45 protein-coding genes and 2 tRNA genes (2 of these 47 cut by a window edge) are annotated in these 57,671 nt (G+C 60.5%); 29 read left to right on the plus strand and 18 right to left on the minus strand.

Annotated elements, in window-relative coordinates; translation table 11 throughout:
• The 4 genes from ACTQ33_RS03505 to ACTQ33_RS03520 all read left to right on the plus strand — a co-directional run.
• Positions 1-386, plus strand: the end of a protein-coding gene (locus tag ACTQ33_RS03505) for an ATP-binding protein (protein ID WP_441462231.1). 1,357 nt of this gene lie to the left of the window's left edge; only the last 386 of its 1,743 coding nucleotides appear in the window; its start codon lies off the left edge, out of view; the stop codon is at positions 384-386.
• A 14-nt stretch (positions 387-400) separates the two neighbouring features.
• A complete protein-coding gene (locus ACTQ33_RS03510; protein ID WP_441462233.1) occupies positions 401-1,654 on the plus strand; it encodes a hypothetical protein in 1,254 nt (417 codons plus the stop codon).
• Positions 1,655-1,665: 11 nt separating this feature from the next.
• Positions 1,666-2,505 carry a hypothetical protein gene (locus ACTQ33_RS03515; protein WP_441462235.1) on the plus strand — a complete coding sequence of 280 codons (840 nt, stop codon included), beginning with the start codon at positions 1,666-1,668 and terminating at the stop codon, positions 2,503-2,505.
• 251 nt (positions 2,506-2,756) lie between these two features.
• The gene (locus ACTQ33_RS03520) at positions 2,757-4,049 is read left to right on the plus strand and encodes a UDP-N-acetylglucosamine 1-carboxyvinyltransferase (protein ID WP_441462237.1); all 1,293 of its coding nucleotides are present in this window, start codon (positions 2,757-2,759) and stop codon (positions 4,047-4,049) included.
• Positions 4,050-4,098: 49 nt separating this feature from the next.
• On the opposite strand, the gene ACTQ33_RS03525 is transcribed toward ACTQ33_RS03520, so the two are convergent.
• Positions 4,099-4,740, minus strand: a complete 642-nt coding sequence (locus tag ACTQ33_RS03525; protein WP_441462239.1) for a Crp/Fnr family transcriptional regulator — start codon at positions 4,738-4,740, stop codon at positions 4,099-4,101.
• A 115-nt stretch (positions 4,741-4,855) separates the two neighbouring features.
• Between ACTQ33_RS03525 and ACTQ33_RS03530 the strand changes: the two genes are divergently transcribed.
• Positions 4,856-5,731, plus strand: a complete 876-nt coding sequence (locus ACTQ33_RS03530) for a DMT family transporter (protein WP_441462241.1) — start codon at positions 4,856-4,858, stop codon at positions 5,729-5,731.
• Between the two features lie 325 nt (positions 5,732-6,056).
• Here the strand turns inward: ACTQ33_RS03530 and ACTQ33_RS03535 are convergent, their stop codons facing one another.
• Entirely contained in the window at positions 6,057-6,617 is a 561-nt protein-coding gene (locus ACTQ33_RS03535) for a manganese efflux pump MntP (protein ID WP_441462243.1), read from the minus strand.
• A 280-nt stretch (positions 6,618-6,897) separates the two neighbouring features.
• On the opposite strand from ACTQ33_RS03535, the gene ACTQ33_RS03540 reads away from it, so the two are divergent.
• Positions 6,898-8,382 carry a rhamnulokinase gene (locus ACTQ33_RS03540; RefSeq protein ID WP_441462245.1) on the plus strand — a complete coding sequence of 495 codons (1,485 nt, stop codon included), beginning with the start codon at positions 6,898-6,900 and terminating at the stop codon, positions 8,380-8,382.
• A 66-nt stretch (positions 8,383-8,448) separates the two neighbouring features.
• On the opposite strand, the gene ACTQ33_RS03545 is transcribed toward ACTQ33_RS03540, so the two are convergent.
• Positions 8,449-8,817, minus strand: coding sequence for a hypothetical protein (locus ACTQ33_RS03545; protein WP_441462247.1), 369 nt, complete (start codon positions 8,815-8,817; stop codon positions 8,449-8,451).
• A gap of 147 nt (positions 8,818-8,964) precedes the next feature.
• On the opposite strand from ACTQ33_RS03545, the gene cls reads away from it, so the two are divergent.
• The 7 genes from cls (at position 8,965) to spoIIP (ending at position 20,436) form a co-directional block, all read left to right on the plus strand.
• Positions 8,965-10,500 carry a cardiolipin synthase gene (gene cls / locus ACTQ33_RS03550; protein ID WP_441462249.1) on the plus strand — a complete coding sequence of 512 codons (1,536 nt, stop codon included), beginning with the start codon at positions 8,965-8,967 and terminating at the stop codon, positions 10,498-10,500.
• A gap of 163 nt (positions 10,501-10,663) precedes the next feature.
• The gene (locus ACTQ33_RS03555) at positions 10,664-11,848 is read left to right on the plus strand and encodes a UDP-N-acetylglucosamine diphosphorylase (RefSeq protein WP_441462251.1); all 1,185 of its coding nucleotides are present in this window, start codon (positions 10,664-10,666) and stop codon (positions 11,846-11,848) included.
• Between the two features lie 72 nt (positions 11,849-11,920).
• Positions 11,921-12,874 carry a ribose-phosphate pyrophosphokinase gene (locus tag ACTQ33_RS03560; RefSeq protein ID WP_441462253.1) on the plus strand — a complete coding sequence of 318 codons (954 nt, stop codon included), beginning with the start codon at positions 11,921-11,923 and terminating at the stop codon, positions 12,872-12,874.
• An 8-nt stretch (positions 12,875-12,882) separates the two neighbouring features.
• Positions 12,883-13,473 (plus strand): aminoacyl-tRNA hydrolase, encoded by a 591-nt coding sequence (gene pth / locus ACTQ33_RS03565; RefSeq protein WP_441462255.1) that lies wholly within the window; start codon positions 12,883-12,885, stop codon positions 13,471-13,473.
• A 102-nt stretch (positions 13,474-13,575) separates the two neighbouring features.
• Complete coding sequence (gene mfd / locus ACTQ33_RS03570; RefSeq protein ID WP_441462257.1) at positions 13,576-17,118, plus strand: transcription-repair coupling factor; 3,543 nt, start codon at positions 13,576-13,578, stop codon at positions 17,116-17,118.
• Positions 17,119-17,238: 120 nt separating this feature from the next.
• Entirely contained in the window at positions 17,239-19,308 is a 2,070-nt protein-coding gene (locus ACTQ33_RS03575) for a VanW family protein (RefSeq protein ID WP_441462259.1), read from the plus strand.
• A gap of 132 nt (positions 19,309-19,440) precedes the next feature.
• Positions 19,441-20,436 carry a stage II sporulation protein P gene (gene spoIIP / locus ACTQ33_RS03580; protein ID WP_441462261.1) on the plus strand — a complete coding sequence of 332 codons (996 nt, stop codon included), beginning with the start codon at positions 19,441-19,443 and terminating at the stop codon, positions 20,434-20,436.
• On the opposite strand, the gene ACTQ33_RS03585 is transcribed toward spoIIP, so the two are convergent.
• A complete protein-coding gene (locus ACTQ33_RS03585) occupies positions 20,433-21,803 on the minus strand; it encodes an MATE family efflux transporter (protein WP_441462263.1) in 1,371 nt (456 codons plus the stop codon). The genes spoIIP and ACTQ33_RS03585 overlap by 4 nt on opposite strands.
• A gap of 186 nt (positions 21,804-21,989) precedes the next feature.
• On the opposite strand from ACTQ33_RS03585, the gene ACTQ33_RS03590 reads away from it, so the two are divergent.
• Positions 21,990-23,438, plus strand: a complete 1,449-nt coding sequence (locus ACTQ33_RS03590) for an aminoacyl-histidine dipeptidase (RefSeq protein WP_441462265.1) — start codon at positions 21,990-21,992, stop codon at positions 23,436-23,438.
• Here the strand turns inward: ACTQ33_RS03590 and ACTQ33_RS03595 are convergent.
• Together ACTQ33_RS03595 and ACTQ33_RS03600 are read right to left on the minus strand one after the other, a co-directional pair.
• Positions 23,425-23,913 carry a DUF6512 family protein gene (locus tag ACTQ33_RS03595; RefSeq protein WP_441462267.1) on the minus strand — a complete coding sequence of 163 codons (489 nt, stop codon included), beginning with the start codon at positions 23,911-23,913 and terminating at the stop codon, positions 23,425-23,427. The two genes, ACTQ33_RS03590 and ACTQ33_RS03595, sit on opposite strands and share 14 nt — an antisense overlap.
• 57 nt (positions 23,914-23,970) lie before the next feature.
• A complete protein-coding gene (locus ACTQ33_RS03600) occupies positions 23,971-25,686 on the minus strand; it encodes an S-layer homology domain-containing protein (RefSeq protein ID WP_441462269.1) in 1,716 nt (571 codons plus the stop codon).
• A 450-nt stretch (positions 25,687-26,136) separates the two neighbouring features.
• Here ACTQ33_RS03600 and carA point away from each other — a divergent pair, with 450 nt between their 5' ends.
• Together carA and carB are read left to right on the plus strand one after the other, a co-directional pair.
• On the plus strand, positions 26,137-27,234 hold the full coding sequence (gene carA / locus ACTQ33_RS03605; protein ID WP_441462271.1) for a glutamine-hydrolyzing carbamoyl-phosphate synthase small subunit: 1,098 nt from the start codon (positions 26,137-26,139) through the stop codon (positions 27,232-27,234).
• Complete coding sequence (gene carB / locus ACTQ33_RS03610) at positions 27,227-30,409, plus strand: carbamoyl-phosphate synthase large subunit (RefSeq protein WP_441462273.1); 3,183 nt, start codon at positions 27,227-27,229, stop codon at positions 30,407-30,409. Before carA ends, carB begins: the two co-directional genes overlap by 8 nt.
• Positions 30,410-30,450: 41 nt before the next feature.
• Here carB and ACTQ33_RS03615 read toward each other — a convergent pair whose 3' ends face one another.
• Positions 30,451-31,215, minus strand: a complete 765-nt coding sequence (locus ACTQ33_RS03615; RefSeq protein ID WP_441462275.1) for a hypothetical protein — start codon at positions 31,213-31,215, stop codon at positions 30,451-30,453.
• Between the two features lie 570 nt (positions 31,216-31,785).
• Between ACTQ33_RS03615 and ACTQ33_RS03620 the strand changes: the two genes are divergently transcribed.
• Both ACTQ33_RS03620 and ACTQ33_RS03625 read left to right on the plus strand, forming a co-directional pair.
• A complete protein-coding gene (locus ACTQ33_RS03620) occupies positions 31,786-32,910 on the plus strand; it encodes an S-layer homology domain-containing protein (RefSeq protein WP_441462277.1) in 1,125 nt (374 codons plus the stop codon).
• Between the two features lie 111 nt (positions 32,911-33,021).
• Entirely contained in the window at positions 33,022-34,077 is a 1,056-nt protein-coding gene (locus ACTQ33_RS03625; protein ID WP_441462278.1) for a linear amide C-N hydrolase, read from the plus strand.
• An 87-nt stretch (positions 34,078-34,164) separates the two neighbouring features.
• Here the strand turns inward: ACTQ33_RS03625 and ACTQ33_RS03630 are convergent, their stop codons facing one another.
• Together ACTQ33_RS03630 and ACTQ33_RS03635 are read right to left on the minus strand one after the other, a co-directional pair.
• Positions 34,165-34,806 (minus strand): corrinoid protein, encoded by a 642-nt coding sequence (locus ACTQ33_RS03630; RefSeq protein ID WP_441462280.1) that lies wholly within the window; start codon positions 34,804-34,806, stop codon positions 34,165-34,167.
• A 55-nt stretch (positions 34,807-34,861) separates the two neighbouring features.
• On the minus strand, positions 34,862-35,713 hold the full coding sequence (locus ACTQ33_RS03635; RefSeq protein ID WP_441462282.1) for a dihydropteroate synthase: 852 nt from the start codon (positions 35,711-35,713) through the stop codon (positions 34,862-34,864).
• A 212-nt stretch (positions 35,714-35,925) separates the two neighbouring features.
• On the opposite strand from ACTQ33_RS03635, the gene ACTQ33_RS03640 reads away from it, so the two are divergent.
• On the plus strand, positions 35,926-37,485 hold the full coding sequence (locus ACTQ33_RS03640) for a PucR family transcriptional regulator (RefSeq protein ID WP_441462284.1): 1,560 nt from the start codon (positions 35,926-35,928) through the stop codon (positions 37,483-37,485).
• Here ACTQ33_RS03640 and ACTQ33_RS03645 read toward each other — a convergent pair.
• Entirely contained in the window at positions 37,461-37,994 is a 534-nt protein-coding gene (locus ACTQ33_RS03645) for a DUF2284 domain-containing protein (protein ID WP_441462286.1), read from the minus strand. The two genes, ACTQ33_RS03640 and ACTQ33_RS03645, sit on opposite strands and share 25 nt — an antisense overlap.
• 2 nt (positions 37,995-37,996) lie before the next feature.
• Positions 37,997-39,565 (minus strand): ASKHA domain-containing protein, encoded by a 1,569-nt coding sequence (locus tag ACTQ33_RS03650; protein WP_441462288.1) that lies wholly within the window; start codon positions 39,563-39,565, stop codon positions 37,997-37,999.
• A gap of 231 nt (positions 39,566-39,796) precedes the next feature.
• Between ACTQ33_RS03650 and ACTQ33_RS03655 the strand changes: the two genes are divergently transcribed.
• The gene (locus ACTQ33_RS03655; RefSeq protein ID WP_441462290.1) at positions 39,797-40,786 is read left to right on the plus strand and encodes a uroporphyrinogen decarboxylase family protein; all 990 of its coding nucleotides are present in this window, start codon (positions 39,797-39,799) and stop codon (positions 40,784-40,786) included.
• A gap of 39 nt (positions 40,787-40,825) precedes the next feature.
• Here ACTQ33_RS03655 and ACTQ33_RS03660 read toward each other — a convergent pair whose 3' ends face one another.
• Positions 40,826-43,474 (minus strand): calcium-translocating P-type ATPase, PMCA-type, encoded by a 2,649-nt coding sequence (locus ACTQ33_RS03660; protein WP_441462292.1) that lies wholly within the window; start codon positions 43,472-43,474, stop codon positions 40,826-40,828.
• 171 nt (positions 43,475-43,645) lie between these two features.
• Here ACTQ33_RS03660 and ACTQ33_RS03665 point away from each other — a divergent pair, with 171 nt between their 5' ends.
• The 5 genes from ACTQ33_RS03665 (at position 43,646) to proC (ending at position 49,572) form a co-directional block, all read left to right on the plus strand.
• Complete coding sequence (locus ACTQ33_RS03665; protein ID WP_441462294.1) at positions 43,646-45,538, plus strand: WG repeat-containing protein; 1,893 nt, start codon at positions 43,646-43,648, stop codon at positions 45,536-45,538.
• 97 nt (positions 45,539-45,635) lie between these two features.
• Positions 45,636-46,685, plus strand: a complete 1,050-nt coding sequence (gene fliB / locus ACTQ33_RS03670; RefSeq protein ID WP_441462295.1) for a flagellin lysine-N-methylase — start codon at positions 45,636-45,638, stop codon at positions 46,683-46,685.
• A gap of 36 nt (positions 46,686-46,721) precedes the next feature.
• A complete protein-coding gene (gene proB / locus ACTQ33_RS03675; protein WP_441462297.1) occupies positions 46,722-47,498 on the plus strand; it encodes a glutamate 5-kinase in 777 nt (258 codons plus the stop codon).
• The gene (locus ACTQ33_RS03680; RefSeq protein ID WP_441462299.1) at positions 47,495-48,751 is read left to right on the plus strand and encodes a glutamate-5-semialdehyde dehydrogenase; all 1,257 of its coding nucleotides are present in this window, start codon (positions 47,495-47,497) and stop codon (positions 48,749-48,751) included. The genes proB and ACTQ33_RS03680 overlap by 4 nt, the downstream gene beginning before the upstream one ends.
• Positions 48,752-48,765: 14 nt before the next feature.
• Positions 48,766-49,572 (plus strand): pyrroline-5-carboxylate reductase, encoded by an 807-nt coding sequence (proC, locus tag ACTQ33_RS03685; protein ID WP_441462301.1) that lies wholly within the window; start codon positions 48,766-48,768, stop codon positions 49,570-49,572.
• Positions 49,573-49,609: 37 nt separating this feature from the next.
• Here the strand turns inward: proC and ACTQ33_RS03690 are convergent, their stop codons facing one another.
• The 4 genes from ACTQ33_RS03690 to ACTQ33_RS03705 all read right to left on the minus strand — a co-directional run bounded on the left by ACTQ33_RS03690 (position 49,610) and on the right by ACTQ33_RS03705 (position 52,606).
• Positions 49,610-50,071 (minus strand): threonine/serine exporter family protein, encoded by a 462-nt coding sequence (locus ACTQ33_RS03690; RefSeq protein ID WP_441462303.1) that lies wholly within the window; start codon positions 50,069-50,071, stop codon positions 49,610-49,612.
• Positions 50,068-50,838, minus strand: a complete 771-nt coding sequence (locus ACTQ33_RS03695) for a threonine/serine exporter family protein (RefSeq protein WP_441462304.1) — start codon at positions 50,836-50,838, stop codon at positions 50,068-50,070. Before ACTQ33_RS03695 ends, ACTQ33_RS03690 begins: the two co-directional genes overlap by 4 nt.
• 143 nt (positions 50,839-50,981) lie before the next feature.
• The gene (locus tag ACTQ33_RS03700; RefSeq protein ID WP_441462306.1) at positions 50,982-51,983 is read right to left on the minus strand and encodes a dipeptidase; all 1,002 of its coding nucleotides are present in this window, start codon (positions 51,981-51,983) and stop codon (positions 50,982-50,984) included.
• Entirely contained in the window at positions 51,980-52,606 is a 627-nt protein-coding gene (locus ACTQ33_RS03705; RefSeq protein ID WP_441462308.1) for a gamma-glutamyl-gamma-aminobutyrate hydrolase family protein, read from the minus strand. Before ACTQ33_RS03705 ends, ACTQ33_RS03700 begins: the two co-directional genes overlap by 4 nt.
• Positions 52,607-52,724: 118 nt before the next feature.
• Here ACTQ33_RS03705 and ACTQ33_RS03710 point away from each other — a divergent pair.
• A tRNA-Thr gene (locus ACTQ33_RS03710) sits at positions 52,725-52,800 on the plus strand.
• Positions 52,801-52,826: 26 nt separating this feature from the next.
• Positions 52,827-52,911, plus strand: a tRNA-Tyr gene (locus ACTQ33_RS03715).
• 301 nt (positions 52,912-53,212) lie between these two features.
• Here ACTQ33_RS03715 and ACTQ33_RS03720 read toward each other — a convergent pair.
• Positions 53,213-54,628, minus strand: a complete 1,416-nt coding sequence (locus tag ACTQ33_RS03720) for an ATP-binding protein (RefSeq protein WP_441462310.1) — start codon at positions 54,626-54,628, stop codon at positions 53,213-53,215.
• Between the two features lie 271 nt (positions 54,629-54,899).
• On the opposite strand from ACTQ33_RS03720, the gene ACTQ33_RS03725 reads away from it, so the two are divergent.
• A complete protein-coding gene (locus ACTQ33_RS03725; protein WP_441462312.1) occupies positions 54,900-55,922 on the plus strand; it encodes an aldo/keto reductase in 1,023 nt (340 codons plus the stop codon).
• 54 nt (positions 55,923-55,976) lie between these two features.
• Here the strand turns inward: ACTQ33_RS03725 and ACTQ33_RS03730 are convergent, their stop codons facing one another.
• Positions 55,977-57,125, minus strand: a complete 1,149-nt coding sequence (locus ACTQ33_RS03730) for a hypothetical protein (protein ID WP_441462314.1) — start codon at positions 57,123-57,125, stop codon at positions 55,977-55,979.
• Positions 57,126-57,316: 191 nt separating this feature from the next.
• Between ACTQ33_RS03730 and ACTQ33_RS03735 the strand changes: the two genes are divergently transcribed.
• Positions 57,317-57,671, plus strand: the 5' portion of a protein-coding gene (locus ACTQ33_RS03735; protein WP_441462467.1) for an MATE family efflux transporter. It continues 992 nt past the right edge of the window; 355 of the gene's 1,347 nt are visible here — the first part of the coding sequence; the start codon lies at positions 57,317-57,319; the stop codon falls past the right edge of the window.

Raw genomic sequence — 57,671 nt, forward strand, 5'->3', positions numbered from 1 at the left:
CGGTGGACATCCCGGATGACCTGCCGGAGGTCAACGGCGACCGGGATCGTATCCAGCAGGTCCTCATCAATGTGGTCTCCAACGCCATCAAATACACCCCCGACGGCGGCCGTATCGAACTGCTGGCCGGTGTCAGCGGTGAACTGGTCTGGGCCAAGGTACGGGACAACGGCATCGGCATTCCCGAAAAGGACCTGCCCCGGCTGTTTGAACGGTTCTACCGGGTGGACAAGGCCCGGTCCAGAGAGTCCGGCGGCACGGGCCTGGGCCTGTCCATTGCCAGCGAGATCCTGCGCCAGCACAAGGGCGAAATCCACATCGATTCCGTCTACGGCAAGGGTACCACCGTCACCGTCACTCTGCCTGCCGCCGAACCCCAAGCGTGAAAGGAGGACCCATCGTGCGTCCACGCGCCAAGGAAGTGTGCAAGTCCATCCTCATTGTCCTGCTGCTGCTCTCCGTGGTGATGCTGTCTCTGACGGCCATTCAGTACAGTGGCGCCGACAGCCTTTCCGGCATGATGCAGACGCTGTCCGGAAAATTGTCCGCCCCGCCCAGAAAGACCGAGGACCCCACCTTTACCGATGCGGCGCTGCCCATCGTGATTACCGCGGTGGGTCCGGCGGGCCGCATCAGCTACCTGGGCAGCCAGGAGGCGTTGGACAACGCCTTTGCCGCCCTGGGCGGCCAGCTGGCCGCCGCTCTGGACACGGCGGGGACGGCGGAAGCGCTGAACCGTATGACCTTTCTCCGCCGTGCCGCCCAGGCGGAGCTGTACTTCTACTACCCCGGGGCCGTCCCGCTGAATGTGCTGTCCCAGTGGCTGGACGCCACCGGCGATGAACACACCGGCAGCGGACAACTGTTCTGCCTGCGCCGCAGCGGTGACGCCGTGGAGCTGCTGGTGGAGGCCGACGGCGTCTATCAGGCCATGGAAACCGAGGTGGACAGTACGACATTTGGCGAGGTTCTGGAGACCTTGGGTACCGACGGCTCGTTCTTGGCCGTTGAGGGCGGCGGACCCTACGGCCATCTGGACCCCATGACTGTCATTCAGCCGTCCTATACGGCGGTACCTGCCGTCCGGGCTTCCAACCCGGTGAACGAGTCGTTTCTCAGGACCGCCGCTACGACGTTGGGGTTCAATCCCTACGGCGACAGCGTGTACCAGGATGACAGCAGCACCACCTATACCGATAGCAACGCCGCGCTGCGCATCAGCGCCGACGGCGTTTTGAAGCTGGAAAACACAGGGCTGTCCCAGCGGTTCGCCGCCGCTGGAGACGGCGATGCCCAGCGTATCGAACTGGTCCGCTCCCTGGTGGACACCATCGCCGCCGGGCAGTTGGGGGACAGCTGTCTCTGGTTTACGGGGCTGGAGACCGACGGCCAGACGGCCACAGTGGAATTCTCCTGCTATGTGGAGGGACTGGAGGTCCTGCGGGCCGACGGCCCCGCCGTGGAAGCCCGCTTCCAGGGCAACATCCTGACGGAACTGACGCTGCGCCTGCGGACCTATACCGTCACCGGAGAGTCCACGGCCCTGCTGCCGCCCCGACAGGCCGCCGCCATCGCCCCGGCGGGGACCCGGCTGCGGCCCGGCTACGCCGACATGGGTGAGAACACCTTGCAGGCCGACTGGCTTCGTTCCTAAGGAGGCAAACCATGCCCATATCCAAGATCAAGAACATTGTGATTCTGATTCTCCTGGTGGCCAATATCATGCTGCTGGTGCTGTTGATTCCGTTGGCCCGCCAGCGCCAGAACCAGCAGGCCCAGTCCCAGGAGGCATTGGAGACGCTGTTTGCCCAGGCCGGTGTCCAGCTCCATGCCGGTCAGCTGCCCGATACCCGGCCCCTCTATACCCTGGAGTTTACTCCCGACGACAGCGGCGCTTTGCCTGCCATGCAGGCCCTGCTGGGGGAGATGGTGCTGATGGAGCACGATTCCACCCGCTATATCCAGACCTATTCCTCGGCGGCGGGCTCCTGCCAGCTGTCCCGGGGCAACGTGCTGACAGCCAAGCTCCAGGACCAGAAGCCTGTGGCCGATATGACCAAGGACCTGTCGGGCCTTCTGGTCCGGATGGGACTGGAACCGGCCGGGGTAACCACACCCCAGCGGGTCCGGGCCGGTGTCTACCGGCTGACGGCCACACAGCAGCTGCTGGAGGTGCCGGTGTTCACCGCCGCCGTCACGGCCAACTATGAAAACAACATTCTCACAGAGTTGACGGGGACGCTGTACTTCGACACCACCGGTCTGGTCCGCACCGACGATATCATCGGCTGTACCGCCGCCGACGCCTTGGTGGCGTTTCTGGGCAGCCGCGACACCCTGGGATGGGTGGGCGCCACGGTCAATGAAGTGGAACAGGGCTACTGCCGGGCCGATACGGCGTCGGCGGCGGTGGTGCGGCTGGTACCCGGCTGGGCCATCTATACCGATACCGGTGATTTCTGGGTCAACGGCATTACCCGCACGGTCAGCCCTCTGGTTCGGTGACGGAAAATTGTGGAAGGAAATTTGTTTCCGTTTGTTTTCAATTCTTAAAACTTTCTTTACATTCTCCCGATGGTGTGCTATACTGTTGTGTGCCGGAATCTGCCTTTTTAACCAGAACCGGCCTGTCGGCCATTGGCAGCCCCGTATGGGTATGGTTTTTCCATGATGGGGAATGCTGACAGTACCGGGAACCGTTCCCGGCTCCGGACACGGTCCGGAGCATCGATCCTGTATTGAAGAGGGCTGTAACATTGATCAAATATGAGATCAACGGCGGCAAACGCCTCCAGGGTACCGTGAGCATCTCCGGTGCGAAAAACGCTGCTGTTGCCATTTTGCCGGCGGCGCTGCTGGTGAGCGGCTCCTGCCGTATTGAAAATGTGCCGGATATTTCCGATGTGCGCCTACTGCTGCAAATTCTTGCCGATATGGGCGTGTCCATCCGCAGAAAGTCCCGCCATACATTGGAGCTGGACTGCACCCGTGTGCGCAATATTGTGGCGCCCATCGATCTGGTGCGCCGCATCCGTGCTTCCTACTACCTCATCGGCGCGGAGCTGGGCCGGTTTGGTCAGGCCAAGGTGGCGATGCCCGGCGGCTGCAACTTCGGCGTCCGCCCCATCGACCAGCATATCAAGGGCTTTGAAGCGTTGGGCGCCTGCGTCGATCAGCTGGACGGTTACGTCTGTGCCGACGCCCCCGACGGCGGCCTCACCGGCGGCCATGTGTATCTGGACATGGTCAGCGTGGGCGCTACCATGAATATCATGATTGCCGCTGTTCTGGCGAAAGGCACCACCATCATTGAAAACTGCGCCAAGGAACCCCATATTGTGGATTTGGCAAACTTCCTCAACGCCATGGGCGCAAAGGTCTCCGGCGCTGGTACGGATGTCATCAAAATTCGCGGCGTGGACCAGCTCAAGGGCGGCACCTACTGCATCATTCCTGACCAGATCGAGGCCGGAACCTACATGGCCGCCGTGGCCGCTGTGGGCGGCGATGTGGTGGTGGAGAACATCATTCCCAAGCATATGGACTGTATCACCGCCAAGCTGCGGGAGATCGGCGTTCAGGTCACCGAGTATGATGACGCAATCCGCATTACCCGGCAGCGCCCGCTGCGCCGGGCCAATGTGAAGACCATGCCCTATCCCGGCTTCCCCACGGATATGCAGCCGCAAATCGCCGTGTGTCTGTCTTTGGCCAACGGCACCAGCATCATCACCGAGGGCATTTACGACAACCGGTTCCGCTACACGGCGGAGCTGATGCGCATGGGGGCCAGCATCCAGGTCAACGGCGGCGTTGCCGTGGTGGACGGCGTGCAGACCCTGCACGGGTGCAGCGTCAAGGCCTGTGATCTGCGGGCCGGTGCGGCTATGGTCATCGCCGGTCTGGCCGCCGAAGGCCATACGACAGTGGAGGATATCCAATATATTGAACGGGGCTATGAGGACATTATCGGAAAGCTCCGGGCCATCGGCGCGGACATTCGGCGCATTGAGACTTACGAGGGTAACGGTACAGACGCCGCCGGTTAAGGAATATGAATTACGGGCGTGCCGCCGCGCGGCACGCCCGCTTGTGCTGCTATGGACAGGATTTTGACAGACGTTCCAAATCCAAATGGTAAAAGCCTTGCGGCGTCTTTTTCATGACGCCGTCGGCGCACAGCTTTTGGATAATGCGCTGAATGTGGCGGTAGCTGATGCCGGTAGCGGCGGAAATCTCCATCAGGGTTCCGCAGTAGCGGCTGCCCCGCCGGTGCTGCAACAGATGGCGGCACACCTGCTCCCGGGCCGGGGACAGACTGGCGCGTACCAAACGGTCGGTGCTGCGGGTCAGCTTCAACGACAAATCCCGGGCCACCTGCCGCAGAAATACCAGATTTTCCTCCCGCTGCCGCCGGGCTCTGGCGTAGGGATAGGCCAGACAGATGACATCTGTCTGGGCTGCCACGGTGGCCGTGGCCCCGTCGGCCTCCTGCATCAGTTCCACGTCCCCCAGCGCACCGCTTTCGGCGGTGTAGCACAGGGCCAGACGCCGCCCGTCGTCCTGGAGCACCAGGGCTTCCACCCGGCCCTCTATAATAAAATAAAGACTCTCCACCGGTTCCCCTTGACGAATCAACGTCTCCCCGGCGGAAAAAAACAGACAGCGGCAGTCGGCGGCGTCGATCTCATAGGGCCGCAGCTGTTCGGCATAGTGGGCCTTTGGCTGGATTTCCCGCATGGCGGTCCCCTCCTTTCGGGTTCATTGTACACGCCACGACGCCATATGACAAGTGTCCTACTGTCCGGCGGCGGGGCTGTGGTACAATGGGGGCAAATTCTCAGGAGGTGCTGTCATGGATACCATTCTTTCCCTGCTGACCGGTGTGGTCCTCGCCGTGATGATCCTGTGGAACGGCCAGCTGACCGCCGGTTACGGCAACTATGCCGCCGCCGTCATCATCCATGTGGTTGGAACGGTGTTTTCCGGCGTCCTTTGTCTGGCGGGACGGCGAAAAGTATTTGCCAGAGCTCCGTTCTGGGCCTATCTGGGCGGCGCAATCGGTGTGTTGTCCACCTTATTTAACAACTATGCTTTTGGTCATATCACCATGACCAGCATTGTGGCGCTGGGGCTCCTGGGCCAGACCATCACCTCGGTACTGCTGGACCGGTTTGGCTGGCTGGGCGCACCGAAGCGGCCCGTGGACCGGTCGGTGGCCGTGGCCCTGATCAGTGCCCCCGTGGGTATTTTTCTGATGCTGGACGGCAGTGTGAGCCAGTCGATGCTGGCGGTGCTGCTGTCGTTGGGGGCCGGTGTGACGGTGGTCCTGTCCCGGATGGTCAATGCCCGTCTGGCGTCGGAGACCAGCCCACTGGCCGGGTCTTTTGTCAACCATCTGGTGGGCTTGCCCATCTGTGTGGTCCTGCTGCTCCTGGTGGGCCAGTGGACCACACCGGCCGCGGGCACCATGGAGCCGTGGATGTACTGCGGCGGGATGCTGGGCGTGACCACAGTATTGCTGTTCAATATCACCGTGCCCAAGGTGTCGGCGTTCCGGTTAACGCTCCTGTCCTTTGTGGGCCAGGTGTTTACTGGTGTGGCTCTGGATGTGGCATTGGGCCAGACGGCTTCCGCCGCGTCGTTCCGGGGCGGATTGGTCATTGCGGCGGGCCTGCTGGTGTCGCAGCTGCTTGGCGCAAGAAAAAGCGTTGCCAAAACGGAAAATTAAAGTTTTACTCGATTTTTTTCAAAAAATCGCGGTTTCCAAAGGCAGAGCCTTTTGTCGCCTGCCGCAGCGGGCGAAATTCCCGCTGGCCGCAGCCAGCGAAATCCCCCAGCGTCCCTAACCGCCATCCGCAGATGGCGGAATCCCCGGCCAACGGCCAAGGCCCCCCGGCGTCACCCGAAATGGGTGGCAGCCGGGGGGCCTTCTGCGCACAACAAAAAATCTATTGCAACGTGGGGGTTCGCGCCGTGCGCGGCGCGACCGGGGCGCCGCCCCTGGACCCTGCGATTTTTTGAAAAAATCGAGTAAAACTTTTTATGTTTGGTACTTACAGGATTCCCAAGTGCTCCAACAGAATTTTACATCCCAACAGAACCAGGACCGCGCCGCCGGCCAGCTCCGCCCGGCTTTTGCCCTTTTCGCCCACGATGCCGCCGGCCCGAACGCCGATGGCCGACAGGACAAAGGTTGTTATGCCGATAAAACTGACGGCGGGGACGATCTCCACCTGCAAAAAGGCGAAGGTGATGCCCACGGTCAACGCGTCGATGCTGGTGGCGATGGCCAGAGGAAACATGGATTTACAGGAAAAATCGGCTTCCACACACTCCTCGTCCTCCTTGCGGGACTCCCGGATCATATTGATGCCGATGACGGCCAGCAGCACAAAGGCAATCCAGTGGTCCACATTGGTGATAAGCGACTGAAACCGGACGCCCAGCAGCCACCCCAGAAAAGGCATCAGCGCCTGAAAGCCGCCGAACCACAGTCCGGCAATTAAGGCATAGCGCAGCCGTACCTTACCGGCGGAAAGGCCCTTGCAGACCGAGACGGCAAAGGCGTCCATGGACAGTCCCACGGCGATCAGAAACAGTTCGATGATTCCCATATGTACCTCCCAAAACAACAAAAAAAGACGAAATCCGCCCAAGGCGAACTCGTCTCGTCATTGAAAACATGGCCAGAGGGCATCCCTCAGTCTGTTGACCATGCTACGCAGTCATCGCGCCGACTACTCCCAAAATTCTGCTGTATACCATATCACGGCAGCATGGGGATAGTCAATGCTAACCTCCGGAAAAAAACCGTGGCATTTTCCGCTGGAATCTGCTATACTATTATAAGAACGAAACGTTTCGCTTTCGTAGAGATTGACAGGAGGCTACGCCATGAAACATCCTCTGCATATGCTGGCCTTTGATCTGGGCGCCAGCAACGGACGCGGCATTCTCGGTTCCTTTGACGGTGAGAAGATCACCATGCAGGAGCTGCACCGCTTTGAAAACGACTACATCGACCTCAGCGGCGTCCTGTACTGGGACAGCCTCAATCTGTTCCACCAGACGAAGCAGGCCCTCTATGCCTTCAAGCGGGCGGGATTGGGCGATCTGGCCTCGTTCAGCGTGGACACCTGGGGCGTGGACTACGGTCTGCTGGACAAAAACGGCCATCTGCTGGGCAGCAGCCGTTCCTACCGCATGAGCTGCGACGCGGATATGGAGCGGGTCTGGCAGAAGGTGCCCTTTGAGACCCAGTTCCGCCGCACGGGCATCGCCGCCCAGAATTACAACACCGTCTATCAGCTGTGCCGCCGTCAGGCCGAGGGCGACGTAGCGCTGGAACAGGCGGAGACCATGCTGCTGACGCCGGACCTCATCGGCTATTTCTTCAGCGGGGAAAAGGCCAGCGAATACACCATCACCACCACGACCATGCTCTATGACCCGGTGGCGGGGGATTGGGATTGGGCTTCCATTGACGAGCTGGGTCTGCCCCGGCGCATCTTTACGAAGATCGACCGGCCCGGCACGGTCCGGGGCCATCTGCTGCGGTCCATTGCCGAGGAGGTGGGCATCAATCAGGCGGCCCACTGTGCCGTCGGCGGCCACGACACGGCTTCCGCTGTGGCGGCCATTCCCGGCCAGGGCAACTTCGCGTTCTGTTCCAGCGGCACCTGGTCCCTCTTCGGCGTGGAAACCGACCGGCCCATCCTCTCCGACGCCGTCCGTGACGCGGGCTTTACCAACGAAGGCACGGTTCAGGGCGGCTTCCGGCCCCTGAAGAATATCATGGGTCTGTGGCTGATTCAGGAGTGCCGCCGGGACTGGGCCAAGGTGGGCAACAAATACAGCTGGGACGAAATTGTGGAGATGGCCAAGGGCGCCGAGCCCCTGCGCTCCGTCATCGACCCCAACTACGGCCCCTTCTTCTCCGCCGGCAACATGGAGGAGAAAATCCGGGACTACTGCCGCAAGAGCGGCCAGCCCGTCCCCGAGACGCCGGGACAGGTGGCTCGCTGCATCTATGAATCCCTGGCCCTCAAATATCGCTGGGCCTTGGAGCGGCTGGAGGAGATCAAGGGCGCCAAGCTGGAAGCCCTGAACATTGTGGGCGGCGGCATCCAGAACAAGCTGCTCAATCAGATGGTGGCCGACGCCATCAATCTGCCGGTGGTCACCGGACCCATTGAGGGCGCCGCCATCGGCAATCTGCTGATGCAGGCCGTGGCCCTGGGCGAGCTCAAGGGCCTGGACGAAGTCCGGCAGGTGGTCCGCAATTCGGAAACCGTGGTCACCTACGAACCCCACCACACCCAGGCTTGGGCAGACGCCTACGGGCGGCTGCTGGAAAGCACGGAAAAAGTACAGGCGTAATTCCATTCGGGCGCACCATGCTGCGGTGCGCCCGCTTTCTGTCTGCAAGCAAACCGGATCGGGTTATTACTCTGACCGGGGAGCACAGGGACAGCCGGGGACTGCCGGACGGTCCGGCCCGCAGGACGAACGGCCGATGCAGTCCTCGGGACTGTCGCGCAGTTCCGCCACGGCTTCCAGCTTCTGCTGTAACAGCCATTGTTTCATAATCAGCGATTGCAGCAGTTGCCGGGTGCAGCGGCAGCTGGCGAGAAGCTGGCAGAAGGTGAGTTCTCCGGCGGCGTACCGCCGTACCACGGCCTGGGTCTGTTCGCCCTGGGCATTGAGGATATGGGAGGCGGACATGGCCTCCAGCGCCGCCGACTCCAATAGATCAATGCGGGTCTGACGGAAAGACGGCCGGTGTTCTGCCGGTGGAATCTGTGGCATTCCCATGGTACATCGTCTCCTTTGTTGGATGTGCGCCAAAGCGCTGCTACAGTCTATGGCCTCCGCCGGGAGAATAGACCGGCGGGGCTTGCGCCGGTTGGGGAAAGCGAGTATAATAAAACCCATATATCGTCATGGAAGGGGAGGTGCCCCATGAAGAGTTATTTTAAGCTGCTGTTCCAGCGGGCAGTGGTCGTGTCCCTGTGTCTGCTGATTCAGGTGGGCGTGTTGGTGTTCGGCGTACACTACCTGTCGGGCTACTCGGTCTGGTTCAACATCGGCATGGATATTCTGGCCTGGCTGGCCGTCATCTGGATTGTGTCGTGCCGCACGGAACCCACCTACAAAATCGCCTGGATTATTCCCATTCTGGCCCTGCCGCTCTTCGGCATCTCCTTCTATCTGCTCTTCGGCGGCAACCGGCTGTCCCGGCGGCTCAAACGGCGGATGCAGACGGTGCAGCAAATCCATATGGACAACCTGACCCAGGATATGCGGGTGCTGGAGCGGGAGGAGGCCCTGAGCCCCGACGCGGCGTTACAGTCCAACTACCTGGTCCGCATTGCCGGGTGTCCCGTCTGCGAGAACACCGAGAGCACCTATTACGCCTGCGGCGAAGCGGCGGTGGGAGATATGCTGGATGCCATCGCCCGGGCCGAACGGTATATTTTCCTGGAGTACTTCATCATTCAGACCGGACGGCTGTGGGAGCAGATCCTGCGGCTTCTGCGGAAAAAAGCCGCCGCCGGTGTGGATGTCCGTGTCATTTACGACGATTTCGGCTGCATTATGACGCTGCCCGGCGGATACTGGCGGAAGCTGGAAAAGGTGGGCATCAAGGCCTGTCCGTTCAATCCCTATGTCCCCGTGCTGTCCTCCCGGCTCAACAACCGGGACCACCGGAAATTCCTCATTGTGGACGGAGAGATCGGCTTCACCGGCGGCATGAATCTGGCCGATGAGTATATTAACCTGGAAGAACGCTTCGGCTACTGGAAGGACTGCGTCATCCGCCTCAAGGGTGAGGCCGTCTGGCCCATGACCGTCATGTTCCTGGCCATGTGGGCCCAGATCAAGGGCTGGAAGGAGACCGTTTCCTTCTACAAGCCGCCCCGGCCCATCGCCGTCAGCAAGCGGCCCCACGGTTTTGTCCAGCCCTTTGCCGACAGTCCGCTGGACAACGAGCCGGTGGGCGACACGGTATTTTTCAACCTGATTACCAAGGCCCGGCGGTCGGTGTATATCATGACGCCGTATCTGATCATCAGCGACAAAATGATCTCCGCCCTGACGGTGGCCGTCAAAAACGGCGTGGATGTGCGGATCATCACCCCGGGCATTCCCGACAAAAAGATGGTCTTCGCCGTGACGCGGGCCCATTACGCGGACCTGCTTAGCCAGGGCGTGAAAATCTATGAGTACAGCCCCGGTTTTGTCCACGCCAAGGTGGTCTGTGTGGACCGGGAATACGCTGTGGTGGGTACGGTGAACTTTGATTTCCGCAGTCTGTACCTCCACTTTGAGGACGGCGTGTGGCTCTACAAGGCCGACTGTGTGGGCGCCGTGGCCCGGGACTTCGATGAGACGTTTCCGCTGTGCCACCGCATGAGCCTGGCGGAGGTCCGCTCCTGGCCCCTGCACCGGCGGCTGGCCGGTGCGTTTCTGCGGCTGTTCTCTCCTTTAATGTAACAGGATGGGCAGGGTGGCAGGCAGCCGCCCTGCCCAGTTGTCCCTCCGGGAAAAAACCCTGGAAAATCGCTATACAAACGATGTATTATCTGCTATACTGATATAAAACCAATGGTGCGCCCTGCTGCGGCGCTTTATCTTTTTCTGAAAGGCAGGAACTTGTATGGCAGGAACTTCTGCGGTCATTTTCGTCCCGGACGATACCAATAAGACCGGCTACGGCCGGCCGCTGATGCTGTCCCGGATTATGGGCAGCCCGTTGCTTTCCTGGCTGGTGTCGGCGCTCATCGCCCGCGGAGCCGGTCGTTTTTTTCTGGTCTGTCATGAGCAGTGGGCCACAGAGGCCCGGGCCTGTTTCCCGGCCGGAGTGGACCTGATGGTGGCAGGCAGCGCCGATGCGGCTGATCTGCTCCATGTGTTTCTGTCCACGGCGGAGGATGAAGACCGGGAGACCGTGGTGGTGACCGGCCCCGCCGTCTTTGTCTCCACCCGTCTGACCGCGCAGGCCAACGTGATCCCAGCCCCCAGCTGTGTCTACCATGTGGACCGGGAGGCCCTCATGGACGCCCTGGACGAGAAGTTCAGCTTCCTGGAGTTCCTGCGCCAGCGGGGCAAGGCCTATGCCGACCGGGACGGCGTCTACTCCATCCGCTCCGGCGAGGAGCTGGCTGCCTGGCAGCCCACGCTGAACCTCCAGCATCTCCATGACCTCATCCGCGGCGGCGTGGAAATCTGGGACTATCAGAACTGCTATGTGGACCCCACGGTGCGCGTGGGCAAGGGCACGGTACTGATGCCCGGCACCATCCTCCGGGGCGGCACTGTGATCGGGGAAAACTGCGTCATCGGCCCCAACGCCCTCCTGGAGAATACCATCATCGGTGACCGCACCACCGTCAACAGCTCCCAGCTGTACGACGCCCATGTGGGCAGCGACACCACCGTGGGCCCCTTCGCCTATATCCGCCCCAACTCCCACATCGGCGACCATGTGCGGCTGGGCGACTTTGTGGAGGTCAAGAACTCCACCATCGGCGACGGTACGAAGGTGTCCCATCTGACCTATGTGGGCGACAGCGACGTGGGCCGCAACGTCAACTTCGGCTGCGGCACCGTCACCGTCAACTATGACCGGGCCAAGAAGTCCCGGACCACCATCGAGGACGATGCCTTTATCGGCTGCAACACCAATCTGGTGGCCCCCGTCACCGTGGGCCGCGGCGCCTACACCGGAGCCGGTTCCACCATCACCGACAACGTGCCGTCCGGCGCCCTGGCCGTGGCCCGGGCCCGCCAGACCAACAAGCGCGAATGGGCCAACCGCCACAAGCTCAAGGAATCCAAGTAACCGTTCAGCAGGTGCTGATTCGTACGATATACAACGATAAAAACCAAAAACGTGTAGAGAGGTACAGTACAAATGATTACACATGGTAAAGAAGTAAAGGTGTTCGCCGCCAACGCCAACCGTCCCTTTGCGGAGGGCGTCTGCCGCGCTCTGGGCGTACCCCTGGGCGAAGGCACCGTCACGACCTTTGCCGATGGCGAAGTCTCCGTTACCCTCAACGAGACCGTCCGCGGCTGCGACGTCTTTATCGTCCAGCCCACCTGTAAGCCGGTCAACAACAACCTGATGGAACTGCTGGTGACCATCGATGCCTGCCGCCGCGCTTCCGCAGGCCGCATCACCGCCGTCATGCCCTACTTCGGCTATGCCCGTCAGGACCGCAAGGCCAAGAGCCGCGATCCCATTTCCGCCAAGCTGGTGGCCAATATGATCACCTGCGCCGGCGCCGACCGCGTGCTGACCATGGACCTCCACGCTTCCCAGATTCAGGGCTTCTTCGACATCCCCGTGGATAACCTGCTGGGCAATCCCGTATTCGTACAGTACTACCGCAACATGTTTGAAAACACCGACGACGTGGTGGTCGTCTCCCCCGACGTGGGCAGCGTGGCCCGCGCCCGCGCCTTCTCCGCCAAGCTCCACATGGGCCTGGCCATCGTCGATAAGCGCCGCCAGAAAGCCAATCAGTGCGAGGTTATGAACATCATTGGCGACGTCCGGGACAAGACCTGCATCCTGTTCGACGATATGGTGGACACCGCCGGTTCCCTGTGCAATGCCGCCAATGCCATCAAGGAAGTGGGCGGCGCCGCCCGGGTCCTGGCCTGCGCCACCCATGGCGTTCTGTCCAACCCCGCTGTCCAGCGCATTCAGGATAGCTGCATTGAAGAGCTGATGCTCCTCAACACCATCCCCCTGCCGGAGGAGGCCAAGGGCTCCAAGATCCGCCAGCTGGATGTGACGCCCCTGTTTGCCGAGGCCATCCGCCGTACCTTCGACGAGGTCTCCATCTCCTCCCTGTTCTAAGAGGTTGTATGCTGTTCAAGTCTTCTCCCTGTGAATATCTGGTGGTGGGTCTGGGCAACCCCGGCAGCCAGTACGAGGCCACCCGCCACAATGTGGGCTTTCGAGCCGTGGACGCCCTGGCCAAGGAAGCCGGCGTCAAAATCGACCGGGCCAAGTTCCAGGCCCTCACGGCCCAGGCCACCGTGGGCGGCGTCCGGGTGCTGCTGATGAAGCCCCAGACGTATATGAACCTCAGCGGTGTGGCCGTCAAGCAGGCCGCCGACTTCTACAAGGTGCCGCCGGAGCGGGTGCTGGTGCTGTTCGACGACATCGACCTGGATGTGGGCCGCCTGCGCATCCGCAGAAACGGCTCCGCCGGTGGTCACAACGGCATCAAGTCCATCATTTCCAGCCTGGGCAGCCAGGAGTTTCCCCGTATTAAAATCGGCGTGGGCGCCAAACCCCATCCCGATTACGATTTGGCCGACTGGGTCCTCAGCCGCTTTACTCTGGCCGAACAGAAGCTGCTGGACCCGGCCATTGAACACGCCGCCGAAGCCGTGCCGGTGATCTTCACCCAGGGCATCGAGCGGGCATCGTCCCAATTTAACCGTAAATAATTGCCGAATTTCAGGGCAAAGGGGGGCTTTGGCCCACCTTTGCCCCTTCGGTCGTTATGGAATTCCAATTTTTTACAATTATTCAGTTATGAGAGGTGAACCATGGACGTTTTACTTTCCGCCCTGCGGGGCCTGCCGGAATATGAAAAGCTCCTGACCGCCGTGGCGGCGGACCGGGCGGCGGCGGTGTCGGGTACGGGCCAGGTGGCCCGGGGCCATTGGATTGCCGCGCTGTACCGACACTGTGACCGGCCCATGGTGGTGGTCTGTCAGGATGACGAGGCCGCCCGTCGGGTCCAGGAGGAGCTGCGGGCCTTTCTGGGGGAGGAAGCCCCCATTCTGCCCACCCGGGAACTGACGCTGTATGACACGGCTGCGGTATCCCGGGGCTGGGAGCAGAAGCGGATCAAGCAGCTGTATGATCTGGCCATGGGCAAGACGCGGCTGCAAATTGCCTCTCTGGAGGCCCTGACCTTGCGAACCATGCCCAAGGCGGTCCTCTGCGGCGCGTCCATGACGCTGCGGCCCGGCATGAATCTGGAACCGGAGGAGCTGGGCCGGCGGCTGGAACAGGCGGGATACGCCCGGACCTCTCTGGTGGAGGGGCCCGGCCAGTACGCCTTGCGCGGCGGCATTGTGGACGTGTTTTCTCCGGCCTGTGAAAACCCCCTGCGGGTGGAGTTTTTCGGGGATGAAGTGGATATCATGGGCTTTTTCGACGTGCTGACCCAGCGGCGGACGGAAAACGCCGACGAGGCGCCCATTTTGCCGGTGGCCGAGGCCCAGCCCCATCTCCATCCCGGCGGCCTGTCGGGCCTGTGCGACGACCTTCGGGCCATGATCGCCCGGCAGAAGCGCCGGAAGACCGTCAACACGGCATTGGTGGAGACGCTGCAAGGGGATTTGGACCGGCTGGAAAGCGGCGTCCCCCTGGCTGCTGCCGACCGGTATCTGTCGCTGCTCTATCCCGACAACAGCTGCGGCGCCGACTACGTTTCCAAAGACGCCCTGGTGATTTTCTGCGACCACAGCAACCTCCAGCGGGCCGCCCGGCTGCGCCAGGAGCAGCTGGGGATGGAACTGGACGGTATGCTCCAGGGCGGTCTGGTGGCGGGGGAGCTGTGCGACTATGTGACGGAGTATGAGGACGTCTTCGACCGGTTCCAGAATCAGCCGGTGGTGTTCCTCGACAACTTCCTGGCCACCTCCTACCCGAAAAACCGGCCGCCTCAGGAGCTGCTGTCGGTGACGGCCAAGCAGCTGCCGCCCTACGGGTCCAGTCTGGACACAGTGGCTCAGGATTTGCGGTACTATCAGAACATCGGTTACGGCGTTCTGGTGCTGACGGGTAACCGCCGCCGGGGCGAGATTTTGCAGGAGCTGCTCCAGGGTCAGGACATCAAGGCCAGCCTCTATTATCCGGCGGAAGCCCTGCCCAAGGCTCACCAAATCTTTTTGACCGACGGTGCGCTGCCTGCCGGTATCGAGTATCCGGAGTTACAGCTGGCCATTCTTACCGAGGGCCAGCTGCTGGTTCAGAAGGCCGAGAAGCGCAGGGCCGCCGCCGCGCCGGAGCAGCAGAAGAAGAAAAAGGCCACCAACCGCCAGAAGCTCAACTCCTTTACAGACCTGCACCCCGGCGATCTGGTGGTCCACGAGCACCACGGCATCGGCCGGTATGTGGGCATAGAGCAGATCAAAGTGGACGGGGCCTTGAAGGACTATGTCAAAATCGCCTACCAGGGAACGGACGCCTTGTATGTCCCGGCTACCCAGCTGGACATGGTCAGCAAATACATCGGCGGCGGCGAGGATACGCCGGTGAAGCTCAACAAACTGGGCGGCGAACAGTGGCAGAAGACGAAAGCCAAGGCTCGAACAGCGGCCAAAAAGCTGGCCGTAGACCTCATTAAACTGTACGCCCAGCGCCAGCGGCGCATGGGTTACGCCTTTTCCGCCGACACGCCGTGGCAGACGGAGTTCGAGGATGCCTTTCCCTATGCGGAAACCGAGGACCAGCTGCGGTGCGTGGCGGAGATCAAGGGCGATATGGAGTCGCCCCAGCCCATGGACCGTCTCCTCTGCGGCGACGTGGGCTTCGGCAAAACGGAGGTGGCCTTGCGGGCCGCCATGAAGTGTATGCTGGACGGCAAACAGGTGGCGGTGCTGGTGCCCACCACCGTTCTGGCCCGGCAGCACTATGTGACGGCGAAAAAGCGCTTCGGCGGGTTCCCCGTCAATATCGACGTGCTCTCCCGGTTCCGCACGGCCCAGCAGCAGAAAGACACGTTGAGCCGCACGGCGGCGGGCCAGGTGGATATGCTCATCGGCACCCACAAACTGCTGCAGAAAAACGTGTCGTTCAAGGATTTGGGCCTGTTGATTGTAGATGAGGAGCAGCGGTTCGGCGTCAGCCACAAGGAGCGGCTCAAGGAGCTGTGCGGCAACGTGGATGTGCTGACCCTCAGCGCCACGCCCATTCCCCGGACGCTGAACATGGCTCTCAGCGGCATCCGCGACATGTCCACCATCGAGGAGCCGCCCCGGAACCGCTATCCGGTTCAGACCTTTGTCCTGGAACACAACGACGCCGTCATTCACGAGGCCATCCGCCGGGAGTTGGAACGGGGCGGACAGGTGTTTTATCTCCACAATCGGGTGGAGAGCATCGACCGTTGCGCCGCCGACTTGCAGAAAGCGTTTCCCGATGCCCGGGTGGCCGTGGCCCACGGCAAGATGAACCAGGAACAGCTGGGCGACGTTATGCAGCAGATGGACGAGGGCGAGATTCAGATTCTTGTCTGCACCACCATCATCGAAACAGGCATTGATATCTCCAATGTTAATACACTGATTATTGAAAACGCCGACCGGTTCGGCCTCAGCCAGCTCCATCAGCTGCGGGGCCGGGTGGGCCGGTCCAATCGCCACGCCTTCTGTTACCTGACGTTCCGGCGGGGTAAGGTCCTCAGTGAAGTGGCCGATAAACGATTGTCGGCCATCCGGGATTTTGCCGCCTTCGGCTCCGGCTTCAAAATCGCCATGCGGGACCTGGAAATCCGCGGCGCGGGCGATCTGCTGGGCGCGGAACAGTCGGGCCACCTGATGAGCGTGGGCTACGATATGTATTTGAAGCTGCTGGAAGAGGCCGTGCTGGAGGAACGGGGCGAACCGGTGCCACGGGAAGCCGAATGCTCCTGTGACATCTCCGTCACCGCCAACATCGACAAGGATTACGTCCCGGCCGGTGAGCAGCGTATGGACCTGTACCGCCGCATGGCCGCCATCCGGACCCAGGAGGACGCCGACGAACTGTTGGACGAAATTGTGGACCGATTCGGCGATCCCCCCAGAGGCGTCATGAATCTGGTTGATATTGCGCTGCTGCGGGCCAGGGCCGCCGCCGTGGGCGTCATCGATATTTCCCAGAAGGAGGGGCGGGTCAATTTTACCCTGTCCAGTCTGGATTTTTCCGCTGTGTCGGCCATCTGTGCCGAGCCGTCCTTCCACAATAAACTGTTTTTCTCCGCAGGTTCCATCCCGCTGTTGACCTGGAAATTGTCCAAAACCGATGACCCGCTACGAGTTGCCCAAAACTTTGTGGCAAAATATGCCGGCTTTTGTTCAAACGGGAATGTTTTGTAACTTATGGGGATAATTTGTAATAAAACCGTAACAGAAATGTCCTTGGCAAAGGGGCCGCTATGGGATATAATAAGACAAAAATCTACAATGCCGATTGCATTGCGTATTTAGGAGACGACCATGGGAAAATTTGAAAAACCTAGGAATCAAAAGTCTGTTCCATCGAAACCCACGGCTGCCCAGAAGCATACGGCCAAAGTTACCAAGACGACCAAAGCCGCCCAATCGACCAGAGCGGCGCAGCCGGCCAAGTCTGCCCAGCCCGCCAAAAAGCAGGGCGGCGGCAAGGGAAAAATCGTTGCCATTACCGCGGCCACGCTGGTGGCCCTGGTGATTCTGGGCGGTCTGGGCTATGCCCTGGCGGTCCACAGCGGCGGCAATATTCTGCCCGGCGTCAGTGTGGCCGGTGTGGATGTGGGCGGCATGAGCCGCGAAGAGGCCAAGGCCGCCGCCCAGAAGGCCGTTGATGCCACCTACGGCACCGAGACGTTGAAGGTGACGCTGCCGGACCGCACCTTGTCCTTTGCTCCAGCCGACACCAAGGTCAGCGTGGACGTGGACCAAGCCGTGGAAGCCGCCTGGAACTACGGCCGCGACGGCGGCATTTTCCAGACGCTGAAACAGTCCCTCTCCGCCGCCACGGAAGTTCTGCACACGGTGGACATGGGCAGTGCGCTGAATCTGGATGAGGAGTATATCCGCTCCACCATCGACGCCACCGCCGCGGAGGTCCAGTCGGAGCGGAAGGATTCTACCTATGAAGTGGTGGAGTCCGAAGTAGAGCAGCCCGCAGAGGGCGGCAAAGAGGGCGAGACCGTCAAGGAGACCATCCCTACGGAGGTCCTCATCCATGTGGGTACCAGTGAGAGAAGCCTGGACGCCGACGGCCTTTATGACGCAGTCATGACCGCCTATATGAACAACGATTTCACGCCCCTGGAGTACAGCTACGAGGAGACCCGCTATACCCAGGTGGATCTGGACGCCCTCTATCAAGAGATGTGCACCGACATGGCCGACGCCTACTACGACAAGGACAAAAAGGAAATTGTCGACGAGGTGGAGGGCTACGGCTTTGACCTGGCTGCCGCCAAGCAGAAGCAGGACATGGCCGAAGAGGGCACCGATCTGTCCATCACTCTGTCGGCGGTGGAGCCGGAGGTCACCCGGGCCAAGCTGGAAGAGACGCTCTTTGCCGATGTGCTTGGCAGCGCCGACACGGCCTATCCCTATAACCCCGGCCGTACTACCAACCTGGATTTGGCCTGTAAGGCCATCGACGGCACCATCCTGAACCCCGGCGACGTGTTTTCTTTCAACGACATCGTTGGTGAGCGGACGGCGGCCAAGGGCTACCAGCCGGCCATTGCCTTCGTCAGCGGCACTTCCACGCCGGAGCTGGGCGGCGGCATCTGCCAGGTGGCTTCCACCATCTACTACAGCGCCTTGAAAGCCGACCTGAACATTGTGGAGCGGCTGGAGCATATGTACACCGTGGACTATGTGCCGCTGGGTATGGACGCCACCATCTATTGGGGCAGTAATGTAGACTTCAAGTTCTCCAATTCCACCAATAACCCCATCCGTATTGACGCCTATCTGAAGGATGGCAAGGTGCATATTGGTCTGGTGGGCACCAAGGAAAGCGAGTATACGGTGGACCTCACCTATAAGACCATATCTACAACCCAGTGGCAGGATGTGACTAAGGTCGATGAGTCCAAGCCTGCCGACTACAAGGAGGTCACGGTCACGCCCTACACCGGTTATAAGACCGTCACCTACAAGCGGTATCTGGACGCTGACGACAACCCGGTCACCGAGTGGGAGAAGGTCCAGTTCCCCAACAGCACCTATCAGAAGCGGGACCGTGTGACGGTCATCGGTAAGCAGGAGGAAGAGGTACCGGAGGAGCCGACGACACCCACCGAGCCCGGCACGGGCAGTGGTACGACAACCGATCCTGGTGTGGGCGGCGGCACCACCACCCAACCTGGAACCGGCGGCGGTACGACGACCGATCCCGGCACTGGCGGCGGCACAACGACCGACCCCGGAACCGGCGGTGGTACCGGCGGCACAGACACCGGCACGGGCGGTGGAACCGGCACGGGTACCGGTGGCACGGACACCGGCACCAGCGGTGGAACTACAACGGATACCGGCAATGGTTCCGACGTGCTGGAATAATCTCAACTACCAAAACAGGAGCGCTGCACAGCGGCGCTCCTGTTTTCTGCGTTTATGGGCCATGGCATATTGAAAAAAAGCGTTCTAAGGACCGGCGCGGCTGCATAGGATACCTTATAGGGAGGGATTGCCATGCAGAGCGACAAACTGAGGGTCCGCCGTCGGGCGGCGTCCATGCTCACCATGGCTCTGGCCCTGCGGCTGATGATGGCGCTGGGGGTGGAGGAGTGGACCACCCGCACCTTGGAAGCGTGGCTGGCGCCGCCGGTACCGGCGGTGGCTATGGCTGCCACAGCGCCGGAGCAAACACAAGAACCGGAACGGACGCCGGAACAACAGCAGGAGGAGTCTGTCTTGCCGCCATCGGAAGGGGACAAGCTGGTGTTTACCGAGGAGGACGCAGCGGCCATTACCATCGGCGGGGCCTGTACCTACGACGTGGACCCGTGGGAACTGCTGCAGCGGGAAAGTGTTCTGAATTTTGACCAGGACGGACCCACGGTGCTCATTGTCCATACCCACACCTCGGAGGCCTACACCATGGAGGCCGGTTGGGAATATGACGAAAACGAAACCGCCCGCACCCAGGACACAGAGTACTCTGTGGTTCGGGTGGGGCGGGTCTTGGCCGAGGAATTGGAAGCGCGGGGCATTTCGGTGCTCCATGACACGTCGTTCAACGACTATCCCAGCTATAACGGGGCCTATAATTCCACGCTGAAAAAGATTCAGCAGTGGGTGGAAGAGTATCCGTCCATTCAGATGGTCATTGACATCCACCGGGATGCGGCGGCCAACGAGGACGGTACGCCGGTACACCATGCCGTCACCCTGGACGGCCGGGAGACTGCTCAGTTGATGCTGGTGGTTGGCACCGACCAGGGCGGTCTGAGCCACCCCGGCTGGCGGGACAATCTGAGCTGGGCGCTGAAATTGCAGGCGGTATTGAACCGCCAGTGGCCGGGACTCTGCCGCAATCTGGATTTGCGGACCGAGCGGTTCAATCAGCATATGACGCCGGGGTCGCTGCTCATTGAGGTGGGGTCTTCCGGCAATACGCTGAAAGAGGCGTTGGCGGCGGCAGAGCTGCTGGCCGACGGTCTGGCCGATCTGATCGAAGGAACTTAGGACGACGCCTGCTGCTGCCGGATATGCTGACGCAGCCAGCGGCCCCGCAGGTAGTAAATGATGAACAGAACGGTGGTGACGCCCCAGGTCAGCGGATAGCTGAAGGCGATGCCGCTGTTGGTGGGGGTATCGCCCACAAAGACGAAGAGATACACCAGACGCAGGGCGCAGATGCCGCCCACGGTCAGCAGGGCAGGTTTGAGGCTTTCGCCCACGCCGCGCATGGCGCCGGAGAGAATCTCAATGCAGATGTAGAGGAAGTAGTAAGGCGTAATGGTCAGGAGAATCTCGCCGCCGATTTCCCGCACGGCGGCGTCCTCGTTGAAAATGGCGATGAGGGGACTGCGGAACAGCACCATCAGGGCTACAATGACGGCGGTAATGGAGAATTGTAAGACAAAGCCGGTGCGGATGGTGGATTTGAGCCGGTCATAGCGGCGCGCGCCGAAGTTCTGGCCCACAAAGGTCATGACGGTGATACCCAGGGCCGAACTGATGGGCCAGTAGACGCTGTCCACCTTGCGGAAGGCGGCCCAGGCGGCGATGGAGTCGGTGCCCAGACCGTTGATGTACGCCTGGATAAAGACGTTGGAAATGCTGTACATGGAGGACTGGACACCGGCGGGCAAGCCGATGCGCAGCATGTGGGACAGCAGAGAGGGCTGGAAATAAATCCGCTTCATATGGAGCCGGAAGATATCCTTGGTGCGGCACAGGGAGGTCAGCACCAGTACGGCGCAGATCACCTGGGCAATGGACGTGGCGATGGCGGCGCCGGCGGTACCCAGGGGAATGACCACCACCAGCAGCAGGTCCAGCACGATGTTGAGGACGCAGCAGACGGCCAGGAAATAGAGGGGCCGCCGGGCGTCGCCCACGGCCCGGAAAATACCGGAGCCCATGTTGTAGATCATGGAGGGGATCATGCCCAGGAAGTAGAAACGCATATAGTCCTCGGCATAGTGGAAAATATCGTCGGGGGTGTTGATCCACCGAAGAATCATGGGGGAGCCGAAGACGCCCACCAGCGTGAGCAGACCGCCGCAGACCACGGCCAGTACAATGGCCGTGCAGACGGCGCAGCGCAGGGCCATGCGGTGGCGGGCGCCGTAGTGCTGAGAAATGACCACCGACGCGCCGGAGGACAGGCCCACGAAGAAGTTGACCAGCAGATTGATCACTTCCAGGTCCGTACCGCCCACGGCGGCCAACGCCTCTTTTCCCACAAAGCGGCCCAGAATGACCGCGTCGATCATGGAGTACAGCTGCTGGAACAGCGTCCCCAGGAAAATGGGAAAGAAAAACAGCAGCATCTGTTTCCAGACGACGCCGTTGACAATTTTGTTATTCTGTACGGTGGTTCCCATGGCGGGCCGTCATCTCCTGTTCATGGTAGTGTTTACGGAGCGGAAAAAGAGCCGGGGCACGCCCCGACTGGTTATTCCCAACATAACAGAATTTTCACAAAAAGGCAAGAGGCAGCGGGAAAAAAGTTCACCAATCTTTCCGATCCTATGGTATAATCGCTGTATCTTGATACAGGAGATGATTCCATGACTTCCACCGTACTGTCCGGTCTGGAACCGGCGGCGGTTTTTCACTGGTTTGAACAGATCAGCGCCATTCCCAGAGGCTCCGGCCACACGGCGGCCATCAGCCAATTCTGCGTGGACTTTGCCGCGCAGCGTGGGCTGCGGTGCTGCCGAGATCGGACCAACAGCGTCGTGCTTTACAAGGACGCCTCCCCCGGCTATGAGGACCATCCCCCCGTGATTCTCCAGGGCCACCTGGATATGGTTTGGGAGAAAACAGCGGACTGTGACCTGGACTTCCGCACCCAGGGACTGCGGCTGGCCGTGGACGGTGACAACGTCTATGCCCAAGGCACCACTCTGGGCGGCGACGACGGTATCGCCATCGCCTATGCCCTGGCCCTGCTGGATGACCCCAACGCCGTCCACCCGCCGCTGGAGGTGCTGCTGACCGCCGATGAAGAGACGGACATGGCCGGAGCCGAAGCCCTGGACCCGTCGTTGCTCCGGGGACGGCGTATGGTGAATCTGGACTCCGAGGAGGAAGGCGTTTTCACCGTCAGCTGTGCCGGCGGCGTCACGGCCACCATCGCTTTGCCCTATGACACGGCCCCCGCTGCGGGATACCTGTACCGCCTGCGGGTGACGGGCCTGCTGGGCGGCCACTCCGGCAGCGACATCGACAAGGGACGGGCCAATGCCATCGTGCTCCTGGGCGAAGCTCTGCGGCTTCTGGACCACTTGACGCCGCTGCGTCTGGCGGATCTGCGGGGCGGCGGCCGGGACAATGTGATTCCCCGAGAGGCCGAGGCGCTGTTTGTGGCGTCGTCGGACAAGGAGCAGAGCCTGGCTGCGGCTGCGGAAGCCTTTGCCGCCGAGCTGCGGGAAGCGTATCCGGTGGAGACAGGGCTGGCCATCACCTGTGCGCCCGACAACACCGGCATGGCGGAAATCTGGGACCGGCCCAGTACACAGCGGTTCCTGCGGCTGCTGACGGAGGTCCCCAACGGCGTCCAGTCCCGCAGCCGCTCCATGGAGGGACTGGTGGAGACGTCGCTGAATCTGGGCATTCTCCGGGTGGCGGGCGACGCCGTGAAGCTGACCTTTGCCATCCGCAGCAGTCTGGAGCGGGACAAGCGGTACCTGGCGGCGGTGCTCCAGGGGCTGGCCCAGCAGTCCGGCGGCCTCTACTTCGATCTGGGCGATTACCCCGCCTGGGAGTACCGGGAGACGTCGCCCCTGCGGGAAACCGCTGTGGCTGTCTACCGCGAGCAGTACGGATACGAGCCCCAGGTGGTCTCTATCCACGCGGGGCTGGAGTGCGGCGTGCTCAGCAAAAAGCTGCCGGGACTGGATTGTGTCAGCCTTGGCCCGGACCTCCATGATGTCCATACGCCCCAGGAGCGCATTAGCATTGGTTCCGTGGCCCGGACCTGGGACTATCTGCGGGCGCTGCTCAAGGCGCTGTAAAGATGGGCAGGCTGGGGGCGGCCAGGGAGAAGGCCATGAGGCTGACGCCGTAGACGGCGGCCAGGACGATGAGCAGTCCCACAAAGGGCATGGCCCGGCACGTCCGTTCCAGCCGGTAAGCGGTGAAAAAGCCCAGCGCCATGACGGCGTAATAGAGGGCGATATCCACCCACAGGGCTTCCACACCGAAGCCGGTCTTCAGCAGGTAGTACAGGCCCGTCAGCACCAGGGGCTGGAGCAGCAGCGCCGCCAATGCGCCGCTCCACCAGCGCAGCGGGTCCGCTTTCCGCCGGGCCACCAGGGCCGAAGCCACCAAAAAGGGCCAGTACAGCAGCTTTAAATGCTCCCAGACGCTCTCACTGACCGGGGCCAGCAGCCCCACCAGGGGAATGGGCAGGACATTGTAGGCGAAGTGCATGGCCGTTCCAACCAGGGACGACAGCACAAAGGCCCACAGCAACGGTTTTTTCATCATTGGAGAACCCCCCTTCACACCGCTATCCTATGGTGGGAAGGGGGGTTTTATGACGGGTCAGCTGCCCTGGATGGCGTTATAGACGTTGAGCATGGTGATGTAGGTCTGCTCGCGGGTGTAGGTACCCTGGGGATTGAAGGCGTTGTTGCTGCCGTTCATGATACCGCAGGAGGTGACGAACTGGACGCCTTCGGCGGCCCAGGAGGACACCTTGGCGGCGTCGGTGAAGGTGGGGTTCTTGGTGGGGGTCACGGTGCCCAGGAGCTTTACGGCCCGCTGAATCATAATGGCGGCCTGTTCCCGGGTGATGGAGTTGTTGGGCCGGAAGGTGCCGTCCTCATAGCCGGTGACGATGCCCAGGGCGGCGGCCAGCTGGACGTTGTAGTTGTCGTAGTCGGTGAACTTGTAGGACGCGAACGCATCGCCGTAAATGCCCATCTCATGGCGCACCGTATCGGCGCTTTTGCCAAGGCAGGCGGGGAACAGCTGCAACACCGTGGCGGCAAACTCGGCGCGGGTGATGGGGCCTTTGTAGCCGTAGGTGAGCCAGGAGGGGATCAGGCCCAGGGAGCGGGCCTTTTCCACATCGGCGGCGGCCCAGGAAGAGGGGGTATGGGGGTCGGCCACGCCGGGGTCGATGGCGTTGGAGCCGGTGCCGCCGGATTCAGGGTTCTCATAGGGCGTTTCGTTGGGGTCCTGGGGGACAATGGTCAGGACCACGGCCAGCTCCCGGCCCGCCGGGGTCAGGAACCCGCTGCCGTCGGCGTAGAGCATGGAGGATGCGCCGCCGTCCAGGCTGATGGCGTGGACCGCGCCCAAGCCAATCAGGTCGTTGGCGATCTGGGGGAAGGTGCCGGAGGCGGTACCCAGCAGCAGGCGACCATCGCCCATGACGGCGGCAAAGGACCGCAGGGAAGAACTGGTGTTGGACTGCTTGGGGTCGCTGTCGTACTGGGAATTATAGGAGCTGCTGCCGGTGACGTTCTGCTTGTTCTGCACCAGCATACGGCCGCCGGTGACAATGGTCTTCATATTGTCCCACAGGGACTGATCGGCGGTGCGGGTGCCGGTGTAGTTGTAGGCCAAGCGAATGGTATCGCCCACGGCGGGCAGGCTGTTCCACTGGCTGACGTTGGCTACGGCGCCGGAGTTGTAGATCAGCACTTTGCATCCGGCGGGGGTGGTGTAGGTACCGCCGCCGTTGACGGACACCACCTTGTCGTCTTTAATGGTGAAGACCTTGGACGAAGTGGGGACCGTATAGGACAGCTTCAGATCGTCGGTCATCAGCATGATGCCGGTGGAGTCATTGTACAGCTTGTTGACGCCCCAGACGGTGGCGGTCCCCTTGCCGCTGATGACGGCGGTGGTCTGGATGGTCACCCGGTCAATGGCCACTTTACCGTCATAGGTGAAGCCGATGACGTTGTTGGCATCGCCGGCGTGGAGCACCTGGCCGTCCCGGACCAGTGCGCCGTAGACCTCGGCGCAGTTGGAGGGGAAGACGTTGCCGGCGCCGGAGTAATAGGAGTTGAAGAAACCGCCGTTGATGGCGGCCACGCTGCCGGTGACCATGGAGGACGCCGCCGTGTCGGTGTGGAGACCGGCTGCACCGGTAACCACATCGCCGGTGCGGCCGGTCATGTCCACATAGACCAGTTTACTGCCGGAAGCCACGCCGGAACCGGTGGTGACGCCGCTGGCGGCATGGGCCGCCGGAATCAGGGCCAGCGCCATGGCGGCGGCCAGAGCCAGAGAAAGGAATCGTTTCATGATGGATGCCACTTCCTTCTTTTAATTTTTCCATTATAAGTGTAGCACATGCGGTATCATTTGGAAAGACGATGCAATGTGCATAGATTCGTCATTTTCAACAAATACAAAAAGAAATGTATATTGATGAAATATCACGGTACAACTATGGATAAATACTATTTTTACTCACAAAATCCGAATAAAATTTTGAGAACCTAAAAGTTTGTTAGGTTCTGAATGGGCGATGTTCAAGATATACAATGCAAAATGCCAAAATCCGGCGATGTTTATGGGCTTCGTCTATTGCACCAACGAAAAAAACGTGATATCTTAATGAAAACGACAAGGGCTGTCGGGCGTACCAGACGGCCCGGCGGAGTGCTTTTACGGATCGGCTTGCGGGTACGCTACCTGCAAGCCGTTTTTTTGCGGCCGGAATCCGGCCCACGGACAGGAAAGGATGGCAGTATGGCGAAAGGTTTTAACCGGAAGATCGTTTTGGAGGACGGCAGCGAATACTATGGCCGGGGCTTCGGAAGTCAGGATACCCGGGTCTGTGAACTGGTGTTCAACACCTCCATGGTGGGCTATCAGGAGATCGTTTCCGACCCCTCCTACACCGATCAGATCGTGGTGATGACGTACCCCCTCATCGGCAACTACGGCACCGCCGACGACGATTTTGAGACGAAAATTCCCACCATCGGCGGTCTGGTGGTGCGGGAGTACAACGACAATCCCTCCAACTTCCGCTATACCAAAACCCTGTCGGAGATTCTGGAGGAGAACCACATCCCCGCCATCGAGGGATTGGACACCCGGCTCCTGGCCCGGTCCATCCGGGACCACGGCAGCCGCAAGGTGTTGCTCTGCGACGCCGATCTGCCCCTGGGCGCGGCGCTGGAGCTGCTGCACACCACGGAACTGCCCCACGATCAGGTCCAGCGGGTCAGCTGCCGCAAGCGCTGGTATTCCCGCACCTCCAACCCCAAATTTGACGTGGTGGCCGTGGACTGCGGCATCAAACTGAATATCATCCGTTCCCTCAACGCCCGGGGCTGCAACGTCACCGTGGTACCTTACGACACCCCGGCCTCGGTCATCGCCGGGATGAATCCCGACGGCATTTTCCTGTCCAACGGCCCCGGCGACCCGGAGGATGTGACGCCGGTCATCGAACTGGTCAAGGAGATGCGGGGCAAGTACCCCATCTGCGGCATCTGCCTGGGCCACCAGATGATCTCCCTGGCCTACGGCGCCAAAACGTATAAGCTGAAATTCGGCCATCGCGGCGGCAACCATCCGGTCAAGAACCTGCGGACCGGTAAAATCGAGATCACCAGCCAGAACCATTCCTACGCGGTGGACGAGGAGTCCGTCAAGGGTACGGGCCTGGAGGTCACCCACATCAATCTGCTGGACAACACCGTGGAGGGCGTGGCCTGCCGGAAGGACAAGGTCTTCTCCGTCCAGTACCACCCGGAAAGCGCCCCCGGTCCCCAGGACAGCGGCTACCTGTTTGACGAGTTTATAGCTATGATGAAGGAGGGCAAGCCCAATGCCTAAGAGAACAGACATTCGCAAAGTCATGGTCATCGGCTCCGGCCCCATCGTCATCGGACAGGCCGCCGAGTTCGACTACGCCGGTACCCAGGCGTGCCTTGCCCTGAAAGAGGAGGGCTACGAGGTTCTGCTGGCCAACTCCAACCCGGCCACCATTATGACCGATACTTCCATCGCCGACAAGGTCTATATGGAGCCTCTGACGGCGGAATACGCCGCCCGAATTATCCGGGTGGAGCGGCCCGACGCCCTGATTCCCGGCATCGGCGGTCAGACGGGTTTGAACCTGGCCATGGAGCTGGAAAAGATGGGCGTGCTCAAGGAGTGCGGCGTGGAAATGCTGGGTACCTCCAGCCAGTCCATCCGGCAGGCCGAGGACAGAGAACTGTTCAAGGAGCTGTGCCAGCAGTTGGGCGAGCCGGTGCTGCCCTCCATCATTGCCAATTCCATGGACGAGGGCCTCAAGGCCGCCGAGGAGATCGGCTACCCTGTGGTGCTGCGTCCTGCCTTTACCCTGGGCGGTACCGGCGGCGGTTTTGCCGACAATGAAGAGGAGTGCCGCGAAATTCTTAAAAATGCCCTGTCCCTGTCGCCGGTCCATCAGGTTCTGGTGGAAAAGAGCATCAAGGGCTACAAGGAGATCGAATACGAAGTCATCCGCGACGCCAACGACACAGCCATTACCATCTGTAATATGGAGAACATCGACCCTGTAGGCATCCACACCGGCGACTCCATTGTGGTGGCCCCCAGCCAGACGTTGACCAATAAGGAATACCATCTGCTCCGCGACAGCGCCTTGAAGCTGATCCGCGCCCTGAAAATCGAGGGCGGCTGCAACGTCCAGTTTGCCCTGGATCCGGCTTCCTTCCGCTATTACCTCATTGAGGTCAACCCCCGCGTGTCCCGGTCTTCCGCGCTGGCCTCCAAGGCCAGCGGCTATCCCATCGCCCGGGTTTCCGCCAAAATCGCCGTGGGTATGCACCTGGACGAAATTCAGTTGGCCAACACCCCCGCCAGCTTCGAGCCGTCCCTGGACTATGTGGTGACTAAGATGCCCCGGTTCCCCTTTGACAAGTTTGCCGATGCCTCCAACGCCCTTTCCACCCAGATGAAGGCCACCGGCGAGGTCATGGCCGTGGGCCGCACCATCGAGGAATCCCTTTTGAAGGCCGTCCGTTCCCTGGAGACCGGCGTGTGCCACCTGCACATGGCAAAGTTCGACACCATGGGCCCCCAGGAATTGCTGGACTATATCCAGATCGGCACTGACGACCGGATTTTTGCCATTGCCGAGCTGATCTACCACGGTACCGACCTGGGTGTGATCTGCAACGCCACCAAGATCGATATGCTGTTCCTGGACAAGATCAAGAATATCATTGACTGTGAGCATGCCTTGAAATCCAACGTGGGCGACCTGGATGTGCTGTGGAGCGCCAAGCGCATGGGCTTCTCCGACAAGTATATCGCCAAGCTGTGGGACACGACAGAGCTGGATGTCTGCGAGAAGCGCAAAAACGCCGGTATTGTCCCCGTCTACAAGATGATCGACACCTGCGCCGCCGAGTTCGACAGCTATGTGCCCTATTTCTACTCCACCTATGAGCAGGAAAACGAGTCCATTGTTTCCGAACACAAAAAAATTGTGGTCCTGGGTTCCGGTCCCATTCGCATCGGCCAGGGTGTGGAGTTCGACTATTCCACGGTCCACGCCGTACAGACCATCAAGGCCAGCGGCTATGAGGCCATCATCATCAACAACAACCCGGAGACCGTCTCCACCGATTACACCTGCTCCGACAAGCTGTACTTTGAACCGCTGACGGTGGAGGATGTCATGAATGTCATCGATCTGGAACAGCCCATCGGCGTGATTGCCTCCTTGGGCGGCCAGACGGCCATCAACCTGGCGGAACCCTTGATGAAACGGGACGTGAAGATCATCGGCACCGACTTTGCCGCCATCGAAAAGGCCGAGAACCGCGACGCCTTTGAGCGGGTCATGCAGGAATTGCAGATTCCCCAGCCCACCGGCGAGGCGGTCACCAACATCGACGACGGCATCCGCGTAGCCAACCGCATCGGCTATCCGGTGCTGGTACGGCCCAGCTACGTTCTGGGCGGCCGGGCCATGCAGATCGTCTCCAAGGACCAGGATTTGAAGACGTATCTGCAAACCGCCGTTTCCATCAACGAGGAGCAGCCGGTCCTGGTCGATAAATATATCGTCGGCAAGGAGCTGGAGGTGGACGCCATCTGTGATGGTACCGATGTGTTTGTCCCCGGCATCATGGAGTTGGTGGAGCGCACCGGCATCCACTCCGGCGACTCCATCAGCGTCTATCCCACCTTCTCCATCTCCCAGAAGGTCAAGGACACCATCCTGGACTATACCCGTAAGCTGGGCCTGGGCATCGGCATTGTGGGCCTGTACAACATCCAGTTCATTGTGGATAAGAACGAGAACGTCTACGTCATCGAGGTTAACCCCCGTTCCTCCCGGACCGTTCCGTTCCTGTCCAAGGCCACCGGCTATTCCCTGGCCGATATCGCCACCAAGGTCATCCTGGGCCATAGCCTCAAAGAGCAGGGCTTCCGGGAACTGTATCCCAGAGAGAAGCAGCGGTATTATGTGAAAGTCCCGGCGTTCTCTTTCTCCAAGATTGCCGGTCTCGACGCCTACCTGTCCCCCGAAATGAAGTCCACCGGCGAGGCCATCGGCTACGATGTGAATCTGAACCGCGCCCTCTATAAGGCCCTCAAGGCCAGCGGTGTCAGCGTCAAGGACCACGGCACCGTTGTGGTCACCGTGGCCGACGAGGACAAGGACGAAGTGCTGCCCCTGGTCAAGCGGTTCTACCGCCTGGGTTATAACATCGCCGCCACCTTCGGCACTGCCGAGAAGCTCAAAGCCCATGGCATCCGCGTCCGGGTGCTGGGTAAGCTCAGCGAGGGCAGCGACGAGATTTTGCAGACTATCCGCCGGGGCGAGGTCAGCTATATTCTCAATACGCGAGCCATCAATTCCGGCATCCACTACAAGGACGGCTATGCCATCCGCCGCTGCGCCGTGGAAAACAACGTGACCATGTTCACGTCCCTCGACACAGTGCGGATGCTGCTGGGTACCCTGGAGGAGATTTCCTTCTCTGTGTCCACCATTGACGAGCAATAAGAAATCGGGCGCGCTGCTGCGGCAGCGCGCCCGATTTTTCACTATTTTCGCAGCTTTTGGCAATACTGGGTGCAGAGTTTGTCGGTGCAGTTGGAACACTTGAGCGCCTCGTTGGACTGTTCCCAGAACCGCTCCGGGTGCAGCAGGACGCTCAACTCCCACATGCAGAAGACCACCACCGATAGAAAACACAGGCTCCAGGAATAGAAGCTGGGAACGAAGAACAGGGGCGTGAACATCATCAGATGGTCCCAGTTGAAAATCCGGCAGGTCGTACAGCAACGGTTTTTCATCATCAACCGGAATGGGCACCAGATGAGAACGCAGATCAAATCGCAGACATAGAACGCTGCCGACAGCAAAAACATCATACTGCGGCTGAGAATCCCCAGATGGTACAGCAGTCCCTGGACCGCGCCGAAGGCCACCCACAGCACCATCACCTTGTAGGCGGACTTGGTGGTGGAGACGATATATTCCCGCAGGGCCTGGTGGTTGATCTTTTCCCGGATGGGCCGGAACCGCTGTTGGAATAGCTTTTGGGAGCCCAGGGCAATTTGCCGTTTGGCGGGAATCAACTGGAACAGCATATCCAGGACCCACACCAGCCACAGCAGATGCAGCACCGAAAAGCGGGAGAAGAAGTGCATACCGTAGAGAATGTCGAAGGACGACGGGTGGCGCAGCCACAGCAGGACGCAAAAAAGAAAGATGATGCAGCGAATGGCCAGGTCAATCCAATACCGTTTTCGGATGGGGGACATGGGGGCGCGTCCCTGGGGCACGGTGGAAGTGGAATGCTCCATGGAACCTCCTTGGTGCAGCGGTCCCGTGGGCGTGGACCCCGACAGGACCGAGTATTCTTATAAAGATTATTGTAAGAGGTAGGCGAAGGGGTGTCAAGACTGGACGGGAAATGGAAAAGGGGCGGCAGTTCGGGAATGACACCGATGGTGCATAACATTCCAGAATGCCGCCGCTTGCGCGTACAGTGCTCCAAAGAAAACTGCGTGTATGGCATCTCCGGCAAGCGGGAGGATAAAATTTGAAAACCACTTGCGCAGCCAGAGAAAATTGATTATAATCAGTCTTGAGGAAAACGGAATAAGTGCGGCAGGCCATAGGTGCGGCAACACCTATGGCCCTGCGCGGGTGCTAGGACCACCCACACAACGGATATCCGTACCACAGTATTATTATACCCTTGCTGACCACAACTTTGCAAGTGGTATCCTGCTATTGTGCCGTATGATTCGTGCTGTGTGGAGGTATTTTTACCCGCACAGCACGATTTTGTTTTCCTCACGGACAGGCGCAGGGGGGCGCAAGCCCCCTTGCCCTTCCCGTGAGAAAACAACATACGGAGGAAAAAAGACATGAAACGCTCACACAAGGCAATCTCACTCTCTCTGGCCCTGGCGCTGTCCGCTGGACTTTCGGTACCGGCCCTGGCGGCGGATACCGCTGCCATTCAGCAGAATACCCCTATGGGTTTGCAGGACACCTACACAATCAACGGAATCATAGGCAGGGAAACCTGTCAGATTGGAGCAGAAATCTATGATGATTCTACCGGCGATAAGAACATTATGTTTGATCTGTCTGAAACAGAGCCGGTTGACATCTATGTGGTTCATCCGGGTGAAGTAGCGGATATAACTGGTACCAATGGATGCTTTGTTGTCTCCGTAAAGCTGGAAAATGGGAAGATTTATCCCAATGATAGCTTTGACTGGACTACAACAGACCCTTGGAGCAATCTCAAATGGGAGACAGTTCCAAATCCCATGGACCCCAGCGACCCCTCGATTGCTCTTACAGAGTTTGATGGCTCTGTGACATTGGACAAAGAGGGATATTATGTAATTTCTGCATGGACGTATGATGGCATGTACCATGTCGGTGAGATGGCTCGCGTTCTCCATGTGACTTCCAATGGCAGCACGCCGACAGAGCCGGAGCAGCCGGCCAAACCCACCGGCGCGTTTACGGATGTGTCTGCCGACGCCTACTATGCTGATGCCGTCAAGTGGGCTGCGAAAGAGGGAATTGCCGGCGGCACCAGCGCCACCACGTTCAGCCCCGACGCCACCTGTACCACCGCGCAGATCCTGACGTTCCTGTGGCGGGTCAACGGTTCCCCTGAACCTGCAGCGGCTGCGTCCTTTACCGATGTTCCCGCAGATGCCTATTATGCAAAGGCCGCTGCCTGGGCTGCGGAAAAGGGACTGGTTTCCGGCGCGACCCTTAACGGCGACGCACCCTGCACCCGGCTGACCACGGTGACATACCTGTGGAAGCTGGCCGGACAGCCCGCCACGGACAGAATCGCAGCGTTTACAGACCTGTCCGCAGACGGAGATGGGATCAAGGCTGTTTCCTGGGCCGTGGAGCAGGGAATCACCGGCGGTACCGGCGCGGGGACCTTCTCGCCCGACAGCAGTTGTACCCGCGGTCAAATCGTCACATTCCTTTATCGGGATATGGCGCAGAATGGATAAAGTAAATATACAAAGGCTGGTGGCCCGGAATCCCTGAGGATTCCGGGCCGTGTTGCATTCCGCTGGCAATAGGGGTATACTACGGGTAACCCAATCAAGGAGGTACCAACGATGGACCAGAGACTGGAGATGCTGCGGGGTGGATGCAGCGCTGTGGGCTGGCAAACCGAGGACGGCAAAGCATTATGGGCCCGCAACATGGACTTTAACCGCATGGCGGCGGGCAGCGCGCCGACCTATCTGCCAAAAGGCACCCAAATGACGGCATCGGAGAGGGTGACGGCCCCGGCCAAATACGCCGCAGTGGGTATGGGCTTGCTGGCGGTACCGGGGCTGCCCCTGCTCTATGACGGCGTCAATGAAGCCGGACTCATGGGCGGCCAGCTCTACTTCCGGGGCCTTGCCCGGTATGCCGACGGCCCAGAACCGGGAAAACATCCCATGCAGCCGCCTCTGCTGGTGGGATGGATGCTGAGCCAGTATGCCACACTGGACCAGGTGGCCCAGGCGTTGGAACGGGAGTTCACGCTGGTCAATACGCCGCTGCTGGGGGCTGTGTCGCCGCTGCACTGGTCCTTTTCCGACTGCACCGGCGAGGTCATGGTGGTGGAGTCCGACGCCAACGGCCTGCACCTCTACCGCAATACCGTGGGCGTCATGACCAACAGCCCGTCCTATGACTGGCACCGGACGAATCTGCTCAACTATGCCGCTATCCGGGACCTGGACTATGACACAGTGGAGATGGGCGGCGAACGGCTGGAACAGTGCTTTTCCGGCAGCGGCGCCCAGGGGATGCCCGGCGATTGGAGCGCGCCGTCCCGCTTTGTCCGTCTGGCCTATTTGCGGAAGTTTGCCGTCCGGGGCAAGGACGAAAAACAGGGGATCGCCCGGCTTCTGCGCATCATGGGCAGCGCTGCCTTTCCACTGGGTATGGTGCGGGTCAGCCAGCCCGGTGAGGCTACGGAACTGGACCAGGATATTCAGCCCTGGGACTACACCATTTACACCGTGGCGGCCTGCGCCCAGACGGGCCGTTTCTGCTGGACCACCTACGACAATCCTGCCATTCGTTCCGTCACTCTGTCGGAATTGGCGGGCATCGACCACCCCATGCAGCTGCCGATTTGGGAGGAAACGGAATTTCTTTCAGCTCTTGCGCCTTGATCGTCAATCAGGAAGCCGGAAAAAGCCCGCCCCGAACGCATTCGGGGCGGGCAATGTGGTTATGTAGGAAGTATCCCGCCGGGGCGATTACACGCCGGCCAGCTCCTTGGCCTTCTGAGCGGCGGAAGCGGCATCCTCGGTGTAAGCGTCGGCGCCGATCTCGTCAGCGAAAGCCTGGGTGATGGGGGCGCCGCCGACCATGACCTTGATGTTGCTGCGGAAGGGAGCGGCGTTCAGAGCGGCCACGGTCTCCTTCAGAGAGGGCATGGTGGTGGTCAGCAGGGCGGAGCAAGCCACGATCTTGGTGTCGGGGTTGGCCTCGACCATCTCCACGAACTTCTCCTTGGGTACGTCAACGCCCAGGTCGATGATCTCGAAGCCGGCGGACTCCATCATCATGGCCACCAGGTTCTTGCCGATGTCGTGCAGGTCACCGGCGACGGTGCCAATGATGATCTTACCGGCAGCGCTGGTCTCGCCGGAGGCCAGATGGGGCTTCAGAACGTCCACGCCCTTCTTCATGGCGCGGGCGGCAACCAGCATCTCAGGAACGAAGATCTCGCCGGCCTTGAACTTGGCGCCGACGGAATCCATGGCAGCGATCATGCCCTCATTCAGGATGGCGGTGGGATCGCAGCCGGCGTCGAGAGCCTCCTGCACAGCGGTGGGAACCTTCTTAGCCTTACCAGCCTCAACAGCGGCAAATACTTCCTGAATCTTCTCGTTCATGGAAAAAACCTCCTAAAAATAAATTCAAAAATAGTTTTGGTTTACGGGCAATGGATTACAGCAGGCCCTGTCTGTGGGCGGCGATGTAATTCATGCAGTCTTCATCCTGCTCGGTCAGCAGCTCCGTGGCGTACATCAGACCTACCATGTCCTTGTTGGTGGGGTCCACGATGGCGCTGTCCATACCGGCCTGCATGGCCAGGGCCATAAAGGCCATATTCAGCGGCTTGCGGAAGCCGGGGAAACCAAAGGAGATGTTGCTCAGACCACTGGTGATGTGGATGTCGGGATACTGGGCCTTGATGCGGCGGCAGCACTCGGAGAACAGGGTAAAGGCGGCCTGGTTGGTGGCGGCAGCCTCCACCAGGGGATCGATGTACAGACGGTTGGGAGCGATGCCGTACTCCTTGGCCTTGGCCATGATCTTCTCAAACACGGCCATGCGGTCCTCCACGCTCTGGGGAATGCCGCTCTCGCACAGCAGGGCAATGCAGCCCCAGTCGGTATCGGCAATGGCGGGGAAGACGATGTCGGTCTTCACGCGGCCCTGCTCATCCTTCTCCATGGAGACGGAGTTGACGATACCGGTGCGCTTGCAGAACTTGAAGGCTTCGGCACAGACGGCGGCGCTGGGGCTGTCGACGGCGATGGCCACATTCTCCAGTTCGTCGGGAATGACGGACTCCACTTCCTCGATCATCCACTTCAGGGTCTCCACCTCGACGGCGGGATCGGTGGATGCGCAGACGTCGATGTACAGGGGCACGGGCTCCTCGAAATAATCCTCGTCCTGGGCGGCTTTGATCTGCGCCTTGGCGCGCTCACGAATGAATTCGGCATCGCGCTCGGCGATGGCCTTGGCCACTACAGGAATGGCACCGTTGATCTTCTCACCAATGATAATCAATGAAAAGCGACCTCCTCATTTTGTGCATATTGCTGAAAAACACAATGTTTTTTCTACGATATTGGTATTATATCTCAAATTTCCATGGTTTTAAATCCAGCAACCTATTGACAAATCATCATGATTTTTCCTACAATATGTATGATGGAAAAAAGGAAAACTTTAGTATCGTATTTTGATGCGATGATCGTATGATTTGGGAGGTTATCACCATGAAACTCAGCCCCGCTCTGCTATGCCGGGAGCTCTCCAAGCTGTATCCCGTCTCCACCGACGGCCCCCTGTCTGTGGACCCGATTCTGGCCCGGCCCCAGCTGCTGGAACGGGGAGACAGTCCCGTCGACGGCGCCCTCTGCGTGGCGCCGTCCGGGGAGGACTGGAGCGCCGCCGCCGACCGGGCGGGACTGGTGCTGACCGTGGGCAGCGGCACCCCACAGGGGCGGCAGGCCACGGTGGAGGCGCCCTCCACCGCCGCCGTGTACAACGCCATCCAGGCGGTCTTTGATCGCTATGACGGCTGGTACAGCGACCTCACCGACTCCCGGCTCCAGGGCCAGTCCATCCAGACGCTGCTGGAGCTGAGTCACAATCTGTTGGGGAAGCCTCTGGTGGTCATCGGCATGGATTTTTCGGTGATCGCTTCGGTAGAAGGCGAATCCCACGGCATGGCCCGGGGTATGTTCGGCGCCACAGAGGACACCTACGACGTACTGACCACGTTGAAGCATAACGGAAAATATGAAGCCGTGCGGCAGCTGGACGGCTGGTTCTACTTCTATTCCGAAGAAGAGATGGGCAGCTGCATGTGTGTCAACATCAAAAAATACGGACAGACCACTTACCGGTTGATTATGTTCGACACGGAGGAGCAGCAGGACCCGGCATACGGCTTCCTGCTGGAACATCTGGCGGCTATGGTGGAACATGCCCTGCTCCACAACACAGCCCCCGTATCCGGCGGAAGCCATACCATCCGCACCATCCTCCACACAGCCATCAGCGACCGGACAGCAGACTATGTGACCATCAGCCAGCGGCTGGACGGCTGCGGCTGGCACAGCAGCCATGAATACCTGTGTATCGTGTTGCAGCTGTCCTATCTGGACCAGAAAAACCTGACCATCCACGCCATTTGCAGTTACATAGAAAACATTCTTTCCGGTTCCTGTGCGTTCCAATATAAAGACGATATTGTGGTGTTTGTGGATTTGACCCTGTCCTCCATGAGCCAGATGGATATCTCATCCCGTTTGAGCTGCTTTGTCCGTGACAGCCTGCTGAAAGCCGGTTACAGCCGGGTACTTTTAGGCCACTTCAATTTCCGCCGCCAGTACGATCAGGCTTCCATTGCCTTGGAGGTGGGCACCCGGCGGAATCCATCCTTCTGGATACACCGGTTCAACGATATCGCCTTTGACTACATCCTGGAACAGGCCACCCGGAAGCTGCCGGGCTATATGCTGAGCCATGAGCGGCTTCTGCGGCTCCGGTACAGCGACGAAGAAAACGGCACAGAGTACCTGCGTACTCTGCGCCTGTATCTGGACAATCATTTGAACGCGGTGCAGACAGCCCGGGAGCTGTTCATCCACCGCAGTACTTTCCTCTACCGTCTGGAACGCATCAAGGCGGTGCTGGGCACTGATCTGACCGACCCGGACGAAATCCTCTATCTGATGCTGTCCTTCCGGCTCATGGAGCGGGAGACGCCGGCGGACCTGTCGCGGCCCGCCGGACAGCCAAGCAGTCAGAACAGGAAACAGCCGGTATAGGCGATGGTGTTGGGGCCGTAGTTGTACTTGAGACCGCTGTCGGTGCAGACCTGACTCACCAGCAGGCCGTAGGCCTCCATGGACGAGAACGCCTTTTCGGGGAACCGGCAGGGGGCGTCGGGATAGGAACAGGTTTGACATTGGCGGCAGCTGCCCACGCCCAGGGGCATGACGTTCCCCAGCTTCTCCCGTAAAATGGGCAGCAGCTTCTGTTGGTATTCTTTCTGACGGTCCTCCGTGTCCCGGATGGACTCATAATCCCAGCTGTCCTCCAGCTCTCCCACGGTTTGCACCACCAGGGTGTAACTGTAATGGGAGAGCTTTTCCGCGCATTCCTCCAGCGTACCGCAGGCCGGCGGACAGGACCAGCACACACCGTAACGATGGCAGGTGTTGGCGGCGCACATGTCCCGGACCTCCTGCATGGGTTTCAGAATGGCCGCGTCGGCCACGGCGGCGTGGGTGAATCCGGTCTCCAGGGCCAGGGCCACAAGGGCTTCGTTGTACATACTCAGTCCTCCTCGTCGCTGTCAAAGGATAGCTCGTCCACAAAAATATCCTGGAAGCGGGGGTCGTTGGCCAGCTCCAGAAATTCCACCTCACCGGCCAGACGGCTGGCCAGTTCAAACTGAAAGTCTTCCCGGACGGCCAGTTTGGCCCCTTCACCGGCGGCGTTGCCAACAGGAATGATCTTCTCTCGCAGAATCTTCGGCAGCAGACCGATGGCGCAGGCGCTGTCGGGGGACATATAGTTGCCGAAGGCGCCGGCAATGAGGACCTGCTCAATGTCCCGGACGGCTATGCCCAGCCGGTCGCACAGCAGCCGAATCCCGGCGGCAATGGCGGCCTTGGCCAGCTGGACCTCCCGGATATCCGACTGGGTCAGACAGACCGTGTCATTGAAATAATAGGCGGGCTTGCCGTCCGCCAGACCCAGGGCGGCGGGTCCGTCGGGGTCGAAGCGGCCCGTCTCGTCCACCACGCCCAGCTCCAACAGCACAGCCACGGCGTCCAGCAGGCCCGAACCGCAGATGCCCTGGGCCTCGCCGCCGCCCACGACGCTGTAATGGATGGCGCCGTCGTCGCCGGTGAAGACATGGTCGATGGCGCCGTCGGCGCCCCGCATGCCAAAGCGGATTTTCGCGCCCTCAAAGGCGGGGCCTGCCGCCGTGGAGCAGGTGACGGACCGGCGGCGGTTGCCCAGGACCATTTCGCCGTTGGTGCCGATGTCGATCATCAGCGTCAGGGGGTCCCGGTGATCCCAGCCGCAGGCCAGCAGACAGCCCACCGTGTCCGCGCCCACAAACCCGGCAATGCAGGGCAGAATCCGCACCCGGCCGTCCGGGGCCATATGAAATCCCAGATCCTTGCCGGGTCGGACCTCTGCGGCCCGGTGCTGGGGCATATAGGGGGCCACCATCAGGGGGGCCGGAGAGTAGCCCAGCAGCAGATGGTGCATACAGGTGTTGCCCACGGCGGAGATCAGGCGCACGTCCTCTCGGCGGCATTTCGCCGCATGGCAGAGGTTGCCCAGCATCTCGTCCAGGGCCTCCCGAATGGCTGTCGTCAGGGGTTCCACGCCGTGTTCCATGGCATAGCTGCCCCGGGCTACCACATCGGCACCGAATTGGGTCTGGGGGTTCAGGCGGCTGTCCACGGCCAACTGTCCGCCGGTGCGGCCGTCCAGCAGATAGCCCACCAGAGAGGTGGTGCCCACGTCGAAGGCTGCCATGGCGAAGAATTCGCCGTCCCCGGCGGCGGTGGTGTCGGCCATGGAGATACCGCCGGTGAGGATGCGGTTTTCCCCATGGTGCGGGAAGACGGCAGATACGTCACCGCCTACCAGCAGCTGACAGGCGGGCAGCAGCTCATCGCCGGGCACCGGACCACCGGCCATGGTCAGATGGTCCCGACCGGCGGTGATGCGCACCAGACACTTGCCGCAGGTGCCACGGCCGCCGCAGGGGGCATCGGGCTTCAGCCCGGCGGCAATGGCCGCCGCCAGTACCGTGGTCCCGGCGGTGACGGAGATGGAGACGGCGTCCTCGGGAAAGGTTACACAATACCGTTGCTCATCCAAAATGGGATTCCTCCTTTGCAGGTTCAATGGCGTTGCTCTTTGACTACCATTGTACTGCGGGAAACAGGAAGATGCAACCATCATCCGTCGTTCAACGGGAGAGGTGCGCTGCAAAATATGTATAAACTTTCATGTTGCCTGTTGCGCCCGGCTGAAAAAAGCGGTACAATGAAAAAGCTGCGGGGCAGTCAATGCCCGGTGGAATTTACAGAGAAAGGCGGTTTTGATCCCATGCTGAGCAAACGTCAAAACCTTTTGGAAACCCTTCGCGGCGGTAAGCCCGACCGCTATGTCAACCAGTTTGAAGCTTTTGCCATGGTAGGCAATCCCTTTGTTGCCACCAATCCCGCGCCCAAGCCCGGCCAGGAGATGGTGACCAACCTGTGGGGCGTCACCCGGTCCTGGCCCGAAGGCACCCCCGGCCCGTTCCCCATCCATGACGCGGAGCATACGGTGTGTAAGGACATCACCGAGTGGCGGGACTGTGTCAAGGCTCCCAGCGTGGAGTTCTCCGACGAGGCGTGGGCGCCCTTTGTGGAGGCGGCCAACCAGATCGACCGCAACGAATATTTTGTCACCGTCAGCATGATTCCCGGCATCTTTGAGCAGTGCCACTACCTCATGGGCATGGAGGACTGCCTGGTGAACTTCTACGAGGAGCCCGAGGCTATGCACGAGCTCATCGACTACCTGACCGAGTGGGAGCTGCGCTATGCCGAGCAGCTGGTTAAGCATCTGCATCCCGACGCTGTGTTCCACCACGACGACTGGGGCAGCCAGATTTCCACGTTCCTGTCTCCGGCCATGTTTGAGGAGTTCTACGCCCCCGCCTACAAGAAACTGTACGGGTATTACAAGGCCAACGGCGTGGAGGTTATCTGCCACCACTCCGACTCCTACGCCGCCACGCTGGTGCCTGCCATGATCGACATGGGCATCGACATCTGGCAGGGCGTCATGCAGAGCAACAACATCCCCGAGCTGATCGAGAAGTACGGCGGCAAGATCACCTTCATGGGCGGCATCGACAGCGCCACCGTGGACTTCCCCGGTTGGACCCGTGAAATCGTCAACGAAAAGGTCCGGGAGGCCTGCGAGAAGTTCGGCACCAAGTTCTACATCCCCAACACCTCCCAGGGCGGCCCCATGAGCACCTTCCCCGGCGTCTACGAGGCTGTGACGGAGGAAATCGACAAGATGAGCAAAGAACTGTTCGCCTGAGTGCGGAACAGACCGTGACCCCACGCCGGGCGTACCGCATTACGCGGTGCGCCCGGTTTTTGCGTCCGGCAGGGCGGGGGAGGTTCTTGGAGTGCTGCGGAAGCACTTGCGCAGCAGGTCGAAGGGGATCACCGTGGCGGCCAGCAAAATGACAGCGGCCAGGTCCTGCCAGGGCAGGGGCGTGGTGCGGAAGACGGTGCCGCCGAAGAATACCAGCAGCAGCTGGATGATCGATACGGCGGCAAAAATCCCCACAAAGGCCGGATTCCGCCGCAGATTGGATAAAAGATACCGCCGGGTGGTGCGGGCGTTAAAGGCGTTGAAGATGCCGCAGAAGATAAACAGGGTGAAAAAGGCCGTCAGGAAGCCCACATAGCTGTCCAGATAGCCGAACCGCAGCCGGAACCAGGGATGACGCAGAAAAACGGTACACAGCAGCACCGTATAAAGCCCCGTGGTCAGAATGTGGCCCATCATGGCCCGGGTGAGAATGGGTTCGTCGCGGCCCTTGGGCGGCTCCTGCATATACCGTTCCAGGGGCGGCTCTCCGGCGAAAGCCAGCCCGCCCAACGTGTCCATAATCAGGTTGACCCAAAGCATCTGCGTGACGGTCACCGGCGTGTCGATGCCGATGAAGGGGGCCAGGAGCGAGACGCCCACAGCGCAGAGATTCATGGTCAGCTGGAAGGTGAGGAATTTGCGGATGCTCTTGAAAATGGTGCGGCCATAGCGGACGGCCCGGGCGATGGAAGCGAAGTTGTCGTCCAGAATGACGATGTCTCCGGCTTCCCGTGCCACCTCTGTGCCGCTGCCCATGGCAAAGCCCACGTCGGCCAGCTTCAGGGCGGGGGCATCGTTGATGCCGTCGCCGGTCATACCGGCCACCAGGCCCAGGTCCTGGGCCGCCCGGACGAGACGGCTCTTGTCCGACGGCAGCGCCCTGGCCACCACCCGCAGCCTGGGCAGCGCGGCGCGGAGTTTTTCATCGCTGAGACGGCTCAGCTCATCACTGGTGAGGACCAGATCGCCCTCCTGTGCAATGCCTGCTTCCATGGCGACAGCCCGGGCCGTGCGGCGGTTGTCGCCGGTGATCATGACAGTCTGGATGCCCGCGCCGCGGACCTGGGCCACGGCTTCCCGGACGCCGGGCCGCAGGGGGTCCCGAATGGCCAGCAGACCCACCAGGGTCAGAGGACACGTCTCCGGATCGCCGGACCCCACAGCCAGCAGCAGCACCCGCATAGCCCGGTCCGTCAAACGCTCCATGGTCCGGGCCAGGGAACCGGGGACGCCGCCGCACCGGCGGCCCCGCCGGTCGTAATACTCCCGGCACCGGGGCAGCAGCACCTCCGGCGCGCCCTTGTAGAGCAGCAGGGGGCGGGGACCGCTGAGCCGGGCACAGGCGTATTTCCGGCTGCTGTCAAAGGGCAGGACCGGTTCCGCCTTGACGGTCCCGGCCCCGTCGGCGGCAAAGGCCAGAACGGCCCGGTCGGTGCTGTTGCCGCCGGTGGGACGGCCCTGGACCAGCAGCGCTTCGTTGCAGCCGGCGCAGACCTGGGCGGCCAGCTGCCGCAGACCGCTGTCGGCAATGTCCGACAGGCGGAAACTGCTGTGGCCGTCGGCGGAGTAAAAGGCGTCCACGGCCATGGTTCCGGCGGTCAGGGTGCCGGTTTTGTCGGTGAACAGAATGTTCATACTGCCCGCCGTCTCGATGCCCACCAGCTTGCGGATCATCACATGGTCCCGCTTCATCCGCAGCATATTGGCCGACAGCACCACGGCGATCATCATGGGCAGCCCCTCAGGTACGGCCACCACCACGATGGCAATGGCCAGCAGCGCCGCGTGGAACAGGCGGGACAGGACAAAGGCCGGGTCCTGCAAACAGGAGACAATGGCGGGCATATAAAAATTGTTGTCCAGCAGAATGGCGTTGAACAAATCAGCAAAGGCGATCAGCCCCGCCGCCGTATAGCCCAGACGGCTGATGGAGCGGGCCAGCTGACCGAGACGGGCCTTCATGGGGCTTTCCAATGCGTCGGCCTGGAGTTCCTTGGCCAGCGTGCCGTAGAGGGTGTGGTCGCCCACCCGGCACACCAGCAGAACGCCGTGGCCCTCGGTGATGACGGTGCCCCGCAGCAGCTGATTTTTCACCGACGGCGACCAGTCTTTGGGGGCGGCGTCCCCGGCGGGGACCTTGCGGGCCTCCTTGCTCTCGCCGTTGAGGGGCGACTGATCCACCCGCAGATTGCCAGACAGCAGAATGCCGTCGGCGGGAATCCGTTCTCCGGCCTGGAGCAATACCAGATCGCCCACTACCACGTCGGAGACGGGCAGGAGCCGGACGCCCTCGGCCCGTTTGACGCGGCAGACGGCGGCGTCGGCTTCCTGCTGCAAGCGGGCGAAGGCCCGTTCGCTGCCGCATTCGGACACGGTGGAGACGAAGGTGGACAGGAACACCGCCACGGCAATGCCCACCGGTTCGGCCCAGGAGCCTTCCCCCAGGGACACCAGCAGATTCAGCCCCAAGGCCACCAGCAAAATACGGATAATGGGATCGGAAAAACTCTCAAAAAACCGGGTGAAAAACGTCTTGCGGCTTTGCCGCGTAAAGGCGTTGGAGCCGTACCGCCGCCGGGCGGCCTCCACCTGGGCGCGGCTCAGTCCCGGCCGCGAACTCATTTCCATAGACAGTACCTCCCCGAAAGGTGTTTGCAACAACCTATGCGAAACCTGGGACAGGTATGCCGTGGGGATTGCGCCGGACCAGCGCATATAGTATCATATATTATATTGCAGGATACCGGAGTGCGGCGGTTCTGCACTTTGGACCTTTGGAAAAAGAAAGGTGGAATTTTGATGCGCAACCAAAAACTCCTCCGTAAGCTTCTGGGATTGCTGCTGGCTGTGGGGACGCTGGCAGCATCGGCCCTGCCGGTGTCGGCGGCACAGGTGACCTTCACCACCCTCATCGAGGCCCAATATGAGGACGCCGGACAGTTTAACGAGGGACTGGCTGCCGTCAAGGCGGACGGCAAGTGGGGGTATATCGACGAGACCGGCGAGACGGTGATTCCGTTCCAATACGACAAGGCATACCTCTTCCGGGAGGGGCTGGCCCTGGTGGGCAAGCTGGAGCAGCGGGACGTGTGGCACGCTACCGGCGAACTGGACCAGTGGGGCAACGGTGTGTATGAAGAAGGTCCCGCCGACGTCTATGTGTGGTATGTCATCGATGCCGCCGGCAAGGAGAAGCCCCTGACGGCTCCTGCCTATGTCTACGATGAGGAGACCCAGGAGAGCAGCTACGAGGAACAGCCTGCCTACGGCCTTTGCAGCGCCGTGGATCAACAGCCCTTTGACCCGGGCTATCACAACGGCTATCTGAATTTAGAGGGCTATGTGAATCTGGGAGAACCGGAAAATCTGGTCTATGACCGGCAGGGCAACCGCCTGGACTTTGGCTGGAACATTGCCAGTCTGGCATTCAATGAGGGTGTTTTTGTCGGCTACACCGAGGGTGCGGCGGGGTTCTGCGTTCTGGACGCGGCGGGCAAAGTGGTGCTCAGCAGCGAGGACAATTACCAGGTAGCCACCGTTCGGCCTTTCAATCAGGACATGGCCCCGGCCCTGTGCTATACGGAGGCAATGAACTTCGCTGGTACCTGGGGCTTTCTGGACCGCAGCGGGAACATGGTCATTCCCGCAAAATACCAGGATTTTTATGTCAATGGCCCCCTGACAGAATACAAGGTGTTCAACGACGGCATTGCCGTGGTACAGAGCATGGACGGCAAGTGGGGCGGCATCAACAAAAACGGCGTCACGGTGATTCCCTTTGCGTATGATTCCCTGCGGGTCTTCCATGAGGGCTTGGCCGCGGCGGAGCAGGGGGGAAAATGGGGCGTCATCGACACAGCCAACCGTGTGGTGGTTCCGTTCCAATACGACACCCTCAGCGGCTTCAACGAGGGACTGTGCGTGGCGGTACGGAATGGCCGCGCCTTCTGCATCGACCGGAACGGCAATGAGGTCCCCGGCTCCGACAGCGTGGACACCTCCATCTACTTTCCGGAGGGTACGGACAGTATGGCCGTCTTTACGCCGGAACGCATCGTTGTAGTGGAACAAGACGACAAATATGGGTTTATGACCATGGACTACACCGCCGACCTGCCCCAGCCGTCGGAGATGGACAGCTGGGCCTATGGGGAAGTGGTCCAGGCCATCGAGGCCGGTCTCATTCCCATGGACCTGCAAAATCAGTATCGGGCCAACATCACCCGGGCCGATTTTGCCGCCCTGGCCGTGGAGCTGATTACCACCGAAACCGGTAAAACTGCCGAAGAGCTGGTGCTGGAAGCCACCGGTCAGACCATGGCGGAGCTGGTGGCCTCCTATCCCTTTACCGACGCCAACAGCACAGATGTTCTGGTGGCCAACGCCCTGGGCATCATCAACGGCAAGGGCAACGGGATTTTTGACCCCTACGGTCTGCTGTCCCGGCAGGACGCCGCCGCCATACTCATGCGGACCGGCCGGTATTTGGGAAAGACGGAGACTGGCGGCAGCGCCGCCGCGTTCACCGACCGGAACGCCATCGCGGGCTATGCCCAGGAGGCGGTGGACTATGTCAGCGCCCTGGGCGTCATGAACGGCACTTCTGCCGACACCTTCTCCCCTCTGGGCAACTACACCCGGCAGCAGGCATATCTGACCGTCTGCCGCCTGTACGAAGCCTTGCAATCCTGAGTGCTTCCACCGGCAGCGGCCCACGGGCCGCTGCTTTTTCCTTGTCAAATGGTGGCCGCCGTGGTATGGTAGGAACCAGAAACAAGGAGGGATTTCCATGCGGGAACGTAGACCGCTCTATATGACCGACTTTCGCTGTATTGGCGGCGACTGCCCCGACACCTGCTGTCGGGACTGGGAAGTGGTGCTGGACGAGGAGAGCGCCGCTTTTTATCGAACGGTGCCGGGAGCACTGGGCGATCTGCTGCGATCTTCCATGACGGAACTGGATGGCGAGCCCTGCTTCTACCTCAAGGATGGGCTTTGCCCCCTGCTCAATGAACAGGGTCTGTGCCGCATTCAGCTGGAACTGGGAGAGGAGCGGTTGAGCCGGTCCTGTGATCTGCACCCCCGCTTTGCCGAGGAATACGGCTCCCTGCGGGAATGGGTGGTGTCCATGGCCTGTCCCGAGGCGGCCCGGCTGCTGCTGTCGGACCCGGCTCCCGTGACCTTTGTGGAGGAACAGACCGACGAACCGGTGTCCGGCTGCAACGATCTGGACCCACGTCTCTTTTTCTCCCTGGTATCCCTGCGGAAGACGGCCTATGGCATCGTGCAGGACCGGTCTGTGGACTGGCAGACCCGGGCGGCCCGGCTTTTGTCTCTGGCGGAAGTCTACCAGCGGAATCTGGACCAGCACCGCCTGTCCCGGCTGGACGGTGTGGTGCGGCGGTACGCCGAGGGACGGTATCCAGGCAATCTGTCCCTGCACACGCCGGACTGGTCCCTGCTGGACACCTTGGAGCCTATCAACGAAACGTGGCACACCCTGTGGCGGCAGACGCGGGAGGCTGCGCCCACGAAGGAAATGGAAACTGCGTATAATCAGGCCACGGCGTCTTGGGAGTACCAGTGGGAGCACCTTTTGGTGTACTTCCTTTACCGGTATGTCCTCAAGGCCGTCAACGACCGGCAGGTGTTGCCCAGAATCCGGCTGGCGGTGTACAGCGTTCTTTGGCTGCGGCGCATGGAACTGGCCCAATTTGCACACCATGGATGGAGTGTGGAAACCCGTATCGACCTGCTCCACCGCTACAGCCGTCAGGTGGAACACTCTGCCGACAATCTCCAAAAACTCCATACCATTTTGGCGAAAACTGTGATATAATACAGTAAATAATTAAACCATCAAGGAGACGATACCATGCGCATTGTCGTCAAAGTGGGCACCTCCACCCTGACCCACGCCACGGGGCGGCTGAACATCCGCCGGGTGGAAGCCCTCTGCAAGGTCCTGTCGGACCTGAAAAACGCGGGCCATGAGATCATTCTGGTGTCCTCCGGCGCCATCGGCATGGGCGTGGGCAAGCTGATGCTGGCCAGCCGTCCCACGGATATGCCCACCAAACAGGCCGCCGCCGCCGTGGGCCAGTGCGAGCTCATGTACGTCTATGATAAGCTGTTTTCCGAGTACCATCACACGGTGGCCCAGATTCTGCTGACCGGCTCCGACGTGGAGAACCCCCAGCGCCACGATAATTTCCGGAACACCATGTTCCGGCTGCTGGAGCTGGGGGCGCTGCCCATTGTCAACGAAAACGACACCGTTGTGACCGACGAAATCGCCGTGGGAGATAACGACACCCTGGGGGCTGTGGTGGCTGTCAGTGTGGCGGCGGACCTGCTGGTGCTGCTGTCGGATATTGACGGTCTCTACACGGCGGACCCCCACAAGCACCCCGATGCCCGGCTGATTGACCGTGTGGAGGCCATCACGCCGGAAATCGAAGCACTGGCCGGCGGGAAGGGATCGGCGTTGGGCACCGGCGGCATGGCTACCAAGCTGTCGGCGGCCCGGCTGGCCACGGAGGCCGGCACCGATATGATCATCGCCAACGGCCAATGTCCCGAACTGCTGTATGACATTGCCGACGGGAACGCTGTCGGCACCCGATTTGTGGCAAAGGAGCGAAACAAATGACCACTTTGGACCAATTAAAGGCCGCCAAGGCCGCCTGTCCGGCCCTGCTGCGGGCCACCACGGAACAGAAGAATCAGGCCCTTTCCGCCATGGCCGACGCGCTGCTGCACCATGAAGCGGACATTCTGCTGGCCAATCAGAAGGATATGGCCGCCGCCAGAGGGACCGTGTCCGAGGTCATGCTGGACCGGCTGCGGCTGGACCCGTCCCGCATCGACGGCATGGTGGAGGGCATTCGCCAGGTGGCGGCGCTGCCGGACCCGGTGGGCCGGGTTTTGGAAACCATTGAGCGGCCCAACGGCCTGCACATCGAAAAAACCGCCGTCCCCATGGGCGTGGTGGCTATCGTCTACGAGAGCCGTCCCAACGTCACCTCCGATGCAGCGGCACTGGCATTGAAAAGCGGCAACGTCTGTGTTCTCCGGGGCGGCAAGGAAGCGTTCGCCACCGCCAACGCCATCACCAACGCATTGCGGGAGGGTTTGGCGGCGGCAGGACTGCCGCAGGACTGCGTGAGTATGCTCCAGGATACCAGCCGCGACAGCGTCAATGTGCTCATGAAAGCCGTGGGTCTGGTGGACCTGTTGATTCCCCGGGGCGGTCCCGGTCTCATCAACGCCTGTGTCCAGAATGCCCTGGTGCCCTGCATCCAGACCGGTACCGGTATCTGCCACATCTATGTGGATGAAAGCGCCGATCAGGACATGGCATTGAACATCATTGAAAACGCCAAAGCCAGCCGCCCCTCCGTCTGCAATGCCGCCGAGGTGCTGCTGGTCCATCGAAAAATTGCCGCCGAGTTCCTGCCCAAGCTGCGGTTCCGTCTGGAGCGGGACCGGGTGCGGCGTGGCTTGCAGCCGGTGGAATTGCGCTGCGACCGTCGGGCCGCCGCTGTTCTGGACGGTATGGTGGCCGGTCCCCGGGACTTTGACACGGAGTTCCTCGACTATATTCTGGCTGTGGCCGTGGTGGACAGTGTGGACGCGGCCATTGACCACATCGCCGCCCATTCCACAGGCCATTCGGAAGCCATCGTCACCGAGAGCGAGGAAAACGCCCGGCTGTTTACGTCTCTGGTGGACAGCGCCGCCGTCTATGTCAACGCCTCCACTCGCTTTACCGACGGCGGAGAGTTCGGCCTGGGCTGTGAGATGGGCATTTCCACCCAGAAACTCCACGCCAGAGGTCCCATGGGCCTGCGGGAGCTGACATCCTATAAATATATTATCCGCGGCAACGGACAGATTCGATAAGGGAGAGCGATATCATGTATCAGTTGGGTTTTATTGGAACCGGCAACATGGCGGGGGCTTTGGTGGAAGCCGCCTGCAAAACCGTGGACCCGGCGGCCATTTTGCTGACCAACCGCACCGCCGCCAAGGCGGAGGTACTGGCCCAGCAATTAGGCTGTCAGGTGACCACCTCCAACAGCCAGGTGGCCCAGAATGCCAAATGGATTTTCTTGGGGGTTAAACCTCAGATGATGGCCGGAGTTCTGAGAGAGATCGCCCCGGTACTGGCGGCCCGCAAGGACCGGTTTATCCTGGTCAGCATGGCGGCGGGCCTGCGGCTGGAAACGCTGGCGCAGATGGTTGGGGAGGACTATCCGATTCTGCGAATCATGCCCAATACCCCGGCGGCCATCGGTGAAGGGATGATTTTCTATACGCCCAACCACCAGATGACCGAGGAGGAGGTCCAGGACTTCTGCACCATTCTGGCCGACGGCGGTCTCCTGGACCGTCTGCCGGAGCCGATGCTGGACGCCGGAACGGCGGTGGCGGGCTGCGGCGGCGCGTTCTGTAATATGTTCCTGGAAGCCCTGGCCGACGGCGGTGTGGCCTGCGGCCTGCCCCGGCAGAAAGCGCTGCTGTACGCGGCCCAAATGGTCATCGGTACGGCAAAGCTGATGCTGGAAACCGGCAAGCACCCCGGCGTCCTCAAGGATGAGGTCTGCTCCCCAGCGGGCAGCACCATTCAGGGCGTCCGGGCTTTGGAGCGGGGCGGCTTCCGCTCGGCGACTTTTGAAGCCGTGGTGGCGGCCTACGAAAAGACCAAGGCTTTGGACAATTAAACACAAAAAAATCGGGAGCACTGGCGCTCCCGATTTTTTATTGCGGCTTGGTCTGATATTTCTGCCGTAGTACCGTCAGCAGATGGAATACGCTGGTGACGGCAGCCAATCCGATGGCGATGCCCACGGCCACATCCCAGGTGGTTTGACCGTATTCCGAGGCCACCTCGGCGTTGCCGGCGATGGCATTATAGAGGGTGTAATACAAGGAGCCGCCGGGGACCATGGTGATGACGGCCGGGGCCGCGAACACCGTGGCTGGAGATCGCAGCAGTCGGGCCATGATTTCCGCAAAGAGACCGGCGAACAGGGCCGCAAACAGATTGGCCACCAGCAGGGATTCCATGTGAGCGTGCATCAGCAGATAGAACCCCCAGGTGGCCATGCCGCCCAGACCGGCCACAAACAGTTTCAGCCCCCGCACATGAAAAAGAATGGCGAAGCCAAAGGAGCCGAGAAAGGCGGAGGCCAGCTGCCAGAACAGTTCCATACCCGTCATCCGTAGAACCCCCTTCCCAGCAGATAGATGGCCAGGGCGAAGCCGCAGGCGATGCCGCCGGCCTGGAGCAGGGATTCACACAGACGGGACAGACCCGAAAAGGTGTCGCCGCTGAGCAGGTCCCGGACGGCGTTGGTGATGGCCAATCCAGGGATAGTCAACATAATACAGCCGATGAGTATGGCGTCCAGGTGATTGCCCAGTCCCATGCTGTAGAGAATCAAGGCCCCCAGGCCCGTGCAGAAAGCCGTGCCGAAGAGGTAGAACAGGGGGTTCATCTGCCGCCGAATGGGCAGCAGCATCATGGATTCCACCAGCAGGGCCAGCAGGGAAGCTGCCAGCGCGTCCCAGAGGTTGCCGCCGAAGAACACGGTAAAACCCGCCGCTGTCAGTACGCCGCCCACATACGTCATGAGCTTGGACAGCTGGGGGAGGTTTTGAATTTCCGCATACCGCCGTTGAATTTCTTCCACCGGCGGCTTATGGGCGCAGATATAGCGGGACAGGGCGTTGAGCCGGTCCAGCCGCGTCATATCGGTGGCGCATTGGCGCAGCCGCCGCGTCTGGGTGATGACGGTGTCGTCGTCTACTTCCAGGGAAACCACCATATTGGCGGTGATGGTAAACGAATTGACCCGGCGGACGCCATAGGCCATACACATGCGGTTGATGCTGTCCTCCACACGGCTGATTTCCGCGCCGCTGTTCTGCATGGCCTCTCCAATGTCCAAAATGGCGTGGAGCAGCCGGTGATACGAAAGAGCCATAGCAACGCTCCCTTATCCATACAAATAAAATATCCGCAGACACATGCCTGCGGATATTGATTATAACAGGGATTGTACTATTTGCAACACTTTTTTACCATGTTAAAGTATGGAAAAGGTCCTATTGTGCGGTTCCGGTTCCATCAATTGGACGGAACCGGCCCGCCCGGCAGAATGCGATGTAAAAAGTTCCATAGATTGGTGTAAAAAACAGCCTCCAGCGCCTCCGGCGGAAAGCCTCGTTCTCGCAGCCGGTCCTCCAGAGCGGCAAGGCCGCCCCAGCCGTCCAGCAGGTCCTCTTGGGACGGGTCCCAGTGGAGCCAGTATGTCCGACGGCGGGAAACGGCTTCCCCATACTCCCTGGCAAAGTCCAGGCCAAGACAGGCCCGGCCACCGGTACGGTCCCAAATGTGGAGCAGATGGGCGCAGAGATCGTCGAGACCGTCGCGGGTGTGCTGCCGCCGGACCAGAAAAGATACCTGATTCAGCCCCACCACACCATCCCGCCGCCCCAGAGCCGTCAACTGGCTGTCGGTGAGATTCCGCCGGTGGGGGCAGAGGGTCCGACAGTTGGAATGGGAGGCCAGCACCGGCCCCCGGCCCAGGGATAACACCTCCTGCAATCCAGTGTCGCTGAGGTGGCTCACGTCCACGGCCAGTCCCAAATCCCAGACACGGTAAATCAAGTCCCGTCCCGCCGCCGTCAGCCCACCGGAAAAGTCGCAGCCGTCGGCAAAGGCATTGCGGCCATTCCACGTCAGCCCCAACAGCCGGACCCCCAGCCGGTGCAGGATGGGAAGCAGAACGGATGTGCCGCCCAAGGGGTCTGCACCTTCCAGGGACAGCACCAGGGCAATCTGCCCCCGACGCCGGGCATCTTCCAATTCCGCCGCCGTGGTCACCAGGGCAAAAGCGCCGCCGCTTGCCGCCACCTCGGCCTCCACGGCGGCAAGCTGTTCCAGCGCATTTTCCAATGCTGCCCCCGGCGGTGTGGATGGGTGGACAAATACAGCGCCGATGACCAATTCCACCCCGGCATGACGGAACCGGGGCAGATAATAGGAACGAAGATATCCGTTCGTTCCGGCAGCTCGGCACAGTGCCAGTACTGCGGGAAAATCGTCGTGGGAAACAGCAACTTTCATAGGGTACCTCCACAGACCGACCGCAGCCAGCCGAAAATCAGGGCGCCGTCGGCGGCGTCCGCTCGGGCGTAGGGTCCGCAGAGCCGCTCGGGGTGCCATTGGATGGCTAAGATCGGTTTGTGCCGGTGGCCGAAGGCTTCCACCACGCCGTCCAGAGACACCTGCAAGATGGCGCAGTCCTCGGGGAGTACGGCCACGGCCTGATGGTGATGGGTGTTGACGGTGCAGCAGGGGCCGTAGAGAGACGTCAGCAGTCCGGCGGTCCGGGTGTCGTGGAACCGGTCGCTGCCGTCATCCTTGCCGCCGTGGCCGTCCACATGGGGCGTCAGACTGCCCCCCAGGGCCACGGCCAGCACCTGCGCCCCCCGGCAAATGCCTAAAATGGGCTTGTTTTGCTGAAAGAACTGGGTACAGAGTTGCAATTCCCGTTCGTCCCGTTCCCGGTCCACATCCCGGCAGAGGGCGCTGTCGCAGCCCAGGCGCTCCGGAGCCAGATCGCCGCCGCCGGGCAGCAGCAGACCGTCGGCGCTGGCCGGATCGTCGGCGACCGACAGCCCCGCCATCGCCAGGGCTGCCGTATAGTTGGGGAAGCTGGAGGGGTCATGGAGATAGATGCATGGCAAGAAAACCACCGCCTTTCTAAAGCAGTGTATGGGGGCAAAAAAGAAAAAATGAAAAAATTTTTAAAAACCTATTGACAATCTGCCATATAAGAGATATAATACCCATGCTCTTGAGATTGCTGGTATAGCTCAGTTGGTAGAGCAGCTGATTTGTAATCAGCAGGTCGGGGGTTCGAGTCCGTCTACCAGCTCCAAAAGCTAGACTGACACAAGTTCATATGGGGGATTTCCCGAGTGGCCAAAGGGGACAGACTGTAAATCTGCTGGCTATGCCTTCGGTGGTTCGAATCCACCATCCCCCACCAAAACACCTGATTTCGTATAAAATCAGGTGTTTTTCTTATCTGTTTTGCGGCGGCTTTCGGCAATGCGGCAGACACCATCCTCCAGGACTGTCGTCAACCTGGCCAGGCCCCCAAGCGGCAGAACGGGTCCGCCTGGGCTGAGAAGCAGTTGACAGGGGAGCAAAGTGCGCGTATACTGCAACTTCCAGGTAAACATAGCTCTGCTTAAAGAAAATAGCCTGTATCCGGGGAAAGAGAGTGCAACAACAAAACAGCGGCGCTACTCCGGTTTATTCGGATAGACGCCGCTGTTTTGTTAACTTTATGCCTTTAACTGATAGAGCCGGTCCGGTCCGTCGCCATGGGCAATGACAATTTCCTCGGCCATCAGTTCGTCCAGAAATGATAGCGCCCGTTCCGGTTCCAGCTGGACCTTGTCGGCCAATTCCTCCACCGAGGCGCAAATGTGTTCCGTCAGGTATTCGATCATCATCTGCTTCCGGATGGGGCCCATGGCCGCCGGGCGGCCGCCCATGAGGGTGGCGGGCTGCTCCCGCCGGCTGTTGCCCAGTACCAGCTGCAAAATGGTCCGGTCCGGGGAAAACCGCTCTTCGATTCTCGGCTGTTCCCAGCCCTGCTGCTGCCAGACCGCATAGATGCGGGGAATACCGCTGCCGGTCTGCTCTCCCAGGTCCACCAGATGAAACATCCGGGTCAGGGCCGCGTTTCTGGGATCGGACACGCCGCCGCTTCTGGCCCGTTCCACGGCAATACGGAACGCGCCGGGGTTGGAAAACACAATGCGGTCCCCCCGCCGGGCAATGACCACCCCCTGTCGTCCGTGGTAGTCCGCATTCAGCAGACAGTTGACCAGAGCTTCCCGCAGGGCTTCCCGCACCGTGTCTACCGCCGAGGCCCCATAGAGCCGCGTTTGTACCAGACGGTAAAAGTCGTACAGATTACCGCTCCAATCCCCGGAATCGGATACAATCCGGTCCGTATGACCCTCTGGTTCGGCGGCCTGCGACCGATATTCCAGGGCGTAGTTGGGAAATTGCCGGACGATGGCGGGTTCGGTACCGAACATCAGCAGACCCGCCGCCGTGGGATGCAGTGCGCCGCCCGCATCTCGGCCCGCCGCTCCCAGCTGTTCTAAAAAATCCGGGTCCGGCAGGTCCTCCCAGCCGGTGCGCCGCCGCTGTAAATGGGTCCGATACCGGTGGATGCTGTCCAGGTCCAGGGCATCCATGGTCACGGGGTCCAGAACGTCCATATCCTGGGTCTGAACGGCGGCATCCCGGAGCATGCTCAATACCTCATCCCGGGTACAGCGGTAATCGCCTTCGCCGCTGCGGCGGTAGGAGCCGGACATGGGATCGACACCGATGTACACCGGCCGGTCCTGACGCAGGGCCCGAGGTACGGTAATGGCAATGATATGGTCGCCGTCCACGGTGACCGTCTGGACCTGCTGATCGGTGAGGATGTTGGCGCTGACCTTTTTGGGGTCGTTGACGATGTCCCAGAACTCCCGAATCAGCCGGGCCGGGTCCGGCAGGTCCACGGTGTGCAGAGAATGGTCCGGGTGCTCCTCCACCCCCAGCAGCAGAATGCCGCCCAGCGTATTGGCAAAGGCCGAATACGTCTCCCAGATGCTGTGCGGAAGACCGCCCAGGGCCTTCTTGGCTTCAATCCGGTTATTCTCCCGGTATTGGTCCATTTTGGAAAAATCAATCATAGTCCGCCTCCTCTGCCGGTTCCGCCGGGTGGGTCTGTTTTGATACTATGATTGTAGCCCAACGGGATATGTTTGGCAAGGGGGAGGGGAATGGGGGAGCCCACCGCCGGATAAAAGCAATAGCATGGCATCGAAGCGGCGGTCTGTTGTCGGGCGGCGGGAAAAGAGACGGCCCGTCCCGGGGACAATGGAACCCTTGCCCCAACCGGAAAAATCCGGTATACTGAGAGAAAACCACCGGGGTGCGGCCCCGGCAACAGGAGGGTGTATCATGGCACAGATCACATTGGGAAAAACGGGTATCACCGTGAACAAGAACGGATTCGGCGCGCTGCCCATTCAGCGCATCAGCCATCAAGACGCGGCGGCGCTGCTGCGGCGGGCCTTTGACGGCGGCATCGGCTTTTTCGACACGGCCCGAGTCTACTCCGACAGTGAGGAAAAAATCGGGCTGGGCTTGGGCGACGTGCGCCATCAGCTGTACATTGCCACCAAGACGGCGGCGGAGACGGCGGAGGATTTTTGGAAGGACCTCCACACCAGTCTCACCAATCTGAAAACCGACTATGTAGATCTCTACCAGTTCCACAACCCATCGTTCTGTCCCCGACCCGGCGATGAATCGGGTCTGTATGACGCCATGTTGGAAGCCAAGCGGCAGGGCAAAATCCGCCACATCGGCATCACCAATCACCGGCTGTCCGTGGCCCGGGAGGCCATCGAATCGGGACTGTACGAGACGCTGCAATTCCCCTTCAGCTATCTGACGGGCCAGCAGGAACTGGAACTGGTGTCCCTGTGCCGGGAGAAGAATATGGGCTTTCTCTCCATGAAGGCGCTGTCCGGCGGTCTCATCACCAACAGCACCGCCGCCTACGCGTTTCAGGCCCAGTATGACACCCTGCCCATTTGGGGCATCCAGCGGGAGACAGAACTCAACGAGTTCCTGGGCTACATCCACAACCCGCCGCAGATGACGCCGGAACTGGAAGCGGTCATTCAGCGGGACCGGAAAGAATTGGCGGGCAGCTTCTGCCGTGGCTGCGGCTACTGTATGCCTACCTGCCCGGCAGAAATCGACATTGCCACCGCCGCCCGTATGTCCCTGCTGCTGCGCCGGTCGCCCAGTGCCGGACACCTCAACGAGAAGGGCCAGGCGCTGATGAAGAAGGTGGAGGACTGCACCCACTGTGGTCAATGCGCGGCCCACTGCCCCTATGAACTGGACACGCCCAAGCTGTTGGAGGACAACTACCGGGACTATATGGAAGTTCTGGCGGGCAAGCCCCTGTAAAATACGGCGAAAGGGCGCGCTGCCAACGCAGCGCGCCCTTTCCAATGGATAGGGTTAACGCAGGGCGTATTCATACTGGGCGCCGCCCAGGTCCAGCGTCACCAGAATGGACTTGCCAGAGGTGTCCACCTCGGCGGGGCACTCGACGATGGCATGGGCAATACAGGTTTCCAGAGGCGTGGCTGCCGTATAGCTGCCCACCCAGTCAAAGCTGTTGTCGCCGTCGTTGACGATGGTAAAGCCATCGTAGGGATACTGGCCGTCATAGAGGACCGAGGCGGTGAACAGCTCGTCAATGCGCAGATCCCGCTGCATGGTGTTCTTCACGTCGGCTTCCACATGGACAAAGACCTTGCCGCTCTCGGCGGGGTAACTGGTGTAGACGCTGCTGGTGTTGGGAGGCAGCACCTCGTAGGACAATTCCACTTTTTTCAGGGTGAATTCATAATCATTGGTGGTAATCAGATCGCCGATGGCGATGGGCTGGGCGGCGGGCTCTGCGGTGGCGGCAGTACCGGCCGCGGTAGCGTCACCGGCGTCACTGGACAGACTGTAGAGGTGATCGGCTTCTACCGACTGGTTGCCATCCATGTCGGTGACAATTGTATGCGAGGACAAATCATCGTTGTAGGCAATGGTAAATGTAACGCTTTCAAAGGTCTCGGCCAGCTTTTGCGGGATATTGACATAGACAACATAATCCATGTCGGTATAGGGGTCAATCTCAAAGGACTTATTGCGCTTGAAATCCATTCTCACATCGAAGCCATCCACCACAAAGGTGTCGTTGACGGTGGCTGTGAAATAGAAGGCGCTGTCCGAGATGGTGCTGGTGCCCCGGTTTTCAAAATGTCCCTCCAGGGTCAGCAGCTGGTAGCCGTCCTCCACATACAGGGAAGTGGTCGAGTGCTCACCGGTGCTGTAGGAATATTCCGGTACAACGTTGATGGTGTCGAACGTCATAAGGAACAGCTCATTGTCAATGGTTTCTCCCAGTTTCAGCGGCGTGGCTTCCGGCTTTTCCGGCTCCTCGGGTTCTTCCGGCGCTTCCGGTTCTTCCGGCTCCTCAGGAGTTTCCGGCGCCTGGGTGGTGACCTCCTCCGCCGGGTCCTTGGCCGTCTCCACGTCGTCGGTCTTGGAGCCGCAGGCCGTCAGAGACAGGGCTGTTATCAGGGCCAGCAGCAGGGCTAGTTGTTTTTTCATCGCTTTTCCTCCATTCTTTTTCTGGGTTTTCCAAAGCATATCGCACATTTTTCGACAAAACAATATCCCGGCTGCATAGGGTTTTGACAGCAACGGTTGCAAGTGGGACCATATTGATGTAGTATATACCACAAGAAGTATCGGCGGTTTGGAAACCGCCGGAGAGAGGAGGGGGCGTCGTGGTCAAAACCATGGAACCTATGACCACTGGTTCCATCTGGAAACGGATCGCCTTTTTTGCATTGCCCATCCTGCTGGGCAATTTTTTTCAGCAGATGTACAACACCGTGGACTCCCTGATCGTCGGCAATTACCTGGGGCTCAACGCTCTGGCGGCAGTCAGTTCCTCCGGCAGCCTCATCAACATGCTCATCGGCTTTCTCATGGGCGTGTCCACCGGCGCGGGCGTGGTGGTGGCCGGATTCTTTGGCGCACGGGATGAGAAAAATCTGCGCCGCGCCGTCCATACCACCGTGGCCTTCGGTCTGGTGGCCGGTGCGGTGATGACTGTGGTGGGCATGGTGCTGTCACCCCAGATTCTGGAAT

This window comes from Candidatus Avoscillospira sp. LCP25S3_F1, assembly GCF_052117125.1.
Taxonomy (GTDB): Bacteria; Bacillota; Clostridia; order Oscillospirales; family Oscillospiraceae; genus Avoscillospira_A.

Coding starts and splice junctions, on each gene's coding strand:
- ACTQ33_RS03530 (WP_441462241.1), top strand. CDS start 4,856: ATGGATACCATTCTTTCCCTGCTGACCGGTGTGGTCCTCGCCGTGATG.
- ACTQ33_RS03590 (WP_441462265.1), top strand. CDS start 21,990: ATGACTTCCACCGTACTGTCCGGTCTGGAACCGGCGGCGGTTTTTCAC.
- ACTQ33_RS03640 (WP_441462284.1), top strand. CDS start 35,926: ATGAAACTCAGCCCCGCTCTGCTATGCCGGGAGCTCTCCAAGCTGTAT.
- ACTQ33_RS03515 (WP_441462235.1), top strand. CDS start 1,666: ATGCCCATATCCAAGATCAAGAACATTGTGATTCTGATTCTCCTGGTG.
- ACTQ33_RS03575 (WP_441462259.1), top strand. CDS start 17,239: ATGGGAAAATTTGAAAAACCTAGGAATCAAAAGTCTGTTCCATCGAAA.
- ACTQ33_RS03625 (WP_441462278.1), top strand. CDS start 33,022: ATGGACCAGAGACTGGAGATGCTGCGGGGTGGATGCAGCGCTGTGGGC.
- mfd (WP_441462257.1), top strand. CDS start 13,576: ATGGACGTTTTACTTTCCGCCCTGCGGGGCCTGCCGGAATATGAAAAG.
- proB (WP_441462297.1), top strand. CDS start 46,722: ATGCGCATTGTCGTCAAAGTGGGCACCTCCACCCTGACCCACGCCACG.
- pth (WP_441462255.1), top strand. CDS start 12,883: ATGCTGTTCAAGTCTTCTCCCTGTGAATATCTGGTGGTGGGTCTGGGC.
- ACTQ33_RS03585 (WP_441462263.1), bottom strand. CDS start 21,803: ATGGGAACCACCGTACAGAATAACAAAATTGTCAACGGCGTCGTCTGG.
- ACTQ33_RS03630 (WP_441462280.1), bottom strand. CDS start 34,806: ATGAACGAGAAGATTCAGGAAGTATTTGCCGCTGTTGAGGCTGGTAAG.
- ACTQ33_RS03545 (WP_441462247.1), bottom strand. CDS start 8,817: ATGGGAATGCCACAGATTCCACCGGCAGAACACCGGCCGTCTTTCCGT.
- ACTQ33_RS03660 (WP_441462292.1), bottom strand. CDS start 43,474: ATGGAAATGAGTTCGCGGCCGGGACTGAGCCGCGCCCAGGTGGAGGCC.
- ACTQ33_RS03620 (WP_441462277.1), top strand. CDS start 31,786: ATGAAACGCTCACACAAGGCAATCTCACTCTCTCTGGCCCTGGCGCTG.
- ACTQ33_RS03680 (WP_441462299.1), top strand. CDS start 47,495: ATGACCACTTTGGACCAATTAAAGGCCGCCAAGGCCGCCTGTCCGGCC.
- ACTQ33_RS03695 (WP_441462304.1), bottom strand. CDS start 50,838: ATGGCTCTTTCGTATCACCGGCTGCTCCACGCCATTTTGGACATTGGA.
- ACTQ33_RS03560 (WP_441462253.1), top strand. CDS start 11,921: ATGATTACACATGGTAAAGAAGTAAAGGTGTTCGCCGCCAACGCCAAC.
- carB (WP_441462273.1), top strand. CDS start 27,227: ATGCCTAAGAGAACAGACATTCGCAAAGTCATGGTCATCGGCTCCGGC.
- ACTQ33_RS03720 (WP_441462310.1), bottom strand. CDS start 54,628: ATGATTGATTTTTCCAAAATGGACCAATACCGGGAGAATAACCGGATT.
- ACTQ33_RS03690 (WP_441462303.1), bottom strand. CDS start 50,071: ATGACGGGTATGGAACTGTTCTGGCAGCTGGCCTCCGCCTTTCTCGGC.
- ACTQ33_RS03540 (WP_441462245.1), top strand. CDS start 6,898: ATGAAACATCCTCTGCATATGCTGGCCTTTGATCTGGGCGCCAGCAAC.
- ACTQ33_RS03555 (WP_441462251.1), top strand. CDS start 10,664: ATGGCAGGAACTTCTGCGGTCATTTTCGTCCCGGACGATACCAATAAG.
- fliB (WP_441462295.1), top strand. CDS start 45,636: ATGCGGGAACGTAGACCGCTCTATATGACCGACTTTCGCTGTATTGGC.
- ACTQ33_RS03645 (WP_441462286.1), bottom strand. CDS start 37,994: ATGTACAACGAAGCCCTTGTGGCCCTGGCCCTGGAGACCGGATTCACC.
- ACTQ33_RS03730 (WP_441462314.1), bottom strand. CDS start 57,125: ATGAAAAAACAACTAGCCCTGCTGCTGGCCCTGATAACAGCCCTGTCT.
- cls (WP_441462249.1), top strand. CDS start 8,965: ATGAAGAGTTATTTTAAGCTGCTGTTCCAGCGGGCAGTGGTCGTGTCC.
- ACTQ33_RS03615 (WP_441462275.1), bottom strand. CDS start 31,215: ATGGAGCATTCCACTTCCACCGTGCCCCAGGGACGCGCCCCCATGTCC.
- ACTQ33_RS03600 (WP_441462269.1), bottom strand. CDS start 25,686: ATGAAACGATTCCTTTCTCTGGCTCTGGCCGCCGCCATGGCGCTGGCC.
- ACTQ33_RS03655 (WP_441462290.1), top strand. CDS start 39,797: ATGCTGAGCAAACGTCAAAACCTTTTGGAAACCCTTCGCGGCGGTAAG.
- ACTQ33_RS03725 (WP_441462312.1), top strand. CDS start 54,900: ATGGCACAGATCACATTGGGAAAAACGGGTATCACCGTGAACAAGAAC.
- ACTQ33_RS03665 (WP_441462294.1), top strand. CDS start 43,646: ATGCGCAACCAAAAACTCCTCCGTAAGCTTCTGGGATTGCTGCTGGCT.
- ACTQ33_RS03595 (WP_441462267.1), bottom strand. CDS start 23,913: ATGATGAAAAAACCGTTGCTGTGGGCCTTTGTGCTGTCGTCCCTGGTT.
- ACTQ33_RS03535 (WP_441462243.1), bottom strand. CDS start 6,617: ATGGGAATCATCGAACTGTTTCTGATCGCCGTGGGACTGTCCATGGAC.
- ACTQ33_RS03525 (WP_441462239.1), bottom strand. CDS start 4,740: ATGCGGGAAATCCAGCCAAAGGCCCACTATGCCGAACAGCTGCGGCCC.
- ACTQ33_RS03700 (WP_441462306.1), bottom strand. CDS start 51,983: ATGAAAGTTGCTGTTTCCCACGACGATTTTCCCGCAGTACTGGCACTG.
- spoIIP (WP_441462261.1), top strand. CDS start 19,441: ATGCAGAGCGACAAACTGAGGGTCCGCCGTCGGGCGGCGTCCATGCTC.
- carA (WP_441462271.1), top strand. CDS start 26,137: ATGGCGAAAGGTTTTAACCGGAAGATCGTTTTGGAGGACGGCAGCGAA.
- proC (WP_441462301.1), top strand. CDS start 48,766: ATGTATCAGTTGGGTTTTATTGGAACCGGCAACATGGCGGGGGCTTTG.